At 62.8% G+C, this 54,276-nt stretch carries 61 protein-coding genes; 41 read left to right on the top strand and 20 right to left on the bottom strand.

Going from position 1 to position 54,276, the window contains the following annotated elements; genetic code table 11:
- Window positions 1-57 precede the first annotated feature (57 nt).
- Window positions 58-840, top strand: a complete 783-nt coding sequence (locus tag AC0L3C_RS30455; RefSeq protein ID WP_473409778.1) for a Crp/Fnr family transcriptional regulator — start codon at window positions 58-60, stop codon at window positions 838-840.
- Here AC0L3C_RS30455 and AC0L3C_RS30450 read toward each other — a convergent pair.
- Entirely contained in the window at window positions 815-1,732 is a 918-nt protein-coding gene (locus AC0L3C_RS30450) for a glycosyltransferase family protein (RefSeq protein WP_473409777.1), read from the bottom strand. The genes AC0L3C_RS30455 and AC0L3C_RS30450 overlap by 26 nt on opposite strands.
- A gap of 38 nt (window positions 1,733-1,770) precedes the next feature.
- Window positions 1,771-2,058: a hypothetical protein gene (locus tag AC0L3C_RS30445; protein ID WP_473260158.1), complete on the bottom strand. Its 288-nt coding sequence runs from the start codon at window positions 2,056-2,058 to the stop codon at window positions 1,771-1,773.
- Window positions 2,059-2,428: 370 nt separating this feature from the next.
- Here AC0L3C_RS30445 and AC0L3C_RS30440 point away from each other — a divergent pair, with 370 nt between their 5' ends.
- The 15 genes from AC0L3C_RS30440 to AC0L3C_RS30370 all read left to right on the top strand — a co-directional run bounded on the left by AC0L3C_RS30440 (window position 2,429) and on the right by AC0L3C_RS30370 (window position 18,127).
- Window positions 2,429-3,529, top strand: coding sequence for an inositol-3-phosphate synthase (locus AC0L3C_RS30440; protein WP_473280021.1), 1,101 nt, complete (start codon window positions 2,429-2,431; stop codon window positions 3,527-3,529).
- A complete protein-coding gene (locus AC0L3C_RS30435; protein WP_473409776.1) occupies window positions 3,529-4,128 on the top strand; it encodes a histidine phosphatase family protein in 600 nt (199 codons plus the stop codon). The genes AC0L3C_RS30440 and AC0L3C_RS30435 overlap by 1 nt, the downstream gene beginning before the upstream one ends.
- Window positions 4,125-5,228 (top strand): CgeB family protein, encoded by a 1,104-nt coding sequence (locus AC0L3C_RS30430; protein ID WP_473260166.1) that lies wholly within the window; start codon window positions 4,125-4,127, stop codon window positions 5,226-5,228. The genes AC0L3C_RS30435 and AC0L3C_RS30430 overlap by 4 nt, the downstream gene beginning before the upstream one ends.
- A gap of 2 nt (window positions 5,229-5,230) precedes the next feature.
- The gene (locus tag AC0L3C_RS30425) at window positions 5,231-6,040 is read left to right on the top strand and encodes a nucleotidyltransferase family protein (protein ID WP_473409775.1); all 810 of its coding nucleotides are present in this window, start codon (window positions 5,231-5,233) and stop codon (window positions 6,038-6,040) included.
- Window positions 6,037-6,804 carry a TIGR04290 family methyltransferase gene (locus AC0L3C_RS30420; protein ID WP_085348979.1) on the top strand — a complete coding sequence of 256 codons (768 nt, stop codon included), beginning with the start codon at window positions 6,037-6,039 and terminating at the stop codon, window positions 6,802-6,804. The genes AC0L3C_RS30425 and AC0L3C_RS30420 overlap by 4 nt, the downstream gene beginning before the upstream one ends.
- Window positions 6,801-7,754, top strand: a complete 954-nt coding sequence (locus AC0L3C_RS30415) for a glycoside hydrolase 5 family protein (RefSeq protein WP_473260171.1) — start codon at window positions 6,801-6,803, stop codon at window positions 7,752-7,754. The genes AC0L3C_RS30420 and AC0L3C_RS30415 overlap by 4 nt, the downstream gene beginning before the upstream one ends.
- On the top strand, window positions 7,742-8,947 hold the full coding sequence (locus tag AC0L3C_RS30410) for a phosphopentomutase (RefSeq protein WP_473409774.1): 1,206 nt from the start codon (window positions 7,742-7,744) through the stop codon (window positions 8,945-8,947). The genes AC0L3C_RS30415 and AC0L3C_RS30410 overlap by 13 nt, the downstream gene beginning before the upstream one ends.
- Before the next feature lie 208 nt (window positions 8,948-9,155).
- Window positions 9,156-10,268, top strand: a complete 1,113-nt coding sequence (locus tag AC0L3C_RS30405) for an NAD-dependent epimerase/dehydratase family protein (protein WP_473280010.1) — start codon at window positions 9,156-9,158, stop codon at window positions 10,266-10,268.
- Window positions 10,268-11,332, top strand: coding sequence for a GDP-mannose 4,6-dehydratase (locus tag AC0L3C_RS30400; protein ID WP_473280008.1), 1,065 nt, complete (start codon window positions 10,268-10,270; stop codon window positions 11,330-11,332). Before AC0L3C_RS30405 ends, AC0L3C_RS30400 begins: the two co-directional genes overlap by 1 nt.
- Window positions 11,329-12,615, top strand: coding sequence for a TIGR04295 family B12-binding domain-containing radical SAM protein (locus AC0L3C_RS30395; protein ID WP_473409773.1), 1,287 nt, complete (start codon window positions 11,329-11,331; stop codon window positions 12,613-12,615). Before AC0L3C_RS30400 ends, AC0L3C_RS30395 begins: the two co-directional genes overlap by 4 nt.
- Window positions 12,612-13,715 carry a glycosyltransferase family 4 protein gene (locus AC0L3C_RS30390; RefSeq protein WP_473409772.1) on the top strand — a complete coding sequence of 368 codons (1,104 nt, stop codon included), beginning with the start codon at window positions 12,612-12,614 and terminating at the stop codon, window positions 13,713-13,715. The genes AC0L3C_RS30395 and AC0L3C_RS30390 overlap by 4 nt, the downstream gene beginning before the upstream one ends.
- Window positions 13,712-14,842 carry a CgeB family protein gene (locus AC0L3C_RS30385; protein ID WP_473409771.1) on the top strand — a complete coding sequence of 377 codons (1,131 nt, stop codon included), beginning with the start codon at window positions 13,712-13,714 and terminating at the stop codon, window positions 14,840-14,842. Before AC0L3C_RS30390 ends, AC0L3C_RS30385 begins: the two co-directional genes overlap by 4 nt.
- Window positions 14,839-15,927 (top strand): CgeB family protein, encoded by a 1,089-nt coding sequence (locus AC0L3C_RS30380; protein WP_473409770.1) that lies wholly within the window; start codon window positions 14,839-14,841, stop codon window positions 15,925-15,927. The genes AC0L3C_RS30385 and AC0L3C_RS30380 overlap by 4 nt, the downstream gene beginning before the upstream one ends.
- A complete protein-coding gene (locus tag AC0L3C_RS30375) occupies window positions 15,924-17,048 on the top strand; it encodes a CgeB family protein (RefSeq protein ID WP_473409769.1) in 1,125 nt (374 codons plus the stop codon). Before AC0L3C_RS30380 ends, AC0L3C_RS30375 begins: the two co-directional genes overlap by 4 nt.
- A gap of 11 nt (window positions 17,049-17,059) precedes the next feature.
- The gene (locus AC0L3C_RS30370) at window positions 17,060-18,127 is read left to right on the top strand and encodes a UDP-glucuronic acid decarboxylase family protein (RefSeq protein ID WP_473260191.1); all 1,068 of its coding nucleotides are present in this window, start codon (window positions 17,060-17,062) and stop codon (window positions 18,125-18,127) included.
- A gap of 34 nt (window positions 18,128-18,161) precedes the next feature.
- On the opposite strand, the gene AC0L3C_RS30365 is transcribed toward AC0L3C_RS30370, so the two are convergent.
- Window positions 18,162-18,422, bottom strand: a complete 261-nt coding sequence (locus tag AC0L3C_RS30365) for a hypothetical protein (protein ID WP_473409768.1) — start codon at window positions 18,420-18,422, stop codon at window positions 18,162-18,164.
- A 133-nt stretch (window positions 18,423-18,555) separates the two neighbouring features.
- The gene (locus AC0L3C_RS30360; RefSeq protein WP_473260195.1) at window positions 18,556-19,053 is read right to left on the bottom strand and encodes a ferritin-like domain-containing protein; all 498 of its coding nucleotides are present in this window, start codon (window positions 19,051-19,053) and stop codon (window positions 18,556-18,558) included.
- A gap of 245 nt (window positions 19,054-19,298) precedes the next feature.
- On the opposite strand from AC0L3C_RS30360, the gene AC0L3C_RS30355 reads away from it, so the two are divergent.
- The 4 genes from AC0L3C_RS30355 (at window position 19,299) to AC0L3C_RS30340 (ending at window position 22,293) form a co-directional block, all read left to right on the top strand.
- Window positions 19,299-19,901, top strand: coding sequence for a NuoB/complex I 20 kDa subunit family protein (locus AC0L3C_RS30355; protein ID WP_473409767.1), 603 nt, complete (start codon window positions 19,299-19,301; stop codon window positions 19,899-19,901).
- 29 nt (window positions 19,902-19,930) lie between these two features.
- Entirely contained in the window at window positions 19,931-20,800 is an 870-nt protein-coding gene (locus tag AC0L3C_RS30350) for an MBL fold metallo-hydrolase (RefSeq protein ID WP_473260199.1), read from the top strand.
- Between the two features lie 73 nt (window positions 20,801-20,873).
- Window positions 20,874-21,203 carry a hypothetical protein gene (locus AC0L3C_RS30345; RefSeq protein WP_473409766.1) on the top strand — a complete coding sequence of 110 codons (330 nt, stop codon included), beginning with the start codon at window positions 20,874-20,876 and terminating at the stop codon, window positions 21,201-21,203.
- Window positions 21,204-21,405: 202 nt separating this feature from the next.
- Window positions 21,406-22,293 (top strand): manganese catalase family protein, encoded by an 888-nt coding sequence (locus AC0L3C_RS30340; RefSeq protein WP_027519448.1) that lies wholly within the window; start codon window positions 21,406-21,408, stop codon window positions 22,291-22,293.
- A 53-nt stretch (window positions 22,294-22,346) separates the two neighbouring features.
- Here AC0L3C_RS30340 and AC0L3C_RS30335 read toward each other — a convergent pair whose 3' ends face one another.
- Together AC0L3C_RS30335 and AC0L3C_RS30330 are read right to left on the bottom strand one after the other, a co-directional pair.
- The gene (locus tag AC0L3C_RS30335; RefSeq protein WP_473409765.1) at window positions 22,347-22,559 is read right to left on the bottom strand and encodes a hypothetical protein; all 213 of its coding nucleotides are present in this window, start codon (window positions 22,557-22,559) and stop codon (window positions 22,347-22,349) included.
- 50 nt (window positions 22,560-22,609) lie between these two features.
- A complete protein-coding gene (locus AC0L3C_RS30330) occupies window positions 22,610-23,806 on the bottom strand; it encodes an NADH-quinone oxidoreductase subunit D (protein WP_473409764.1) in 1,197 nt (398 codons plus the stop codon).
- Window positions 23,807-23,947: 141 nt separating this feature from the next.
- Between AC0L3C_RS30330 and AC0L3C_RS30325 the strand changes: the two genes are divergently transcribed.
- Complete coding sequence (locus AC0L3C_RS30325; protein WP_473260210.1) at window positions 23,948-24,205, top strand: DUF3551 domain-containing protein; 258 nt, start codon at window positions 23,948-23,950, stop codon at window positions 24,203-24,205.
- 69 nt (window positions 24,206-24,274) lie between these two features.
- The gene (locus AC0L3C_RS30320; protein ID WP_473409763.1) at window positions 24,275-25,249 is read left to right on the top strand and encodes a patatin-like phospholipase family protein; all 975 of its coding nucleotides are present in this window, start codon (window positions 24,275-24,277) and stop codon (window positions 25,247-25,249) included.
- Between the two features lie 8 nt (window positions 25,250-25,257).
- Here AC0L3C_RS30320 and AC0L3C_RS30315 read toward each other — a convergent pair whose 3' ends face one another.
- The 5 genes from AC0L3C_RS30315 to AC0L3C_RS30295 form a co-directional block, all read right to left on the bottom strand.
- Window positions 25,258-26,118 (bottom strand): SIR2 family NAD-dependent protein deacylase, encoded by an 861-nt coding sequence (locus tag AC0L3C_RS30315; RefSeq protein ID WP_473409762.1) that lies wholly within the window; start codon window positions 26,116-26,118, stop codon window positions 25,258-25,260.
- The gene (locus tag AC0L3C_RS30310; protein WP_473260218.1) at window positions 26,119-26,598 is read right to left on the bottom strand and encodes an NUDIX hydrolase; all 480 of its coding nucleotides are present in this window, start codon (window positions 26,596-26,598) and stop codon (window positions 26,119-26,121) included.
- 72 nt (window positions 26,599-26,670) lie between these two features.
- Window positions 26,671-27,456, bottom strand: coding sequence for a succinate dehydrogenase iron-sulfur subunit (locus tag AC0L3C_RS30305; RefSeq protein WP_473260220.1), 786 nt, complete (start codon window positions 27,454-27,456; stop codon window positions 26,671-26,673).
- A 37-nt stretch (window positions 27,457-27,493) separates the two neighbouring features.
- Window positions 27,494-27,658 (bottom strand): hypothetical protein, encoded by a 165-nt coding sequence (locus AC0L3C_RS30300; protein WP_473409761.1) that lies wholly within the window; start codon window positions 27,656-27,658, stop codon window positions 27,494-27,496.
- A complete protein-coding gene (locus tag AC0L3C_RS30295) occupies window positions 27,630-28,139 on the bottom strand; it encodes a DUF2243 domain-containing protein (protein ID WP_473260222.1) in 510 nt (169 codons plus the stop codon). Before AC0L3C_RS30295 ends, AC0L3C_RS30300 begins: the two co-directional genes overlap by 29 nt.
- Before the next feature lie 227 nt (window positions 28,140-28,366).
- Between AC0L3C_RS30295 and AC0L3C_RS30290 the strand changes: the two genes are divergently transcribed.
- Both AC0L3C_RS30290 and AC0L3C_RS30285 read left to right on the top strand, forming a co-directional pair.
- Complete coding sequence (locus AC0L3C_RS30290; RefSeq protein WP_473260224.1) at window positions 28,367-28,846, top strand: DUF4142 domain-containing protein; 480 nt, start codon at window positions 28,367-28,369, stop codon at window positions 28,844-28,846.
- A 195-nt stretch (window positions 28,847-29,041) separates the two neighbouring features.
- Window positions 29,042-29,257, top strand: coding sequence for a hypothetical protein (locus tag AC0L3C_RS30285; protein ID WP_473260227.1), 216 nt, complete (start codon window positions 29,042-29,044; stop codon window positions 29,255-29,257).
- A 760-nt stretch (window positions 29,258-30,017) separates the two neighbouring features.
- On the opposite strand, the gene AC0L3C_RS30280 is transcribed toward AC0L3C_RS30285, so the two are convergent.
- The gene (locus AC0L3C_RS30280) at window positions 30,018-30,191 is read right to left on the bottom strand and encodes a hypothetical protein (RefSeq protein WP_247818773.1); all 174 of its coding nucleotides are present in this window, start codon (window positions 30,189-30,191) and stop codon (window positions 30,018-30,020) included.
- Between the two features lie 149 nt (window positions 30,192-30,340).
- On the opposite strand from AC0L3C_RS30280, the gene AC0L3C_RS30275 reads away from it, so the two are divergent.
- Both AC0L3C_RS30275 and AC0L3C_RS30270 read left to right on the top strand, forming a co-directional pair.
- Window positions 30,341-30,910 carry a DUF1236 domain-containing protein gene (locus AC0L3C_RS30275; RefSeq protein WP_473409760.1) on the top strand — a complete coding sequence of 190 codons (570 nt, stop codon included), beginning with the start codon at window positions 30,341-30,343 and terminating at the stop codon, window positions 30,908-30,910.
- A 34-nt stretch (window positions 30,911-30,944) separates the two neighbouring features.
- A complete protein-coding gene (locus tag AC0L3C_RS30270; protein WP_083926604.1) occupies window positions 30,945-31,133 on the top strand; it encodes a hypothetical protein in 189 nt (62 codons plus the stop codon).
- 20 nt (window positions 31,134-31,153) lie between these two features.
- Here the strand turns inward: AC0L3C_RS30270 and AC0L3C_RS30265 are convergent, their stop codons facing one another.
- Together AC0L3C_RS30265 and AC0L3C_RS30260 are read right to left on the bottom strand one after the other, a co-directional pair.
- Window positions 31,154-31,621, bottom strand: coding sequence for a metallophosphoesterase family protein (locus AC0L3C_RS30265; RefSeq protein WP_473409759.1), 468 nt, complete (start codon window positions 31,619-31,621; stop codon window positions 31,154-31,156).
- Between the two features lie 29 nt (window positions 31,622-31,650).
- A complete protein-coding gene (locus AC0L3C_RS30260; RefSeq protein WP_247289215.1) occupies window positions 31,651-31,869 on the bottom strand; it encodes a DUF6894 family protein in 219 nt (72 codons plus the stop codon).
- Window positions 31,870-31,922: 53 nt separating this feature from the next.
- Here AC0L3C_RS30260 and AC0L3C_RS30255 point away from each other — a divergent pair, with 53 nt between their 5' ends.
- From AC0L3C_RS30255 to AC0L3C_RS30195, 13 genes are all read left to right on the top strand, one after another.
- On the top strand, window positions 31,923-32,138 hold the full coding sequence (locus AC0L3C_RS30255) for a hypothetical protein (RefSeq protein ID WP_473260237.1): 216 nt from the start codon (window positions 31,923-31,925) through the stop codon (window positions 32,136-32,138).
- 18 nt (window positions 32,139-32,156) lie between these two features.
- Window positions 32,157-32,711 (top strand): DUF421 domain-containing protein, encoded by a 555-nt coding sequence (locus AC0L3C_RS30250; RefSeq protein ID WP_473409758.1) that lies wholly within the window; start codon window positions 32,157-32,159, stop codon window positions 32,709-32,711.
- A 63-nt stretch (window positions 32,712-32,774) separates the two neighbouring features.
- Window positions 32,775-33,785, top strand: a complete 1,011-nt coding sequence (gene coxB, locus AC0L3C_RS30245; RefSeq protein ID WP_473409757.1) for a cytochrome c oxidase subunit II — start codon at window positions 32,775-32,777, stop codon at window positions 33,783-33,785.
- Window positions 33,786-33,787: 2 nt separating this feature from the next.
- Window positions 33,788-35,695, top strand: a complete 1,908-nt coding sequence (ctaD, locus tag AC0L3C_RS30240) for a cytochrome c oxidase subunit I (protein WP_473260657.1) — start codon at window positions 33,788-33,790, stop codon at window positions 35,693-35,695.
- A complete protein-coding gene (locus AC0L3C_RS30235; RefSeq protein WP_473409756.1) occupies window positions 35,692-36,291 on the top strand; it encodes a cytochrome c oxidase subunit 3 in 600 nt (199 codons plus the stop codon). The genes ctaD and AC0L3C_RS30235 overlap by 4 nt, the downstream gene beginning before the upstream one ends.
- Entirely contained in the window at window positions 36,288-36,641 is a 354-nt protein-coding gene (locus AC0L3C_RS30230) for a hypothetical protein (RefSeq protein ID WP_473260243.1), read from the top strand. The genes AC0L3C_RS30235 and AC0L3C_RS30230 overlap by 4 nt, the downstream gene beginning before the upstream one ends.
- Window positions 36,629-37,552, top strand: coding sequence for a cytochrome c oxidase assembly protein (locus AC0L3C_RS30225; protein WP_473409755.1), 924 nt, complete (start codon window positions 36,629-36,631; stop codon window positions 37,550-37,552). The genes AC0L3C_RS30230 and AC0L3C_RS30225 overlap by 13 nt, the downstream gene beginning before the upstream one ends.
- 72 nt (window positions 37,553-37,624) lie before the next feature.
- A complete protein-coding gene (locus AC0L3C_RS30220; protein WP_473279968.1) occupies window positions 37,625-38,416 on the top strand; it encodes a GlcG/HbpS family heme-binding protein in 792 nt (263 codons plus the stop codon).
- Between the two features lie 111 nt (window positions 38,417-38,527).
- Window positions 38,528-40,375, top strand: a complete 1,848-nt coding sequence (locus AC0L3C_RS30215) for a methanol/ethanol family PQQ-dependent dehydrogenase (RefSeq protein WP_473260249.1) — start codon at window positions 38,528-38,530, stop codon at window positions 40,373-40,375.
- Window positions 40,359-41,198: a substrate-binding domain-containing protein gene (locus AC0L3C_RS30210; protein WP_473260251.1), complete on the top strand. Its 840-nt coding sequence runs from the start codon at window positions 40,359-40,361 to the stop codon at window positions 41,196-41,198. The genes AC0L3C_RS30215 and AC0L3C_RS30210 overlap by 17 nt, the downstream gene beginning before the upstream one ends.
- A complete protein-coding gene (locus tag AC0L3C_RS30205) occupies window positions 41,198-41,833 on the top strand; it encodes a c-type cytochrome (RefSeq protein ID WP_473260253.1) in 636 nt (211 codons plus the stop codon). Before AC0L3C_RS30210 ends, AC0L3C_RS30205 begins: the two co-directional genes overlap by 1 nt.
- 34 nt (window positions 41,834-41,867) lie before the next feature.
- On the top strand, window positions 41,868-42,221 hold the full coding sequence (locus AC0L3C_RS30200) for a c-type cytochrome (protein ID WP_473260255.1): 354 nt from the start codon (window positions 41,868-41,870) through the stop codon (window positions 42,219-42,221).
- A 5-nt stretch (window positions 42,222-42,226) separates the two neighbouring features.
- Window positions 42,227-44,626: a glucose/quinate/shikimate family membrane-bound PQQ-dependent dehydrogenase gene (locus AC0L3C_RS30195; protein WP_473409754.1), complete on the top strand. Its 2,400-nt coding sequence runs from the start codon at window positions 42,227-42,229 to the stop codon at window positions 44,624-44,626.
- Here the strand turns inward: AC0L3C_RS30195 and AC0L3C_RS30190 are convergent.
- The 3 genes from AC0L3C_RS30190 to AC0L3C_RS30180 are packed head-to-tail and all read right to left on the bottom strand — an operon-like array spanning window position 44,586 to window position 47,088.
- Window positions 44,586-46,412, bottom strand: a complete 1,827-nt coding sequence (locus tag AC0L3C_RS30190) for an SDR family oxidoreductase (RefSeq protein WP_473409753.1) — start codon at window positions 46,410-46,412, stop codon at window positions 44,586-44,588. The two genes, AC0L3C_RS30195 and AC0L3C_RS30190, sit on opposite strands and share 41 nt — an antisense overlap.
- 57 nt (window positions 46,413-46,469) lie before the next feature.
- Window positions 46,470-46,871, bottom strand: coding sequence for a hypothetical protein (locus AC0L3C_RS30185; RefSeq protein ID WP_473260263.1), 402 nt, complete (start codon window positions 46,869-46,871; stop codon window positions 46,470-46,472).
- 22 nt (window positions 46,872-46,893) lie between these two features.
- Window positions 46,894-47,088 carry a hypothetical protein gene (locus AC0L3C_RS30180; protein ID WP_473279956.1) on the bottom strand — a complete coding sequence of 65 codons (195 nt, stop codon included), beginning with the start codon at window positions 47,086-47,088 and terminating at the stop codon, window positions 46,894-46,896.
- Window positions 47,089-47,883: 795 nt separating this feature from the next.
- On the opposite strand from AC0L3C_RS30180, the gene AC0L3C_RS30175 reads away from it, so the two are divergent.
- Window positions 47,884-50,289: an autotransporter family protein gene (locus tag AC0L3C_RS30175; RefSeq protein ID WP_473409752.1), complete on the top strand. Its 2,406-nt coding sequence runs from the start codon at window positions 47,884-47,886 to the stop codon at window positions 50,287-50,289.
- A gap of 602 nt (window positions 50,290-50,891) precedes the next feature.
- The gene (locus AC0L3C_RS30170; RefSeq protein WP_473409751.1) at window positions 50,892-52,583 is read left to right on the top strand and encodes an MASE4 domain-containing protein; all 1,692 of its coding nucleotides are present in this window, start codon (window positions 50,892-50,894) and stop codon (window positions 52,581-52,583) included.
- A 41-nt stretch (window positions 52,584-52,624) separates the two neighbouring features.
- On the opposite strand, the gene AC0L3C_RS30165 is transcribed toward AC0L3C_RS30170, so the two are convergent.
- The 3 genes from AC0L3C_RS30165 to AC0L3C_RS30155 form a co-directional block, all read right to left on the bottom strand.
- Window positions 52,625-53,026, bottom strand: coding sequence for a hypothetical protein (locus AC0L3C_RS30165; RefSeq protein ID WP_473260271.1), 402 nt, complete (start codon window positions 53,024-53,026; stop codon window positions 52,625-52,627).
- 49 nt (window positions 53,027-53,075) lie between these two features.
- Window positions 53,076-53,993 (bottom strand): DUF2950 domain-containing protein, encoded by a 918-nt coding sequence (locus AC0L3C_RS30160; RefSeq protein WP_473260273.1) that lies wholly within the window; start codon window positions 53,991-53,993, stop codon window positions 53,076-53,078.
- Window positions 53,990-54,276: tail fiber domain-containing protein (locus AC0L3C_RS30155; protein ID WP_473409750.1), on the bottom strand; the 287-nt coding region annotated here is incomplete at its 5' end. The genes AC0L3C_RS30160 and AC0L3C_RS30155, both read right to left, overlap by 4 nt.

Below are 54,276 nucleotides of genomic sequence, written 5' to 3'. Positions count from 1 at the left end.
CGCTCTGTCGTTCTCATCGATCAGATTGGGGACGGGTTCTGAGTTGTTAGGCGACCAATGCAGGCAGGATTTGCGTTCTCCAAGCTCGCCGACCGGTTGGCGAGCCTCACTCCCGTAACGGCCGACGATCTCCACCTGCTCGCGGACATGGCAAGCACAATCGCGCATCTCAGTTCGCGCCAGGCCGTTTTGCGGCATGGCGATGATGCCACCCAGTGCTGTCTGCTCCTCCAGGGATATCTGTCCTGGCAGGATGCAGAGAGTGCGGACGGGCAGATCACGTCAATCCATGTTCCCGGTGACATCGCTGATCTACACACGCTTTATCGTCCTCGCGTTGACGGCAACCTGATCGCGCTTGGCCCTGCCATCGTCGCTCTCGTGCCACACCGCTTCTTTCACGAGCTGTCCGCGCGTTCGCCCGCGATGTCTCGCGCATTGCTGCTGATGCTGCTCACCAGCCACGCCATTCAGCGCAACTGGACGGTGAACCTGGGCAGCCGTGATGCATTGACGCGCGTGGCGCATCTGCTGTGCGAGATCACCACCCGCCTGCAAAGTGTCGGCTTGGCGCGAGATCTCAGGCTGCCGTCACCCTTTACCCAATCGGATCTTGCGGCAGCATGCAGCATCTCCCCGGTCCACGCCAACCGCACGATTCAGGAACTGCGACGATGCAATCTCCTGCAATGGCAGGGTAAGACGGTAACGATCACGGACTGGCCGGGACTCGTGCGGCTCGCAAGATTCGATCCGACTTACCTGGGCATTCCGTCCAGCCGCGACGATGCGTCGGCCACGCGTCTCAGGCCACTTACTGCGGACCTTGCGCTCGCTTGAGCCTCTCTCGGGCGACACCTTGGAGGCTTGCGGAGCGTGCAATCAGGGCCTCCCGCGCCTCCCCAATGACGTCATCCCAATTGCCTGGTGTCCTCTGATGAAACAACCGCAGGCTTGGATACCAAGGGGAATGGGACTCGGATGACGGCCAGCGCCAGTCGCAATCCCCATGCAACAAGACCCACGCGTCACCGCCGAGGGCTCCCGCGAGATGGGCCACCATGGTGTCGACGCAAATGAGCAGATCGAGCCGCTGGAGCAGATGACCGAGAACCGTAATGTCAGGCGTACTGACGTCCTTCGCGCCGATCTCGGCCAGTTCGCGCGTTCCGGCCCCGCGTTGCAGCGAGTAGAGCGTCACGCCGGGAACGGCAAGATGCCCCAACAAGGACGGCGGGACCGTCCTTCGCTTGTCCCAGTTGCCGACCTCCCAAACCAGGCCGACGGCAAGACCTTGTGGCAGTGGTAGCTCGATCGCCGGCGGCAGCGATACGTAAGGTGCACGCATCTCGACGTGCTCCCGCCTCGCCCTTATGGCATGCGGCACCTCCATGATCTCGATATCGACCTCGAAGTCGATGTCAGGTGGACCGTCGTGGAGCGCAAAGGCACGATCGACGCCGGCCGCTCGCTCAACCAGCGACAGAAGCTCGCTCTGGCACCACACAGTGATGCTGCGCGCAAGATCGCGGAGCGGTCGCATGAAGCGCAGGAACTGGATGGTGTCGCCGAGCCCGTGGTAGCAGCGGACCAGCACATCCTTGCCCCTCAGCTCCTCGCCGCGCCAGATCCGCTGGAGATGACGCGGGCCGGTGTGCTTGGGTGGATACGCAAGCATCGTCAGGTCGCGATCGCTGATCGTCCAGGCGCGTTCGAAGTCGCCTGCCCGCATCGCCTCCGTCCAACCGCCTGACACCCGCGGTGATCCGATCAACGACGCACGAATTTGTGAAAGCGACTCACCTTGCCGTCCTTGGTGCGGTCCTGGTGAAGGAACGCAATGCCGGTCTCGTCGAACTTGGCAAAGAATTCGTCCCAACTGATCCGGTCGAGACCTTCGTCGGGCGGATCGAAATCGATGCGCAGGATGCCGGCGTGTCCGTCCTCCTCGGTAGCCTTGACCGTCGCGGGCTTTCCGCCGCGCTCCTCCGCCCATTTCCGGATCACGTCATGGCTGGTGGTCTGCTGGGCTTCGCTGGTTTGTGATTTTGACGACATGTGACACCTCGATCGCTGACAAGGAGCGAGCGACGGATCGGCCCTCGCGTCAGACTGTTTCGCCGTGAACGCCGGGCGCGAGGATTTGTTCTTTCGTAGATCGGACTCTCTCAAAGCATCATCTTCTTCATCTTCATCATGGAAGCTTTTCGTTCCCGCCAAAATGCCCGGGATTCTATCCCAGGTTAAGCGGGCGAAATTTTTTTGGCCGGAATCCGACGTGAGGCGGACATAGTGCCGTGAGTTCAGGAACGAACATACGTTCCTCACGTTCGCCGACGTACTTACGTCAACACTGTAAGCTTTCAAAACTGTACGTCTTCAACACTGCATGCCTTAACGCTGCACGTCTTCCGGAGGGCCTAGATCCATGCATTCTCGTCTTCAGGACAGGCGGCGCGTGCGCGTCGGCATCGTCGGTGTCGGCAATTGTGCGAGCTCCTTCGTTCAGGGGCTCTCCTACTACCGGGACGCCAAATCGAATGAGCCGGTGCCTGGGCTGATGAACGCCGATCTCGGCGGCTACCACATCAGCGACATTCAGGTCGCGTCGGCCTTTGACGTCCATGCCGGTAAGGTCGGACGCGACGTGGCCGAGGCTATCTTCGCAGCGCCGAACAACACGCACCGCTTCTCCGACGTTGCGCCCACCGGCGTCGTGGTCCAACGCGGCCCGGTCATGGACGGCGTCGGCCATTATCTCAAGGACGACGTCCCGATTGCGGATGTTCCGGAAGCGGACGTCTCCGAAGTGCTCGCGACGTCGCGCACGGACGTGCTTGTGTCCTATCTTCCCGTCGGCTCGCAGCGCGCGAGCGAATTTTACGCCGCGCGCGCGATCGAGGCCGGCTGCGGCTACGTCAATTGCATCCCGGTCTTCATTGCCTCAAATCCCGACTGGCGGCGGCGTTTCGAGGATGCAGGTCTGCCGATCATCGGCGACGACATCAAAAGCCAGGTCGGCGCCACCATTCTGCACCGTGTGCTCGCCAATCTCTTCCGCGAACGCGGCGTGCGGCTGGACAGAACCTACCAGCTGAATGTCGGCGGCAACACCGATTTCAAGAACATGCTCGAGCGCGAAAGGCTGACATCAAAAAAGATCTCCAAAACCCAGGCCGTGACCAGCCAGTTCGACGTGCCCATGGATGCCGACAATATCCATGTCGGCCCGAGTGACCATGTGCCGTGGCTGACCGACCGCAAGCTGGCCTTTATCCGCCTGGAGGGCACGACGTTCGGCGGTGTGCCCTTGAGCGCGGAAGTCAAGCTCGAGGTCTGGGACTCCCCGAACTCGGCGGGTGTCGTAATCGACGCGGTCCGCTGCGCCAAGCTTGCCATGGACCGCGGGCAGGCCGGCGCGCTGACGGGCCCCTCGAGTTATTTCATGAAGTCGCCGCCTCAGCAGTTCACGGACGAGGAGGCCGGGCGACGGACCCGCGCCTTCATCGACGACAAGGCGTACACCTGATGGCGAAGATCATTCATCTGATCCGCCATGGGCATCATGCCCTGCTCGGCCGCACGCTCTGCGGCCGGATGAAGGGCGTAGAACTCGATGATCTCGGCTGCGAGGAAATCGCGCGATGCGCCGATACCTTCACGCCGCCGCCGAGCATGGTGCAGTCGAGCCCGCAGCGGCGCTGCATGCAGTCGGCCTGTATCCTGGCGGCGCATTTCGGCTTGCCGGTCGAGATCGTGCCGGCACTCGACGAGCTCGACTACGGCGAATGGACCGGACTGTCGTTCGAGGCGCTCGCCCGGGACCTCCGATGGTCGCGCTGGAACGAACAACGCGGAACGAACCGTCCGCCGGGCGGCGAAAGCATGCGATCGCTCCAGAAGCGCGTCGTCGCCCATCTGGAGCAGCTGCGCAATGATCATAGTAGCGGCACCGTCGTCGTCGCCGTCAGCCATGCCGAACCGATCCGCGCGGCGCTGCTGCACTATTCCCGGAAAGAGCTCGACGACTTCCTCTCGATCGAGATCGACCCCGGCAGCGTCAGCACCCTCAGCGTGGACAATCGCGGACTCAAGATCACCGGGATCAATCAGCGGGTGCCAGCGTGAAGATCGTCATTTTCGGCCTGACAATTTCCTCGTCCTGGGGCAACGGTCACGCCACCTTGTGGCGAGGGCTTTGCAAGCATCTCGCGCGAGCCGGCCACAGCGTTGTCTTTTTCGAGCGCGACGTGCCCTACTACGCCGGCGCGCGGGATTTGCACGAACTGCCCGGCGGCCAATTGCGACTGTTTACGAACTGGGACGATGTGTTTCCTTCGGCGCGCAGCGACATTCGCGATGCCGATGTCGCGATCGTGACCTCCTATTGTCCCGACGCGATCGCCGCGACGGAGCTCGTCCTGTCCGAGGGGCGCGCGGTGCCCGTGTTCTACGATCTCGACACGCCGGTCACGCTGGCGAAGCTGATGGCCGGCGAGGCCGTTCCCTATATCGGAGCGCGCGGCTTGCGGGATTTCGCGCTGGTCCTGAGCTTCACCGGCGGTTCCCGCATCTGCAACGAATTTCGCGACAGGCTCGGCGCCTGGAATGTCCGCCCGCTCTACGGCCATGTCGATACGGACATCCATCGGCCCGTGCCGTCGCGGCCGCATTACCGTGCGGATCTGTCCTATCTCGGCACATATTCGCAGGATCGCCAGCGCGCGCTCGAGGCTCTGTTCGTCGAACCCGCACGTAACAGGCAGGATCGCCGTTTCCTGATCGGGGGTGCACAATACCCGGAAGATTTTCCCTGGTCGCCAAACATCTACTTCGTGCAGCACTTGCCGCCGTCGGAGCACGCGTCGTTCTTTGCGTCGTCCCGGCTGACACTCAACGTGACGCGCCGGGCCATGGCGGAGATGGGCTGGTGCCCCTCCGGCCGCCTGTTCGAAGCTGCTGCCTGCAAGGCCCCGCTCCTCAGCGACGACTGGCCGGGACTCGATGAATTCTTTGTACCCGGCCAGGAAATCCTGATCGCACGCGATGCGAAGGACACGCTTGCTGCGTTGACGATGGCCGACGCCGAACTTCAGCACATCGCCGGGCGCGCATACGAACGGACCATGGATCAGCACACATCCGACAAGCGTGCAGCCGAACTGATTTCGCTGCTCGAGCAGACGGCATCCCTCGGCGCGCGCCGACAGCAACCCGAGGAGGCCTGATCATGTGGGGCATCGTTCCGGCCGCGGGCCGCGGCAGCCGCATCCAGCCGCTCGCCTTCTCCAAGGAGTTGCTTCCGGTCGGAAGCCAACGCGACGACGGCATCGACCGTCCGTGCGCGGTCTCGGAATATCTGCTGGAGCGGCTGATCCTTGGGGGGGCCGACAAGATCTGCTTCGTGATCTCCCCCGGCAAATCGGACATCCTCGAATATTTCGGCGATCATTATGGCAGCGCCCAGCTCGCCTATGTCGTGCAGCCCGATGCGTCGGGGCTCTGCGATGCCGTGTTCAGGGCGGGCACTGTGGTCGGCCACGACGAAGACATCCTGGTCGGACTTCCGGACACGGTCTGGTTCCCCAAGGCGGCCTTGCAGGCATTGCCGCCCGCTGACCTGTCGTTTCTGCTGTTTCCGGTTGAACACCCCGAGTTCTTCGATGCCGTCGTGCTCGATGGCGATCGCGTCACGGAGATCCAGGTCAAGCGGCCGGATGCGGCGTCGAAATGGATATGGGGCGCCTTCAAGATGTCCGGCAACGGATTTCGCGAGCTCCAGTCGCTGTGGACGAAGCGCGAGCGCCGGGATGAATATTTCGGGACACTCGTCAATGCCTACATCGCGGCCGGCGGCCAGGGTCTCGGCGTCAAGGCTGGCGAATCCTATGTCGACGTCGGCACCATCGACGGCTACCGGACGGCAATGGCGTTGCTCGCGGAAAGCTCCGCCGGGAACGGACGCTTTCGACTGCTGGCCGGCGGTTCGCCGGAGGCAGCCCGCCCGGCCCAAGCAATGAACAATGGAGTGACCGCATGAGCAGAGGCGCCCTCTCCCGCGAGGAAATCCGCCAGCGCGTCGATGCGCTCGGGCCATGGTTTCACAACCTGGACCTGAACGGCGTGCCGACAGCGCCTTCACACTTTCTCGGCGACTATCCCAACGTGAAATGGCGCCGCTTCTCCGGAATCATCCCGGACCGTCTCGAAGGCAAGACCGTGCTCGATATCGGCTGCAATGCCGGATTCTACGCCATGGAGATGAAGCGGCGCGGCGCCGAGCGCGTCCTTGGCCTGGACACCGACGATGAATATCTCGCGCAAGCCCGCTTCGCGGCCGAGGTGAACGGGCTCAGGATCGAGTTCCGCAAGATGTCAGCCTATGATGTCGGACAGCTGCGCGAAAAGTTCGATCTCGTGATCTTCATGGGGGTGCTCTACCACTTGCGGCACCCTCTACTGGCACTCGACCTGATCCACGAGCACGTTGCCGGCGATCTCCTGCTGTTCCAGTCGATGCAGCGCGGCGACAGCCGCGTGGATTCCCTCGACAAGAACTACGACTTCTGGACCACCGATCAGTTCGATTCCCCGGGCTATCCAAAGCTGCACTTCATCGAGAACAAATATGCTGACGACCCCACGAATTGGTGGGTGCCGAACCGCGCCTGCGCCGAAGCCATGCTGCGCAGCGCTGGCTTTGCGATTGCCGCGCATCCGGAAGAGGAAGTCTATCTCTGCAAGCGGGTGACAAGGCCGCAGGCGGAAGGTCCGGTTTATCCGTCGCGGGAGACCGGTCGATGATCGAAGCCGCCAAGATCTGGAACGAGCCCAACAACAAGTCGCACTGGGACATCCTGATCGATCCGGATTGGGCCATGTTCGCGAGCCTGGCGCTCGCTGCCGGAAAGGCGATCCGCAGCGCGCATCCCACACTTCCGCGCGTGCTCGGCGGCATGTCGCCAATCGATCCGTCCTTCCTGCGCAACATGCAGGCTCGCGGCGTGCTCGATCATGTCGATGCCGTGGCCGTGCACGGCTTTCCGCTGGACTGGAACTTGTGGCAGATCGCGGAATGGCCGGTGAAGCTCGACGAGATCAAGGCGGTCACCCCGCTGCCGGTCTGGGTCACTGAGGTGGGAGTCTCGTCCTTCGGTGCCGAGGAGGTGCAGGCCTGGGGACTGACGCGGACCGCCGAGCTGTTGACTGGCCGGGCGCCGCGAATTCACTGGTACAGCCTGTACGATCTTCCTTCGAGCTGGGAGGCGACCACGCGGCACAAGGAAGCTGAAGGCTCCTCCTACTACCGGCATTTCCACATGGGGCTGCTGCGCGAGGACGGCACGCCGAAAGCTGCCGCGGGCCTGTTCAGCCAATATGCACCTGCGATGGGCTTGTGCCAGTGGTTTCACTTCGAGGACCACCGCCTCAATGACGCCGTGCGCTGGATGCGCCGGCTCGGGGTGCAGCATCTCAGGACCGGCTTGTCCTGGGCCGACAGCTTCCGTCCCAATGCGCTCGCCTGGTTCGATCGGCAGATGGACGCGCTGGCCGAGTTTCAGGTTACGGTGACCTTCTGCTTCACCCCAGAACATCGGGGTATCGAGCCTCATCACACCAGCCCGCCCCTCGACGTGAACGAGTTCGCGGATTTCTGCGCACAGATGGTCGAACGCTATTGCGCGAAAACCGGGCTCGCGCCGTCCGCAGCGTCTTCGCGCCCGGCCATCTCGGAGCCGACATGCGTGCCCTGATCCTGGTGATGGACTCCGTCGGGATCGGCGCCGCGCCCGATGCCATCAACTACGGCGACGAGGGTGCCGATACCGTCGGCCACATTGCTGACATGTGCATGGCCGGCACTGCCGACGGACCAAGCCGGGAGGGGCCGCTTCGGCTTCCCAATCTGGTTGCGCTCGGCCTGGGCCAGGCTTGCCGTCTCGCCACTGGGCGCGTACCGCCGGGGCTCGATGGCCGTCCTGAGCATGCGCGATTTGGCTGCGCGAGCGAGATCTCCAAAGGCAAGGACACGCCATCCGGTCATTGGGAGATCGCCGGCGTGCCGGTGCCATTCGACTGGGGCTATTTTCCAAGAACCAAGCCGTGTTTCCCGCGCGACCTGGTGGAGAGCCTGTGCGAACAGGCTCGATTGCCCGGCATCCTCGGGAACTGTCACGCCTCCGGCACAGAGATCATCGCCGAATTCGGCGAGCGTCACGTCAGGACGGGCGAACCGATCTGCTATACATCGGCCGACAGCGTGTTTCAGATCGCAGCGCACGAAGAGACGTTCGGACTCGAACGCCTCTATGAGGTCTGCCGCATTGCCCGCCGACTGATCGATCCCCTCAACATCGGGCGCGTCATCGCACGTCCCTTCATCGGCACGTCCGCAGGTGACTTCAAGCGGACAGCGCACAGGAAGGACTTTTCCGTTCCGCCGCCGGAGTGGACAATCCTCGATCTTGCCGAAAGCGCAGGCCGTGACATCGTCACGATCGGCAAGATCGACGACATCTTCGCCCATCGCGGGACCGGGAGGAACCTGCGCGGCGATGGCAACCAGGCGCTGTTCGATGCCACGCTCGATGGGCTGGCCTCTCTTGCAGAGGGCGGGATCTTGTTCGCAAATTTTATCGATTTCGACACGCTGTACGGCCATCGCCGAGATGTCGGGGGCTATGCAGCGGCACTCGAAACCTTCGATGCGCGCGTTCCGGATCTGCTGAATCGCCTGCGCGAGGATGATTTCCTGATCATCACGGCCGATCATGGTTGCGACCCGACCTGGAGCGGTACCGATCACACCCGGGAACAAGTGCCGATTTTGGCGTGGAGCGCGCGGTCAACTTCTCCGGTCGGCAAGCGCACCGGGTTTGCGGACATCGGCGCGACGGTCGCGAGCCATCTCGAACTGCAGGCGCCGGCTCACGGCGTGCATTTTTAGCTCGCTGCATCGGCGGATTCACCTGGGTTATTGATCCAGGTTAGAGAAATTTTCGTTTGTAGGTTTCGCAGGAACGAACATTCCTTGCATCGCTTCTACTCCCAAATGTGACTGGCGCGCCGGTCGCCCGACCAGAACAGCAGCGCGCTTTCATTCTCATCACGGATTGATCCCGCAGGATCGATCTCACGGCGGCACGGAGCGGTGAATGACGCGAGTATTGATCACTGGAGGCGCGGGATTCATCGGATCGCATGCAGCCGACGCTCTGCTGGCGGCGGGCTATGAAGTCCGCCTGCTCGACAATCTCTCGCCGCAGGTCCACGGAGGCAACCGCCAGCGTCCCGCCTATCTTGCCAAAGACGCGGAGCTCGTCGTCGGTGACGTCACCGACGCTCTCGCGGTCGATCATGCGTTGCGCGGCACCGACATGGTCCTGCATCTCGCATCAGCAGTCGGCGTCGGCCAGAGCATGTACGACATCGAACCCTATGTCAGGACCAACGAGCTCGGCACCGCCGTGCTGCTGCAGGCACTATCCAGGCGCCCGGTCGCGCGGCTCGTGGTTGCCTCGTCCATGAGCATTTACGGCGAAGGCCTTTACCGGAGCGCCGATCAGAGCGTGGTCGCCTGCGAGGAGCGGGCGGTCGAGCAGCTTCGCCGCGGCGATTGGGAGCTGCGCGACGCCGCCGGCAACCCGCTCGATCCCATCCCTACGCCGGAGACAAAGCAGCCTTCGCTGAGCTCGATCTATGCGCTCAATAAATATGCGCAGGAGCGCATGTGCCTGATCACAGGCAAGGCCTATGGCATCCCGACGGTGGCGCTACGCTTCTTCAATGCGTTCGGGCCACGTCAGGCCCTGTCTAATCCGTATACCGGCGTGCTGGCCATCTTTGCCGCCCGGCTGCTCAACGGCCGCCCACCCCTCGTCTTCGAGGACGGCCGGCAGCGCCGCGACTTCGTCCATGTCCATGACGTCGCCCGCGCCTGCCGGATGGCGCTCGAGGCGGAGCACGCGCAGGACGTCTTCAACGTCGGCTCGGGCCAGAGTCGCACCATCCTGTCCGTCGCGGAGGATCTCGCCGAAGTCATGGGGCGCCGCGACATTGCGCCCGAGCTGACGCGAAAATATCGCGCTGGAGATATCCGCCACTGCTTCGCCGACATGGGAAAATCCCGAGACGTGCTCGGCTTCGAGCCTCGCGTCGCATTCAGGGATGGGCTCGAAGAGCTGGCGGAATATCTCGCCGACCAGATCGCTGACGATCAGGCGGAGCGAGCCACCAGGGAGCTGCTGCAACGAGGATTAGTTGCGTGATGAGTGAACGAGACAACAGACCCGTCCTGATCACCGGCGGATGCGGGTTCATCGGCTGCAACCTCGCCGACCGACTCGCGGAGCGCGGCGAGCCGGTGCTGATCCTGGATAATCTCGCCCGCGCCGGCGTGCGGGAGAATGCGCAGTGGCTGAAGTCCCGGCATGGCGACCGGGTCACAATCACCGTGGCCGACATTCGCGAGCCGATCCCGGTGATCGACGCCGTACGCGAAGCCCGCGCCGTGCTGCACTTGGCCGCCCAGGTCGCCGTCACCGACAGCGTGAGCGATCCGGCCGCCGATTTCGAGATCAACGCGCGGGGCACATTGAACGTGCTCGAAGCCGTGCGCCTCCACAACAACGCCGCGCCGATCGTATTCGCCTCGACCAACAAGGTCTACGGACGCCTGATCGACGATGGCGACATCGCGCTCACCGGCCGCCGCTACACGCCGACAAGCGGCCTGCTGGCCTCCGGCATCTCGGAAAATGCACGGCTCGACTTCTACAGCCCCTATGGATGCTCCAAGGGAACGGCGGATCAATACGTCCATGATTATGCGCGGGTCTACGGCCTCCAGACCGTGGTGATGCGCATGAGCTGCATCTATGGGCCCCGTCAATTCGGCACCGAGGATCAGGGCTGGATCGCGCATTTCCTGCTGAGCGCCATCCGCAGCAAAGAGCTGACGATCTATGGCGACGGCCATCAGGTCCGCGATGCGCTTCACGTCTCCGACGCGGCCTCGGCCTGGCTCGCCGTGCTCGATGGCATCGCGCTCGCCCGTGGACGCGTATTCAATCTCGGCGGCGGTCCGGCCAACGCAATCAGTCTGCTGGAATTGATCGACCGCATCACCGATCTGACCGGCCGCAAGGTGGCCTATCGCTTTGCCGATTGGAGGCCCGGGGATCAGCCCTGGTACGTCACCGACACGCGCGCACTCTCCAGCGCGCTCGGCTGGGCCCCTCAAATTTCATTCGCAGACGGCCTCCGATCCCTTCACAGCTGGCTCGACGGCAGGTTCGGATCGTCACAAGGCAACCGCGAGGCGCTGGCATGACGCGTGTTGCCCTCATCAACCCGAACTGGGACTTTGGCGGCAGCATCTATTTCGGCTGTCGATCCCCTCACCTTCCACTCGAACTCGGGATCACCGAGCATTATTTGAAGGCGGCCGGGCACAAGACGCTGCTGCTCGACGCCCACATGTTCGACCTTTCTCTCGGCGATGTCGAAGCCGAGCTGCGCGCGTTCGGCCCCGACCAGATCGTCATCACGACGGCGCCGACCTATCTGTTCTGGCGCTGCGCCCCTCCCGAACTCCGCGTTCCCCAGGAGCTCGCGATGGCGGTGCGCGACTTGGCTCCGATCCTCATCGCGGTGGGCCCCCATGGCTCGACTGTGCCAAGGGCCGCGCTTCGAAAGCTCGGCACCGACATCGTCGTGATGGGCGAGTGCGAAGCCTCCTTGCTGCGTCTTGCCAATGGCGAACGGGACTTTCCGGGCCTGTGCTTCGCCGATGGCGCATCGGTCCGCGTCAATGGCGGCCCGCAGGCGGTCGCATTCAAGGATCAGCCGCCGCTCGATTGGCCGGAGGAGATGATCCGGCGGCATCACCATCACCACCACCGTTTCGAAGCCGAGCCACAGGCGCCTGGCGCCGAGGTCGAGTCGTCCAGGGGATGTCCGTACAATTGCACGTTCTGCGCCAAGGAGAACTTCCGCAACGCCTACCGCAAGCGGCCTGCCTCCATCGTTCTCGAAGAGATCGATGGCCTGCGTGAGCACGGCATCGAATATGTCTATTTCATCGACGAAATTTTCCTTCCAAACGTGGAACTGCTGGAAGGGCTGACCACACGCGGGCTGAAATTCGGAGTGCAGACCCGCATCGATCTCTGGAAGCCGGACATGCTGGCTCTGCTCGGCCGCGCCGGCTGCGTCTCGATTGAAGCCGGCATCGAGAGCCTCACGGTCGAGGGCCGCGCCGCGCTCGCCAAGAACTGCAAGATGACGACCGACCAGCTTGCCGAACGGCTGGTCCAAGCGCGCCGTCACGTTCCGTTCGTGCAGGCCAATTTGATCGAAGTCCCCGAGGACGAGGACCCCGTCGTGCAGCGCTGGCGCCGCACCATGCAGGATGCCGGCATCTGGGCCAACGATCCGGTCCCGCTGTATCCTTATCCCGGCTCGCCGGATTATCGAAAGCTTTGGGGCGAGCCCGACGATTTCGCCTGGGAGCGCGCACACCGGCACTATCTCGCGATGTTCGACCAGTTCAGCGACGTGCAGAACGACCGCCCGGTCCCGCTCGAGACTCTCGAACTGCAGGTGGCATCATGAGCCGCAGCTCGCAGCTCAGGATCCTGATGACGACCGATACCGTCGGAGGCGTCTGGACCTACTCGTCTTCTCTTGCTTCGTCTCTTGCAGCGAAGGGCGCCGACGTCTCCCTGGTGACGATGGGTCCGCGCGCGCGGGCCGGCCAGCTTGAGATGCTACGTGGCTCGCGGGTCCGCCTGATCGAAACGGACCTTGCACTCGAATGGCAGGATCCGGAAGGACAAGATCTGTCCCAGGCCAGGCGCGTCCTTGCGAAGCTCGAAGCCGGAATCAGGCCTGACGTCGTTCACCTCAATAGTTTTCGCGAGGCGGCCTTCGCCTGGCGCGCTCCGGTGGTGGTCGTCGCCCACTCCTGCGTCAACTCCTGGGGGCTCGCCTGCCGCGATACGAGCTGGCTCGGCGAACCGAAATGGCGCGGCTACACCGAACGGGTGACCGCCGCACTCGACACCGCACAGGCCTGGGTCTGTCCTAGCCAGTCCTTCCACGATGACATAGCGGAAATCTACCGGCCTCGCTCGCGCGGCATCGTGATCTGGAATGGAATTGGCCCTCAGGGCCTCGCGGGACGGAAGCAAGACATGATCTTTGCGGCGGGCCGGCTGTGGGACCGCGCCAAGAACATCGAGGTCCTGGCGGCTGCGGCGCCTGGGCTGGACTGGCCCGTTCGGGTCGCCGGGCCGGCGGACGAGTGCCCTTCGGCTTCCGTCACCTGGCTCGGGCAGTTGTCTCACGAAGCCATGCGCGCGCACTTGCAGCACGCCGCCATCTTCGCCAGCCCCGCGCTCTATGAGCCGTTCGGCCTCTCCGTTCTGGAAGCCGCGGCGGCGGGATGCGCCCTCGTCCTGTCCGACATTCCCACCTTCAGGGAATTGTGGAGCGGGGCCGCGCTGTTCGTCGATCCCACCGACAGCAAGGCGCTGCATCGAGCACTCGCAAGCCTGTGCACCGACGATCACGAGCGGGTGCGGCTGCAACGTGCCGCCTTTGAGCAGTCCCTGACCTACTCGCTGACCCGGACCACGAGCGCCTATCTCAGCCTCTACGAGGAGATGCTTGCCGTCCATCACGCGCCCGCCCCCATGGAGGTACGCGCATGAAATGCGTTCTGTTCTACCACGCGTTCACCTCCTGCTGGAACAACGGCAACGCCCATTTCCTGCGCGGCTACGCCCGCGAGCTTCACGCGCTCGGCCATGAGGTCGTCGTGTTCGAGCCGATCGACGGCTGGAGCCGACTAAATGCGATCAAAGAGGGTGGCAGTCAGACGATGGAGGATATTCCAACGCTGTTTCCCGGCATCGGCATCCGCCGCTACGACGCCTCCCTTGATCTCGACGAGGCGTTGCACGCCGCCGATCTCGTCATCGTCCACGAATGGAATTCGCCCGATCTGATCGCGGACATCGGATCGAAACGGGCTCAAGGCGCTCCCTTCACGCTGCTGTTCCACGACACCCATCATCGCGCCGTCAGCGCACCGGACGAGCTTGCGCAGTTCGACCTCGACGGCTTCGACGGTGTGCTCGCCTTCGGCGAGGTCCTTCGTCAAATCTATCTGAAGCTCGGCTGGGCCGACCGGGCCTTCACTTGGCACGAGGCGGCCGACGTCGCCCTGTACCATCCGCTGCCGCATGTCGAGCGCACCGACGATGTCGTCTGGATCGGCAATTGGGGCGACGGCGAACGCAGCACCGAGCTCAACGAATTTCTGGTCGAACCCGTGGCCGAGCTGAAGCTGCGCGCGGGGGTCTATGGCGTCCGCTATTCGGACGCGGCGCTCGACACCATTCAGGCGGCAGGCATTCGGTATGGCGGCTGGCTGCCCGCACACTGGGCTCCCATTGCTTTCGCCGGCGCACGCGCGACTGTCCACGTTCCCCGCGGCCCCTATGTCCGGTTGCTTCCGGGCATTCCGACCATTCGCGTCTTCGAGGCGATGGCGTGCGGCATTCCACTGGTCTCGGCCCCCTGGTCAGACGCCGACAGTCTGTTCCCGGAAGGTGCCTATCTCAGCGCCTCCGACGGTACCGAAATGAAGCGGGCGCTTCGTGCGCTACTCGATGACCGGGAATTATGGTCGGCCACGGTGGAGACCGGACTGCGGACGATCAAGGAGCGTCACACCTGCCGTCACCGGGCGGAGCAGCTAGTCGGCATCGTGCAGGACCTCCGGGCCACAGGCCACGCGACACAGCCCCTGCGATACATCGGAGCCTCCGCATGAAGATCTGCTTCTTCGGATCCAGCCTCGTCTCGTCCTACTGGAACGGTGCCGCCACCTATTACCGCGGCATGCTGAAGGAGATTGCGGCGCTCGGCCACGACGTCACATTCTACGAGCCCGATGCCTTCGAGCGTCAGGCCCATCGCGACATCGACGATCCCGACTGGGCGAAGGTGGTCGTCTACGCCGCGACGCCTGAGGGCTGGCGAAGTTCGCTTGAGGAAGCTGCCCGCTCGGCCGACATGCTGGTCAAAGCCAGCGGCGTCGGCGTCTTCGATCAGGAGCTGGAGAACGCGGTCGCCGAGATTCCGTCGAATGCAATGCGCATCTATTGGGACGTCGATGCCCCTGCGACGCTGGAGTCGGTGGCGGACAATCCAGAACATCATCTGCGCCATGCGATCCGGTCCTACGACATGGTTTTGACCTATGGCGGCGGCGATGCCGTCGTATCCGCTTATCGCGGCATCGGCGCGCAGGACTGCGTGCCGATCTACAATGCGCTCGACCCCGCCACGCACTTTCCGGCGCCGCCCAATCCGCACTTCACCTGCGATCTGAGCTTGCTGGCAAACCGCCTGCCCGACCGCGAGCAGCGCGTCGAGCGGTTCTTTCTCGATGTCGCACGCCAATTGCCGGACAAGACGTTCGTGCTCGGCGGATCGGGTTGGGATTCCAAAGACACGCCAGCCAATCTGCATAAGGTCGGGCATGTCGGGACCGGCGACCACAACGCGTTCTTCGGCTCCGGTCTGGCGACGCTGAACGTCAATCGCGACAGCATGGCGCGCTACGGCTTCTCGCCGCCAACACGCGTGTTCGAAGCCATCGGCGCCGGAGCCTGCCTGATCACCGACCAGTGGGACGGCATCGATCATTTTCTCGAGCCAGATCGCGAGGTGCTAGTGGCCGCGAACGGGGCGGAGGTCGCAGCGCATCTTGCCGCCCTGCGCCCCGACCGGGCTCAGGCCATCGCAGCGCGCGCTCGTGCGCGCATTCTGAGCCATCACACCTACCGGCAGCGCGCGCGCCAGTTCAACGATCTCTTTGCCGCAAGCAGTTCGCGAATCGAGGCAGCAGAATGAACCTCAATATCGTCGTCGTCGGTCTTTCGGTTACTTCGTCCTGGGGCAACGGTCATGCCACGACCTATCGCGCCCTGATCGAAGCCCTGGCACGACGAGGTCACCAGGTCACATTTCTCGAACGCGACGTCCCCTGGTATCGCGAGCATCGTGATCTTGCCAGGCCTTCCGCTTGGACTGTCGAGCTTTACCAATCCTTGAAGGACATCCCGCAGCGTTTCGGAAAGATGATCCGCGACGCCGATCTGGTGGTCATCGGCTCCTATGTGCCCGACGGCATCGCGATCTCCGAATGGATCACGACCCACGCCCGGGGGATTACCGCCTTCTACGACATCGACACACCGGTCACGCTTGCCAAGCTCGAGCAGGGCCTGGACTATCTTTCCGCGGCGATGATCCCGCGCTTCGACCTTTACCTGTCTTTTGCCGGCGGCCCAGTGCCCGGCATAATCGAGGAGAACTATGGCAGTCCGCTGGCTCGGGTGTTGTATTGCAGTGCCGACACCGACATTTACGCGCCGCAACGCGCGGAGAAGAAGTGGGCACTGGGCTATCTCGGGACCTATAGCGAGGACCGGCAACCGGTTCTGGAGCAGTTGCTGCTCGCCCCTGCTCGCACTCTGTCACGCGAGCAATTCGTCGTCGCGGGCGCGCAATATCCCGATGAGGTGGTCTGGCCCACCAATGTCGCCCGGATCGAGCACCTCACGCCCAAACATCATCCGACATTTTATGCAGAGCAACGCTTTACGCTAAACGCCACCCGCGCCGACATGCGCGCGCTCGGCTTCTCGCCCAGCGTTCGGCTGTTCGAAGCGGCCGCGTGCGGCACGCCCGTGATCTCGGACCGGTGGCCTGGAATCGAGACCGTCTTCGAGCCTTCCCGGGAAATCCTGCTCGCATCGAGCCCCCGCGACGTCGTGGAGATCCTGCGCGACATGCCCGAGGAGCAAAGGCGCACGATCGCGGAAAACGCTCGGCGCCGCGTTCTGGCCGACCACACCTCCGAACATCGCGCCCGGCAGGTGGAGACCTACTACGCCGAGGCATCGGTGCGTCGCCGCCGGAAAGCCCCGCAACTTCCCGCCTCGCGTCCCATGCAGGTCGCTCAAATCTGAAAGGCAGCACCATGACACTTCAGACCCGCATCAACGCGTCCCGCCGCTCCCCCACTGTTCTGGTGGCCGGCGGCGCCGGCTTCATCGGATCCCACCTCTGCGACGCGCTTCTGCAGCGCGGCCACACGGTGATCTGCCTCGACAACCTGTTTACGGGAAGGATCGACAACATCCGGCCGCTGCTCAATCATCCGAATTTTCGCTTCATCGAACATGATGTGCGCGATCCCGTCGAGATCGAGGGTGACGTCGACCGGATCTACAGTCTCGCCTGCCCGGCGTCGCCCCGTCACTATCAGAAAGATCCGGTCGGCACGATGAAGACCTGCGTGCTCGGCACCATCAACATGCTGGAGCTCGCGCAACGGAAAGGCGCCCGGGTCCTGCAGGCATCGACCAGCGAGGTCTACGGCGATCCGGAGGTCCATCCCCAGCCGGAATCTTATCTCGGCAACGTCAATCCCATCGGGCCCCGGGCCTGCTACGACGAGGGCAAGCGGGCCGCGGAAACGCTGATGTTCGACTACCATCGCATGTACGGGGTTGAAATCAAGGTCGCGCGCATCTTCAACACCTACGGACCCCGGATGCTGGAGAATGACGGGCGCGTGGTCTCCAACTTCATCGTGCAGGCGCTTCGCGGAGAGCCGATCACGATCTATGGAGGTGGCACGCAGACCAGGAGCTTCTGCTTCGTCGACGATCTCGTGCGCGGCCTCCAGCTGCTCATGGAGAGTCCATCATCGGTCACCGGACCCTGCAATCTGGGTAATCCGCACGAGGTCACGATCGAGGATATTGCGCGCGACGTGCTGGCGTATACGGAGTCAGCCTCCCCGCTCCGGTTCGAGGAGCTGCCGAAAGATGATCCGAAGCGCCGCAAGCCCGTCATTGATACGGCCGTGAAGGCGTTGGGGTGGCGCCCGCGCGTGGCGCTCAAGGATGGTCTTCACGCGACTATCGCCTATTTCGCCATGCGCATGGCCGGGGAAGCGCCGGCACTCGTTCCGGCCATTGCACCGCGCAGGAGCGGACGTACCGGGGCACGCGGCCAGCTGACGATCGCCGATCGGCAGTAAACGGTAGAAAGAGCCCACAAACCCGTGCGAGCCCTCATGCCCGTGAAGCAGCCGCGCCTCGGACCGGCTTGCAGAGGTTCTCGAGATGGTACTGGTATTCGGAGATGGCGCGATTGGCCATCCGGATCCGGTTTTCCTGGCCTTCCTCGACCATCATGGTGATGCGCTGGGCCAGAAATACGCACGCCTCGAACTCATCGTGGATCGCCCCGCTGCGGGCGAGAAAGTCCCATGCGATCTCATAGGCCTGTTCGGCAGCAGGACTGCGATAGTCGCTGAAGATGATGTGCGCCATGACAGCAAAACGTGGATGAGAGGGTTTCGGTCCTGCGCGTCCATATGAGAGCGCAGGCAGACTCAGCGGGCGAACCCGCCGGTCTCGCACCAGTGGGGACCGGCGGTCTCGCCGCGATGGCGATGGAGTGCGATCAGGCCGCCTGGCGCTGATGCGCCAGATATTCCATTGTTACCTTCTCGACGTTCGAGTCGATCCAGGCGGCCATACGCTGCTCCTCCTTCAGCGATGTCTCGAGCGGATCCTTGGCCTCCGCGAACCCAGCGGCGCCGCAGAGGGCGAGCAGAGACTTGTAGGCAGCGATCTCGAAATTCTCGAAGGCATTGTTGGCGAAAGTGTTCTTGAGGATCTCGTCGCCGGCAACCGAGTGTGCCATGGCTTGCATGTTCGCCATCATGGATTGCGTCGTGTCCTTGAGGCTGGAGGTACTCTCGCCGCAGGCTTCCAGGCATCTCTCCAACCGCTTCAGCTGCTCGTTGGTCTCCTGAAGGTGAGCGGCAACCTTGGCCTTGACCTCGGGATATTCGTCCAGTCGCTCCGACTGACGCTCCATCAGCTCCCGCGCCTGCACTTCCATCGCATGCGCATTGCGTAGTCCGACCACGAATGTCTCGCGGGCTGCGTTCGTCATCTCATGTTCTCCATTTCACGGGCCATGTTGCCGCCAACCGCAGTTTCGGCGGATCGTTCCTAGGGGGTGATGAGTGAGGCGAACGCTGGGTTCCGGCCGCCGGACCCGAAGCTAACCTGCGATAACAGAACACAAATCGCCCAACCGCCGGAGGAACGCCGCATGCGAATGACTGTTCTCGGCAACGTGTGGTCGCATCAACGTGTGGTCGCATCGCCAAAAGGCCGCAGCGCTCAGGGACAAGAATGACAGACAGCTCTCCGCACGCCAGCAACTCAGTCCCTTCGCTTGGCCGGCCTGGACTTGGCAGGCCGGGATCTGGCCGGCCGGGTGAGGGCCAGCCGGACAACGCTTCCGATCCGTTCTTCATGAGCATCCGCGATGATCTTGCGGACAAGGGCTTCTTCACGGCGACCGCGGAGGAGCTGATCACCTGGGCCCGAACCGGGTCGCTGATGTGGATGACATTCGGGCTCGCCTGCTGCGCGGTCGAGATGATGCAGATGTCGATGCCGCGCTACGACGCCGAACGCTTCGGATTCGCCCCGCGCGCGTCGCCACGCCAGTCGGACGTGATCATCGTCGCGGGCACACTCACCAACAAAATGGCGCCGGCGTTTCGCAAGATTTACGACCAGATGCCTGAGCCGCGCTACGTGATCTCGATGGGGTCGTGCGCCAACGGCGGTGGTTACTACCACTATTCGTATTCGGTCGTGCGCGGCTGCGATCGTGTCGTGCCTGTCGATATTTACGTGCCCGGTTGCCCGCCGACCGCGGAGGCGCTGCTGTACGGCGTGATGCTGCTTCAGAAGAAGATCCGGCGCATCGGCACGATCGAGCGCTAGAGAGCTGACCAAATCGGACTTGAATGGACATGACGCAGATCCCGCTTCCCTCTTCCGCCGACGCGGAGCACGCGCAATCCGACATCGATCGCAACGACAACACGCGGCAGATCGTCGCTGACGTTGCCTATCGTCAGCTTGCGATCGTCAACGTCATCTTCGTCGGTTTCGAAAACGCCGGTGACGGCAATTGGGTGCTGGTGGACGCCGGCATTCCCGGATCGGCTGGCGCCATCCGCTCCGCCGCGAAAGCCAGATTTGGAGGAAGCGGCCGGCCCGCCTGCATCATCATGACGCATGGGCATTTCGATCACGTCGGCGCGCTCGAAACGCTGGCGAATGAATGGGAGGTGCCGGTTTATGCCCATGCGGCCGAGCATCCCTATCTTGACGGAAGCCTATCCTATCCGTCGGCCGATCCCAGCGTCGGTGGCGGGCTGCTCGCTTCTCTCTCTCCGCTATTTCCGACAAAGCCGGTGAACGTCGCATCGCGCCTCTATGATTTATCCTTTGATCACGGTGTGCCCTTCATGCCGGAATGGCAGTGGATCCATACGCCCGGCCATACCCCCGGGCATATCTCGCTCTGGCGCGAACGCGACCGCGTGCTGATCGCCGGCGACGCCTTCATAACGACACGGCAGGAATCCGTTTATGCCGCGGTGACGCAAACGCCGGAGATGCACGGGCCCCCGATGTATTTCACCCCCGATTGGGAAAGCGCCAAGAGATCGGTGCGCGCACTTGCCGCGCTCGCTCCAGAGATCGTCGTCACCGGGCACGGCGCGGCCATGCAGGGGCCGCAGATGCGCGTGGCTCTCGATGCTCTCGCCAAACGGTTCGACGAAGTTGCCGTGCCTTCGCAATACCGACGCGGAGTCGTCGACGACAGAGCTTGATCACGCTGCACGGTTAGGAACGGTGGATGCTTCACATGATTGATCCGACATCGAAACCTCAAGGAGAAGAAAGATGCGTAAGACAATGCTGACGATCTTCACGGCCGCGATGCTTGCAGGCGCTTCGGTCGGCGCAGCGCTCGCACAGGGTGCTGGTGGCGGCGCCGGTGGTGGCGCGGGTGGCGGCGCTGGCGCGGGCGCTGGTGCCGGCGGCGCAGGCGCTGGCGGAGCTGGAGCTGGCGGAGCTGGAGCTGGCGGTGCAGGAGCCGGCTCGGGCGGAGCCGGCGGATCCGGTGGCGGCGGCATCACGCATGTCGAGCGGGGCGGACAGGGTGCTTCCAGTCCTCCCGGCATGCGCAACGAGACGACGCCACCGTCCAACGGCACCATGCCGCGCCGCTAACGGTTCGCGGTTCGCAATTTCCAAAGCGCGCTCCTTGCTGTTGCGCGCATGAGAGCGGCCCCGGCGAGATCCTCTCCTCGCCGGGGCCGCATCGCGTTCACGCCGCAATTTAAAGGCTTTCAAAGTAATCGCTAGAAACCCCATAGGAACGCAACCCGGCAGCACTCATTGCGCAATGGCGTGAACACAAAAGGAGCTGCGCATGTACTACTTCGACAAACGACTGCAATATCCGGTCAGGGTCGAGAAGCCCGATCCGATCTTCGCCCGCCAGCTGCAGCAAGCCATCGGCGGCGTCGAAGGCGAGATCCGCGTCTGCCTTCAGTATTTCTTCCAGGCCTGGGGCGCGCGGGGGCCGGCCAAATATCGCGACGTCCTGCTCAATACCGCGACCGAAGAGATCAGCCACATCGAGATGCTCGCGACCGCTGTCGCGTTGAACCTGGAGAATGCACCGGCAACGATGCAGGAGACCAGCCTGCAGGCCAACCCGGTCGTCGGCGCGGTGATGAACGGCGGCGAGCGGCCGCGGCATGTGATCGAGGGCATGCTGCACCGGCATCTGCTCTCGACCGGAATGGCGGCTTTCCCTGCCAATTGCGACGGCGTCCCCTTCGATTGTTCGCATGTCTACGCCAGCGGCAATCTGGCCGCCGACATGTATTGCAACGTCGCCGCCGAATCCACCGGCCGGACCCTTGCCGTGCGTCTCTTCAACTCCACGAGCGATCCCGGTATGCAGGACATGCTGAGCTACCTGATTGCGCGCGACACCATGCATCAACAGCAATGGCTCGCAGTGATCGAGGAAATGGGCAAGGACGCCGCACTGCCGATTCCGAACAGCTTCGACCGCAGCAAGGAGGCGACCGAGTTCAGTTACATGTTCATGGGTACCGAACGCAACGCGGCGCCGCTGCAGCCGGGGCGCTACTGCGAAGGTCCTTCGCTCGACGGCCAGGGATCGTTCAGCTTCCGCGCCGGCTTCGAGCCTTTGGGCGAGGAGCCTGTGCTCGGACCGGCGCGGCCGGATAGTGGCGCACAGGTGGAGCAGATGAACGAGCCGCCGGTGACGAACGCGTTGGCCTGATTCTCGTGCAACGGCCAGGGTCGGCCGACGAAAGGGACGGCCCTGGCCGACGTCTAGCGACGCCGAGCCACCAGAACGCCCAACAGAAACGCCGCAAAGACCGTTTGCAGCGGTGCTGCCCTGGTCATCTTCCGCAGTTGGTCGGCCAATCGCGCCGAGGGCGCCTGGGAAGGCGCATCGAGTCCTGTTCTTGTATCAGCGTGCGGCGCGTGCGAGCCGTTCTGCGCGGTGACCTGATCGTCCACGAGGCCGGACGCTTCGGTCATAGCGGAGCTTTCCCTGATATCCATCCTGATCCTCCATTGTAACTTTCCAGTCAGCGATCGACCTCGCCGAAGACAATATCCAGCGACCCGAGGATTGCCGAGACGTCCGCGAGCAAATGTCCCCTGCAGAGAAAGTCCATCGCTTGCAGGTGGGCGAATCCCGGCGACCTGATCTTGCACTTGTAGGGACGGTTGGTCCCGTCCGCGATGAGGAACACACCGAACTCGCCCTTCGGAGCTTCGACGGCGACATAGACCTCGCCGGCGGGAACGTGGAAGCCCTCGGTGTATAGCTTGAAGTGGTGAATCAGCGCCTCCATCGAACGCTTCATCTCGCCACGTCGCGGCGGCGCGACCTTGTTGTCCTGCACGAGCACCGGGCCCTGGCCGTCGGCAGACTTCAGCTTCTGGATGCATTGCTTCATGATGCGCACGGATTGCCGCATCTCCTCCATGCGAATGAGATAGCGGTCGTAGCAGTCGCCGTTTCGTCCGACGGGGATGTCGAAGTCCATCTCGGCATAGCAGTCGTAGGGCTGTGCCTTTCGCAGGTCCCAGGCCGCGCCCGACCCCCGCACCATCACGCCGGAGAAGCCCCAGGCCCAGGCCTGATCGAGCGTCACCCGGCCGATATCCACATTTCGGGCCTTGAAGATGCGGTTGAGCGAGAGCAGCCGATCCAGGTCGTCGACGACGCGCAGGAACGGATCGCACCAGGCCTCGATATCGTCGATCAGTTTCGGTGGAAGGTCCTGGTGCACGCCGCCGGGACGATAATAGTTGGCATGCATCCGACTGCCGGACGCACGCTCGTAGAACACCATGAGCTTCTCGCGCTCTTCGAACCCCCAAAGAGGTGGCGTCAAGGCGCCGACGTCCATCGCCTGCGTCGTGACGTTCAGAAGATGAGACAGGATGCGGCTGATCTCGTGATAGAGCACCCTGATCAGCTGCCCTCGCCGCGGAACTTCAAGCCCGATCAGTTTCTCGATCGCCAGGCAGAACGCATGCTCCTGCGTCAAGGGAGCGACATAATCGAGCCGGTCGAAATAGGGAATCGCCTGAAGATAGGTCTTGGCCTCGATCAGCTTTTCGGTGCCCCGATGCAAAAGACCAATGTGCGGATCGATGCGTGCGACGATTTCGCCGTCCAGTTCGAGCACGAGCCTCAGCACGCCATGAGCGGCGGGATGCTGGGGACCGAAATTGATGGTGAAGTTTCTCAAGCTGGGAGACTGGTCAGACATATCGCTTCCGATCGAGGACATCCGTTACCTTAGTCGCGATCGCCATCGGACGGCTTCACACAGGTTAACGATTGGCGTCGAACCGGAGAAAAGGAGCCTCAAACGTTGCACTTTGGAACACCGCTTCATGAGAGACGTTCAATGTTGAAATCGGAGATTTCCATGAAACATCGATTGCTTCTCGCTGCCGCCTCTCTCGCGCTCGTGGCGGGCCTCGGGTTCCCAACGGCGGCCGTCGCACAAGACCGCTACTGCCTTCAGGGCCGCGTCTGGGGCTATCCGGGCAACTGCCAGTTCGCCAGTTACGCTCAGTGCATGGCGACTGCATCGGGAACGAACGCCTATTGCGGCGTCAATCCTCGCTATGCCTATGCACGGCGATATAGGGGATATCGGTGACCAACCCGGCTTGCGGATCGGCAATGAAGCTGCTTTCTGACCGATCCCGCCGCTGAACCGAGCGGTCGCATGGCAGCAGAGCAAACGCTCACGGCCGTCGTGTTCGCCGGCGGTCTCGGTCTCGGCGCGTATCATGGCGGCGCATTCGAGGCCCTCACTTCTGTCTCGCCGCACATCGACTGGGTCACCGGCTCGTCCGCGGGCGCGATTACCGCCGCTTTGATCGCGGGATGTCCAATCGCCGATCGCCTCGAGAATTTGCGCTGCTACTGGCATGCTCCCGCAGCGGCTGCCGCCACACCGGACGCCAGCCGCCATCTGTCCGCCTGGCTGAGCTCAATCAATACGCGCATGCTTGGCCACATCGGCTTTTTTCATCCCCGTCTCCCTCTAACGTCGTTCCCGTTCACCGGTCTGTATGATCTCGGCCCGACGCGCGAGCGCCTTCAGCGGCTGGTCGATTTCGGGCGCCTGAACAACGGCGAGCTGCGCATCTCGATTTGCGCTACAGACCTCGAAAGCGGCGATGCCATTCTGTTCGACTCGTCGTCGGAGCGGATCGAGATGGATCACATCCTGGCCAGTTGCGGATTTCTCCCCGAATTCGCACCGGTGCAGGTTGCCGGGCGGTGGCTCGGCGATGGCGGGTTCTCGCTCAACGCGCCGTTCGATCCGGTCCTCGAAGCTGCAGCCTCGCTTCGCCTTTACGTCGTCGACCTCTTTGCGCGGGACGGCAGCGTTCCTGACGGCCTCGAGGCCGCGGCTGAGCGCAAGAGCGATCTCACCTTCGGCAATCAGACCTTCCAGCGCCTTCGTCACGCCCTCGAAGCTCGCCAGCTTCGCGCCGAGCTACAGGGCCTTCATCGCAACGACAGGATCTATCTCTTGAGCTACCGACCCGGCCGCGAGGAAGCCGGCCCTGAGAAATCGTTCGATCTGTCGGAAGCGGCCATGGCGCAACGTTGGCGCGCGGGTTTTTTGGACATGCAGCATGCCGGATCCCTGGCCCCCCGGAACGGGATATGCAGCGTAAGGCGAGGCTAGGGTCCGCCTTAGGTCTCTCGGTCGATACGCTGGCGGATGTCCAGCAAAAACCGGCTAACACCATCATCTGGGCTGACGCCGTCAGGCGGCGCTATGGTGGTGATGCCCCAGTTCGCCAATACCGCTTCCTGCACCGGATTGCGCTGCGTGACGAAAGCGAAGGACCTCGGTCGGTCCTGGCGGTGCCCGGACTCATCCCAGCTCTGCCAAATCCGGTGCAATAGGAGCCGAATGTTGGGATCGGACATGCTGTATCCGATGAAAAGCAGCGTGCTGCCCAAGGCATCGGCGCGAAACCGGATATCGAGTGGCGAGTCGAACGCGAGCCGGTTGAGGAAGTCGGTCTCGGTCAAGACGAGCGAGGCATCGTCGTCGAAGTCGCCATGGAATTTGATGATGTGCGTGACGCCCGAACGGGCGCTTGCAATGTCCTTTGCGTTGCTGATCTTGGCGTAGGGCTTTTCCAGGACCTCGAAGGCTGTCTCGAGGTTGCGGTCATAGTTCGTGGTGTAAATGGTCGGAAAATCGAGCTCCACGATGAGCCGGTGGAGCCGTGAGGCCGCGATCCTGTCCGGGTCGACGCGCCAGTTGCGGTCGAGCCAGCTGCGGAGCGGGCCAATTCCGCCGCATTTCAGCCGGTAGTACTCCGCCAGCATCTGGTAGCCGCCGTGCATTCCATCGATCACGTCGCGCTCAAGTCCAAGGTCATCCAGCAGATGGTCGATCAGAGATTGCCAGGACGGCAGGCCGACAGCCATCGAGACGCCGGCGCCGACGAACAGGATCGCGCAACGCCGCTTGACCGCAGCGGCCAGGATCTCATGAGGCGGTCGCTCCTCGAATGCGAGTCCGGGCGGTTGCTGGTTCATCTACCTTGAATAGCTGGACGAGACGCGGGTTCCTGGAGCCATGCCATCGCTCAGCGGTGAGGAGGCGGTCTTCTCCGTTTGGGCCGCGAAGCGGGCGATCAGACGCCGAAGCTGCGCCTTGTGCACCAGACGGCCCGCCGTCTTCGGCGAGACCCAGATTGCTTCGCGCTCGCCTTTTTCCGGCCACCAGCGCTCCTGCCCGTGGACCCTCATGGGAAAGACGGCGACATCCATGGTCCGCTTGCGATCACCCTTCCGTTTGCGATGCTTGAAACTGCCCAGCGCGCGCTTTGCGGTGACGCCGACAAGACCGGCCTCCTCATAAGCCTCGAGCGCAGCCGTACGATGCGGCTCCGTCTTGCGCATCGGCGATCCCTTCGGGACACTCCACCGGCCCTTGCGCCTGGTCGTGATCAGCATCACGCGCAATTCGGAATTCTTCAGCGTGAACGGCAACGCGGCGAATTGTTTCTTGCCCATCAGGCGTCTCCAGTTTGGTCGATAAGCCAGCGCCGCAGCCATCGTTCCTTTATGCGGGGAGTGTCTATCCGATCAGAACTTCCGTTCGACCATCTTGAGGCGCAATCCGGAAATTGCTTCGCCCGGATTCAAGCCCTTCGGGCACGCCTTCGCGCAGTTGAGGATGGTGTGACAGCGATAGATCCTGAAGGGGTCTTCGAGCTTGTCGAGGCGCTCGCCCGTCGCCTCGTCGCGGCTGTCGTTGACCCAGCGGGCCGCCTGGATCAGCGCCGCCGGGCCGAGGAAGCGCTCGGAATTCCACCAGTAGCTTGGACAAGACGTCGAGCAGCAGGCGCAGAGAATGCACTCGTACAGTCCGTCGAGCTTCGCCCGATCCTCATGGCTCTGCCGCCATTCCTTCTGCGGCGTGGGTGACACGGTTTGCAGCCAAGGCTCGATCAATGCGAGCTGTGCGTAGAAATTCGTCAAGTCCGGAACGAGGTCCTTGACCACCGGCTGGTGCGGCAAAGGCAACACGCGCAGTGGCTCGCCTTGCGGGACGTCCTCGCTCATAGATTTGGTGCAGGCGAGCGTGTTCTGGCCGGCGATATTCATCGAGCAGGAGCCGCACACGCCCTCGCGGCAGGAGCGCCTGAATGTCAGCGTGGAATCGATGTTGTTCTTGATCCAGATCAGACCATCCAGCACCATGGGCCCGCAATCGCTCATATCGACGAAGTAGGTGTCGAGCCGGGGATTGCGTCCGTCGTCGGGATTCCAGCGATAGACCTGGAATTCGCGAAGCGATTTGCTGTCCGGCTTGGGCCAGACCCTTCCCTTTTCGACGCGGGAGTGTTTCGGAAGCCTGAATTCGACCATACTACCTCCGGACGGACGTGAGGCGTTGATAACCGCATCAGTTGGGATTGAAGCAACGTAGTTGAAGGAGATCGTCCAGCGACACACCAAGCAGCACGATGCGAAAGGCCGGTGCTGTCGCGAGCATCAGCAGCAATACAAAAATGGCATAGACCAGAGCTGGCGGGGTCTCTCTAGCGAGCCTGTAGACTGCTTTCCGCATGTACCCTCCCTTGCGAGCCGGCGCGTGTCATGGCGGCGCCGATGACCAACATGGCCGCACCCCATAGCAGGAAGCCGATGTCCCAGAAGATTCGCTGTTCGTCGGGCACCGTCTCATTCACCCGATGCAGCTTGAAGATCTCATGATCCACCACGCCTTCAACCAGATTGAAGATGCCCCAACCGAGCAATATCGCACCGAGGCATTGGCCGCGCGACCAGTGGATGTCGGACCTGCGCGCCCGTTGCCACAGCACATACAGCCCGAGCAGCACAAGAACATAGGCCGCGCTGTGGAAGATGCCGTCCCAGGTCGTGTTGAGCTTGACGTTGTCGATGGAGTTGAGCGGGTACCAGCCGCTTAACATATGATGCCATTGCAGCAGCTGGTGAAACACGATGCCATCAAAAAATCCGCCCAGACCAAGCCCGAGAAGGACACCCGCGGAAATCGGAAAGCTGGATGAATTGCTGTCTTGCATGAATCTGCTCGTGCGGCGGTGGGCATCTGGATGATGGACAAACCCTCCTCCAGGTTGCCGTTCCTATGATCATGACGCACTCCCCGTGCCAATAACCTGCGTTAATCTGCCTGCTCATCTCATGCCGCCGAAGGCGCTCGGTGGAGCATCGCTCGGCTGCTTATCGTGACGATAGGAACGTTCGAAACGGTCGCAGCGTCTTGTGAATCCAACATTGGAGATTCATCATGCTGAGAAGATCGTTTTTACTTGCATTGGGCGGCCTCGGACTATCCACCTACGCTGTGCAATCCAAACCAGGCCCGCAGCGGGATTTTCGAACGGCCGATCTGATGGGTGGCGCGTTTGCGATGCAGACGAGTCAACTCGCCCTGACGCGCACCGGCAATCCCGACATCGTCAACTTCGCGAATGCAGAGATCGCCGAACAGGTCCAGGTCGCGAGTGCGCTCGGAGCAGCGCCGGGATCGGCACCGCTGCGGTCGGATCATGCCGCCCTCTTTCAGCGCCTTCAGGCCACACCATCGGGTCCCTTCGACCGGATGTATGTGCAGGGGCAGATCCGCGGGCACCGTGAATTGCTCGCGCTCAACGCGTCGTATTTGCGATCCGGTGGCAACCCCGGCGAACAGCAGGTCGCACAGATGTCGCTGCCGATCATTCAGCGCCACCTGGCGATCCTGAGCAATCTCAGGGAAGTCGGCTAGAGCTTCACCCCGGCGACAAGGAGGTACAAATGGCAAGAAGGTCAAGACGGCCCGCCGTGAAGCACGGCAAAGGAAAACGGGGAAACGGCGCGCAACGTCTCAAGCGCAAGCGGAAGTGACAGCCGTAGCATTGGCGGTGCCCGCGCGTGACGACCGCCGCCAAAGTTGTCGATGATCAAACTGCGAGGAGCCGATATGGCGTATGCCCTGTTCAAGGATGACGAAAAACTGAGCCGGACATTTCCGACCAAAGAGGAAACGCTGAAGAAAGCCGAAGACGCTGGTCTGGTCGAAAGCAGCGAGGGCAAGCCTAGGCTCGAGGACGATTTGAAGATCAAGCCCTGCTCGCCCGACCCCGAACCTCGAAGCGAGGACGACCTCGATTGGACGCCGCAGAACCCGGCGTCGTGATCGCGATCTAGCAACCTTTGCAGATGCTCTTGATCTTCCGATCGACGTGGGAATCCTGAGAGTTCTCCGAGCGTATTTCGGCGTCGCCCGGCATCGACGGACCGGGTGTCTCAGTTCCGTCAATCCGTCCGCTGCTGGTCCCTCCTGCGGGATTCCCAGCCCGTCCGACGGTGGTCGATCCTCGCGGGCCACCACCGGTTGATTGGGCCGTTCCAGCGGTGTTCGTGCCGGTAGCCGTCGTGCCGCGCGAAGCCGCGGCCGCGTCGGCTGGATTGCCCAGGCTGGGCGATGCACCGCCCGTCTGGTTTGTAGCTCCTGCAGACCCGAGGCCTGCAGACCCAGGACCTGCAGACCCAACGCCTGCAGACCCAAGGCTCGAGGCACCGCCGGCTGACCCAGGGCTTGTGGTGCCGCCGGTGCCGCCGCTCGTGCTGCTCGCGCTTGCTCCGCCCGATCCTCCCGAACCGCCGCCGCCACCACTCTGCGCCGAGGCGGCCCCTATCGACGCGGTCGCCACGAAGGCGATCACCATCAAGCTCGAAGTTGTCTTAGCCATCGCTCAGCTCCTCTCGCGATCATTGTGCGTGTGATGTTGGTCGCGCTCACCACCGCCTCCCGAGACGTGTGATTTGCGGTCGTTGGTGGGCGTTCCGGGCGCAGGGCGCTCATGCTCGCGGCCTCCCTTTTCAGGGTGCTTGCGGTCCTGCCGCGAGGAGCCCGGACCACCGAAGCGTTCAATGTCTGAGTTCTTGTGTGGCATTCATCGGTCCTGTTGATAGCCTTGGTTCGTCGTGTTCTGCTTGATGTTGCCGTGACGGCCCTGGGTGTCGAAGTTCTCGCGGCCGGGCACCTTTTCGTCCGTCTCGATCTTTGGATCAGATCCGGGTCCCTTGTCGCTGCGCTGCTCTGGCGGGACGGGGGGCATTTTGGACATTGCATGCTCCTTGTTTCGGTCTCGCGACCTCATGCGACGGCAATGAGATGCGGCGGCGGTCGTTCCTGATCGATGCTGATGCATGCCCGTAGGAACGAACGATTCCTGCCCGTGTTGACCCGGCAGTTCATACCGAAGGCTGTCTGTTCATGGTCAAGGATCTATCGCGCGAAACGGAGAAGGACGGCACCCGGAAGCTGATGATGGCGGGATCGGTAGCGGCCGCGGTCCTGTTTGTAGGTTTCATCGTCTGGTTCGCTGTGCCACAGATGTTCGGGGCAACGGACTATCTGGGCCGCCCCTCCACGGGAGCAGACAAAGGTGCCGCGGCCACGACGGTCGGCACTGGAGTTCCAACGCAGCACGAAGCGGTCAGCAAAGCGGCCAAGGAAAACCCGGCTGGCAATGAAGATACGACCGGCGGCCGTGCGCGGGACATTCAGAAGACCACTCAGCCGGCTAGCCTCAACGATCAGCAGCGCGAACAGCTCCGCGCCATCATCTCGTCGGCGCACAGCCCGACGATGGATCGCCCGAATTTCGAGATGATGATCGGTACTTCGGTGCCGCGCCAGACCGAGGTGGCCGACTTGCCGCCCGAGGTCACCCAGGTGCTGAACGGGTTCTGGGGCGATCAATATCTGATCGCCGGAAAGGATCTCGTCATTGTCGATCAGCATTCGCGCCGCGTCGCGGCAATCATCGCCGGCGTGCGCTGATCGCGTGCCGCCGCATCGTTAGAGAGGACAACTTATGCCGAAAGCGAAAGCGCCTGAAAACGACCCGAGAGAAACCCCGGTCGACGATCCGCGACAGCAGACCGATTTGCCAACCCATCGGCAGACGGACCAGCCTTGGCAGGGAAATCCCGAGAAGGAGCAGATCGACCCAAAGCGTCCCCCGATTGATCTGGAGCGGTGGCAAAAATCGAATACCCACTAGCTGCCACGCATGTATCTCGTTCACGCGTCGAGCTCATGGATGGTGGGCCGCAGGTCGCCGCCCTCATCCAGATCGAGCGTTGCCAGCGTGATCGGCAGCTTGAAGCGCCTTGGACCGGCGCTCCCGGGATTCAGGAAAAGCACTCCGTTGCTCGTGTTGACCCTCGCCCGGTGCGAATGTCCTGATATCACCGCGTTCACACCGGATGCTGCAGGGTCGACGTCGAGCGTCTTAAGATCGTGCAGGAGGTAGAAGCAACGAGCGCCGAGGTGCACCGTTTCGGTTTCAGGATAGCGGCTCGCCCAGCTGCCAACGTCGACGTTTCCCCTGATGGCGGTGACGGGCGCTATTCGGCAAAGCCGCTCCAGAACCTCCGGCGCGCCGATATCACCGGCGTGGAGGATATGCGAGACTCCCGCAAGACAGCGTTCGGCCTCAGGCCTGAGAAGGCCGTGCGTATCCGAGATCACGCCGATCCTCAATGCCATGCTCCTCAATGCCTTGTCAGGCCAAGTCTTCAGTGCAGGACATCCAGTGGCACTTTCCCGATCTCCTCACCCTCCTGGTTCGTGACCAGGATGGAAAAATGACGATTCCGGAGTTCGGGACGCTCCGCAAGGAGCCTCTTCGCGATCTCCTCGGCAACATCCAGCGCCATGATGTCATCGGGCAATTCAGCACCCCCCTCGTCTGCAACGGTCTTGGAGTCGACCAGATCGAAATGATAGCGCGGCACGTGAGCCCTCGAATTCGTCGCAGGAACGCGCGATCTGGAGCCTTCGTTCCGGCGTGGCGGGCATCAACTCCCTGCACGTGCGCAGGAACCCTCAAGTCATCGCGATTATTGCTGCTGCGGAACATCCGCGTTTTCGGAGCCAACCCATGCTGGAAGAACTGCGCGTGCTTGCTCAACCCGGCGCGATGATCGCCGTCCTTATCGTGCTGCTGCTGATGGCCGCCGGCGATGCGGCGATCGTGATCGCCGACAAAGGCTGGCCATTTTAGTCCGGGCGCGCGGCTGTCATGCCCGATGTCGGACATATCCTTTTCCAGGTCTGGACCCCGCTCCTGAGAACCGCGATCGGCACGACCGTCACCTATGTCGCACTGGTCGTCCTGCTCCGGATCGCGGGGCCCCGAACACTTGCCGAATGGTACGCCTTCGACCTGATCGTCACGGTTGCGCTCGGCTCCACGTTCGCGAACAGCGTATTGTCCGGCGATATCAGCGTCGCGCAGTCGCTGGTCGGCTTCATCATCCTGATCGTCCTGCAATTCATCATCGCCTTCGCCGTGGCGCAGTGGAGCCAGTTGCGGGTGGTCGTGAATCCGCAGCCGACGTTGCTGCTCCATCAGGGGCGATTCGTCCACGAGGCAATGCGCAGCCAGCGTGTGGCAGAGGCGGACGTTCGCGCCGCCATCCGGCAGCATGGCATTGATCGTGTTGAAGATGTCGGTGCGGTCGTGCTCGAGGCCGACGGTACATTCAGCGTCATCCGGCAGGTCCGGTCCGATGCCACGGCGCTCGCCGACATTCCGGAACTGGGCGGCTCGAATTCGGCGAACCGGCCGGATTAGCGCATAGGAACCTTTGTAGGCCTGACCGGTTCCGCCTGTGAAGCGGAGTGCGACAAAACGTCAATGCAGATCTGGGTGCGAAGGGTTCTGGTATTGTGCATGACTTGGCCGCTTGCTGCGTGCGCGGGCCGGCAGTCGGCGCTCGACCCTCAAGGGCTGCAATCCGACCAGATTCGGCACACGCTGTTCATCTTTCTCATTGTCGCGGCGATCGTCTGGACCGCTGTCGTCATCGTTCTGGGCGTGGGGCTCTTGCGACGGAAGCGGGCAGCCGATCAGCCGCTGGACCTCCACCAGCCCTTCGAACAACGCTCCGGGCGCGTCATCCTTGCGCTTGGGATTGCGACCACCGTCACCGTGCTCGGCCTCTCTCTGGTCAGCTATGCCGGTCAGAGCACCGTCTTTGCCAAGGATGAGAAAGCCCACACGCTCAAGATCATCGGCCATCAATGGTGGTGGGAGGTTCGCTATGAAGCCGACAGTCCGCACCAGAGTTTCGTGACGGCCAACGAGATCCGGATCCCTACGGGCGAGCCGGTGAAGCTCGAGCTTGAATCCGCCGACGTGATCCACAGCTTCTGGGTGCCGAGCCTGACCGGCAAGATGGACTTGATCCCCGGGCAGAAGAACGAGCTGCAATTCACCGCGAAGAATGCCGGCGTCTATCGCGGACAATGCGCCGAGTTCTGCGGGATCCAGCACGCCCATATGGCGTTCGCCGTGATCGCGATGTCGCCCGACGAGTTCGGTCGCTGGCGCGACCATGAAAACCAGAGCGCGAGTAGCCCCACGGACCAGCTCGGCAAGCAAGGCGAGGCTCTGTTCCGGGCGCGCGGATGCGCCTTGTGCCACAACATCAGCGGTACGCTGGCCGGCGGCCAACTCGGCCCGGATCTCACGCATATCGGCAGCCGCACGACGATCGCTGCGGGAACGCTGCCGAATACTCCCGCGACGCTCGGCGCCTGGATCGCCGACCCCCAGCACATCAAGCCCGGCAATCTGATGCCGAAGATGCCGCTGCAATCGGATGAGCTCATCGCGATCATTCATTATCTGGAGCAGCTCAAGTGAGCATGGCCGCTGAACCAAATGAATTGCGGGACGACGTCCTGAATGGCCTGCAGCTTTCGACGCAGCTCGAGCGGGTGTGGCGCACGCCGTCTGGGCTTGTCGGTGCGCTCATGTCGGTCGACCACAAGGTCGTTGGACGTCGCTACATCCTGACCGCATTCGCCTTCCTGCTTCTTGGCGGCATCCTTGCGATCCTGATGCGCGTTCAGCTTGCCGGGCCCGAGAAGACGTTTCTCTCGGCCGACAAGTACAATCAGGTCTTCACGATGCACGGCTCGACGATGATGTTCCTGTTTGCCGTGCCTGTCATGGAGGCGTTCGCCGTCTATTTGGTGCCGTTGATGGTCGGCACGCGGAACATCGCCTTTCCGCGCCTGAATGCCTTCAGCTATTGGATGTATCTGTTCGGGGGCTGCTTTCTCTGGATTTCCTTCCTGTTCAACGTCGGCCCCGACGTCGGCTGGTTTTCGTACGTTCCTCTTTCCAGTCTGCAGTTCACACCCACCAAGCGGGCCGATGTCTGGGCGCAGATGATCACCTTTACCGAGGTCGCGGCACTCGCGGTCGCCGTCGAGATCGTCGTCACCGTGTTCAAGCTCCGTGCGCCCGGCATGACGCTCGACCGCATTCCTCTGTTCGTCTGGGCCATGCTGGTGACGGCCTTCCTTGTGATGTTCGCGATGCCCTCGATCATGGTCGCATCGACGTCACTGATCCTGGATCGCCTCGTCAATACCCGCTTCTATGATTCGTCGTCGGGCGGACATCCCCTGCTCTGGCAGCATCTGTTCTGGTTCTTCGGCCATCCCGAGGTCTACATCATCTTCATCCCGGGCACGGGAATGGTCTCGGCGATCCTTGCGACATTCGCGCGGCGGCCCGTGATCGGCTATCCCGTCGTGATCCTCTCCTTGATCGCGACCGGCTTCCTGTCGTTCGGCCTCTGGGTCCACCACATGTTCGTCACGGGCCTGCCCCAACTCGGCGCGGCCCTGTTCACGGCCTCCAGCATGCTGATCGCGGTGCCGAGCGGACTGCAGATCTTCTGCTGGCTGGCAACGCTCTGGGACGGGCGTCCGGTGTACCGGACGCCGCTGTTGTTCGTGATCGGCTTCATCGTGATCTTCGTGCTCGGCGGATTGTCCGGCGTCATGGTGGCCTCGGTCCCGATCGATACGCAGGTGCACGACACCTATTTCGTCGTCGCCCACTTCCATTATGTCCTGATCGGCGGCGCTGTGTTCCCACTGGTCGGCGCGGTCTACTACTGGTTTCCCAAGATCGCCGGCCGCATGCTCAGCGAGCGACTCGGGCGCTGGAATTTCTGGCTCGCCTTCATCGGCTTCAACGTCGCGTTCTTTCCCATGCACATCCTCGGGCTGATCGGGATGCCGCGCCGGGTCTACACCTATACCGCCGACATGGACTGGGGGCACCTGAACCTCATATCCAGCGGCGGTGCTCTCATTTTCGCGCTCAGCTTCGCGCTGCTTCTGGCCAATGTGATCTACAGCCTGCGCAAGGGCGCGCTTGCGGGCGACAATCCCTGGGATGCCTCGACGCTGGAATGGGCGACGTCATCGCCGCCTCCGCCGCAGAACTTCGACCGCATTCCGGTCGTCAAGCACCGCGATCCGCTGTGGGCCGATAGCGAGAGCCTGCCCGTGGTCGCGGGTCTGAGCGCCGAGCGCCGCGAGGTTCTCCTGACCTCGCTGGCGGAAGCCGAGCCGCAGACCCGTGAAGCTTCGCCCGAGCCGAACATCTGGCCGCTGCTCACGGCGATCGCGACCACAATCTTCTTCATCGGGTCGATCTTCACGCCTTGGGCCGTGCTGTGGGGAACGCCGCCGATGGCCGTGACCTTGATCGGCTGGTTCTGGCCGACCGGCAGCAAGGAGGACGAGGAGTGAGACAGACGATCGTCCGCGACGTCTCGGACCTGCCGACTTACGGCTACGGTCCGCGCAGTGGCCCGTGGTGGGGCGCCATGGGTTTCATGGCCCTCGAAGGCATGGGCTTTGCCGTTGCCATCGGCGCCTACCTTTACCTCTACGCAGTCAATCCGAGCTGGCCGATCGGAGCCTCCCCGCCGGATCTCTGGCCGGGGACGGTCGAGACGGTGATTTATGTGTTGAGCATCATTCCGAACGAGTTAACGAACCGCGCCGCACACCGGCAGGATCTCGCGAAGGTGCGGATCGGCCTGATCGTGATGGCCCTGATCGGCATCGCCCTGCTGGTGCTGCGCGGCTTCGAGTTCGCGCATCTCAACACCCGCTGGGACAATTCAGCCTACGGCTCGATCGTATGGCTCATTCTGGGGCTGCACACGACTCACCTTGCCACCGATGTCGGCGACACGGTCGTGCTGGCGGTATTGATGTTCACGCGCCATGCGAAACCGCGCCGGTTCAGCGACGTGACCGACAACGTGTTCTACTGGAACTTCGTCGTGCTCGCCTGGCTGCCGCTCTACGTCTTGCTCGATTGGGTGCCACGCCTATGACCGCAGCCCATGGACATTCCAGACTGCTCTACTGGGCCGGCGTTGCGCTCGGACCCATCGCTTGGGGTATCAATTTGCAGGGCGTCTACGTGCTCGCGCACTTCTCCTGCGAACAGACCAGGATCAGTGGCGCGATCATGAGCGCGGTTCTGGCTATCGTCGCCATCGCAGGCACTGTCATTTCCGCCCGCGCGGTTCGACGCGGCGCTGGGGCTGAATGGACGGATGCGCAAGGCGGCGGGCCACGAACGTTCATGGCCTGGCTTGGCGTCGGCTCCGGCGCGCTGTTTGCGCTGGTGATTGCGAACCAGTTCGCCGCCTCGCTCATGATCAGCCCATGCCTGCGCTGAGCCTTGCAGCACTGCTGCTCGCGCTGTTCACGGGGCCGGCCGATGCGCATGGACTATCGGAGATCGATCCCGGCTCGCTGTGGAGCTACGATCCCTGGCTCATGGCCCCGCTCTATGCCGTCGGTATCGGCTTCTATGTCGGAACGCAGCGGCTCTGGCACCATGCGGGCGGCGGCCGTGGCGTCAGCTTCCGCCAAGTGGCCGCGTTCTGGACCGGATGGCTGGTGGCCGCGCTCGCCGTGACCTCGCCGCTGCACTGGCTGGGCGAGCGTCTGTTCACGGCGCACATGGTCGAACACGAACTGCTCATGGTGGTCGCGGGACCGCTGATGGCGTTCGCCCGGATCAATGGCCCGCTGCTGTGGAGCCTGCCGACTCGACTTCGCCCAGCGGCAGGTCGCGTGCTCAATCTGCCGATATTGGCATGGCCGTGGCGGTTTGTGAGCCATCCGATGAGCGCGACCGTCCTGCACGGCGTAGCGCTCTGGGTCTGGCACGCACCGCCGCTATATGCGTGGGCGCTCGAGAATACGGCGATCCATCGTCTCCAGCACATCAGCTTCTTCGCGACCGCGCTGTTGTTCTGGTGGGTGCTGCTGCATGGCCGCGGTCAGGGCCGTAGCACACGAATTCGCGACGGCATCGCTGTCGCGTGCCTGTTCATCACCATTTTGCATTCCGGCGTGCTCGGGGCTCTGCTGACCGTTTCGCCGAGGCTGTGGATCCCAGGCCAGGGCGCCCTCGCCGGCGAATTCGGCCTCTCGGCACTTGAGGACCAGCAACTTGCCGGAATCCTGATGTGGGTGCCCATGGGCATTCTCTATACGGGCGCGGCGTTGTTCTTTGCTCACCGATGGCTGACTGCGAACGGCGGCCATTCCCACCTCCCGCTCTTTCAACATCCGGGCTGAGCGACGCTGCATAGGAACCGCAACTTCTCTTCAGACGTTCGCCTGCCGACTGCGACACGCCACGGAGTTCACATGGAAAAACGATCCGTCATGGCCGCAACGGCTATCCTCACCGCGGCATTCTTGATGCCTGCAGTCTTGAACGCGCAGGACCAACCCCAGCCAGGGATGTCGTGCCCGGTCGACCATGACAAGCTCGCCGATATCCTCAAGAAGAGTGTCAAACCGGGCGGCGGCCCAAGCAACGGAGGTCTCGACAACAACGAATGGGCTGCCGTCGTCAATCGGCAGGGCGTCGTCTGCGCAGTTGCCTACAGCGGTGGCAAGGTCGACGACCAGTGGCTGGGCAGCCGGGCCATCGCGGCCGAGAAGGCCAACACGGCGAATGCGTTCAGCCTGAAGGACAAGGCGATGGCGACGGCCAATCTCTATGCCGGTGCGCAGCCCGGCGGGTTCCTGTTCGGCGCGGCACTCGGCAACCCACCGTCCCCGGAAGCCCTGTATGCCGGATCTCCGGACAACTTCGGCACGGCCCAGGATCCGATGGTGGGCAGGCCGATCGGCGGCACCATCGTGTTCGGAGGCGGGTTGGCGCTCTATGACGGCAACGGCGTGACCGGGGCGCTGGGTGTGAGCGGTGACAGTTCCTGCGCGGATCACAACGTGGCCTGGCGCGTGCGTCACCAGCTCGGGCTCGACCGCGTGCCGGCCGGCGTCAGCCCGAACATGAAAGATGCGATCATCTATGACATCGGACCTGATGGCAAAAGTCCGTCCGGATTCGGTCATCCCAAGTGCAACGGCAAGGAAGACCAGATTGCAGTCGACCTCGGCGCCGGCGTGTCGGGCAACGTCGTGAGATAGCGCTCCGCCCAATCGCCGCTTTTGGAACCAAGGGAAGGCGGAACGTTTGTACGTCCGTAAACTGGCCTGCAACGGCGCACGGCCTCGTCACTGCCGTGGAGATCTTTACATATGTTAGTGCGTGGTCTCACGCGTTTGCTCTCTCGGATTTCGGCCATCCTTTGCGCCTGCTGCACGGTGCTGTCGTCCGCGTCAGCACAGAGCGATCTCGCCGGTCGCATGAAAGATCCAGGCCAATGGCCGATGGCGGCGCGCGACTATGCCAACACCCGTTACAGCGAACTCGACCAGATCAACGCGTCCAATGCATCACGCCTCCATCTTGCATGGACGTTCTCGGTCGGCGCCGATCGAGGCCAGGAGGCGGCGCCGCTGGTGGTCGACGGCACCATGTATGTGGTCGGCCCCTATGCAGGCCCCTACCCCAACCGTGTGTTCGCACTCGATGCCACAACAGGTGAATTGAAATGGTCTTACGCGCCGAAGCCGGAGCCCGCGGCCGCAGGCGTTGCCTGCTGCGATGTCGTCAATCGCGGACTAGCCTTCGACAATGGCAAGGTCTTCCTCAACACGCTCGATAACCACACCGTCGCGATAGACGCCAAGTCCGGCAAAGAGCTTTGGCACACGAAACTTGGCGAGATCAACAAGGGCGAAACCATCACGATGGCTCCCGTGGTGGTGAAAGGAAAAATTCTCGTCGGCAACAGCGGCGGCGAACTGGGCGTGCGCGGCTGGGTGACCGCACTCGACGAAAACACCGGCGCCATCGCGTGGCGCGCCTATTCGACAGGCCCCGACAAGGACGTGCTGATCGGAGACGATTTCAAGCCGTTCTACGACAATCTCAAGGGCCAGGATCTCGGCGTGAAGACCTGGCCCGCCGACCGCTGGCAGGTCGGTGGCGGCACGGTCTGGGGCTGGATCTCCTACGATCCTGATCTGAACCTGATCTATTACGGCACGGCCAACCCAAGTCCATGGAACGCAAACCAGCGCAGCGGTGACAATCTCTGGAGCGCATCGATCTTCGCGCGAAACCCAGACACGGGCCAAGCGAAATGGGCCTACCAGGTCAACCCGCACGATCTGTTCGACCACGACGAGATCAATGAGAACGTGCTTGTCGACCTCGAGCTGAATGGTCAACCGCGCAAGGTTCTGATTCATCCCGGCCGCAACGGCTACATGTACGTGATGGATCGCGCCACCGGTGAAGTGATTTCGGCGGACGCGTATGAGTTCGTGAACGCATACAATGGCGTCGACCTCAAGACCGGAAAGATCATCCCGAATGAGGAGAAGACCCCGCTGGTCGGCAAGACGGTTGAGAACATCTGCCCGACCGCTCCAGGCGCCAAGGACTGGCAGCCGAGCGCGTGGTCGCCGCGCACAAAACTGCTTTATGTGCCGCATCAGCATCTCTGCATGAACTTCAAGGCTTCTCAAGTCGGCTACATCGCCGGTACGCCCTATGTCGGGGCCGACGTCGACATGTATGCCGGCCCTGGCGGCTATCGCGGCGAGTTCATGGCGTGGGACCCCGTCGCGCGCAAGAAGGTCTGGGAGATTCACGAGAAGCTGCCGGTCTGGAGCGGCGCGCTGGTGACGGCTGGCGACGTCGCGTTCTACGGCACCATGGATCGCCTTTTCAAAGTGGTCGACGCCAAGGATGGGCGCGTGCTCTGGCAATTCCGTGCCGGCTCCGGCTTCATCGGCCAACCGATCTCCTATCGCGGCTCCGACGGTCAGCAATACGTCGCGATCCTGTCGGGCGTCGGCGGCTGGCCGGGCGTGGTGGCCAATGCAGAGGTCGATCCGCGGGTGCGCAACGCCGCACTGGGATTCACCGGCGCCACGCAGGATCTGCCGTTCTATACCGCGGGCGGGAGTGAGCTGCTGGTATTCAAGCTCGGCGGCGCGAATGGTGAGGACACCAGCCATGCGCCTTCCAAGTAATCGCCTCGGCTTCACCCTTGGGCTTCTTCTCGCGTTCGCGACCACAGCTGCGCCGGCCACGGAGGGCGGGCTTCGCGTCTGTGCCGATCCCAACAATCTTCCGTTCTCGAACAGCGCCGAAGCAGGATTCGAGAACAGGCTCGCGACGATGGTGGCCGAGCATTTCGGCCTGCAGGTCTCCTACACCTGGTGGGCGCAACGCCGCGGCTTCATCCGTAACACACTGAAAGCCGGCAGATGCGACATCGTCATGGGCGTGCCGTCCGGCTATGATCTGGTCGAGACGACGAAGCCCTATTATCGCTCGAGCTACGTGTTCGTCACGCGGCAGGACCAGCACCTTGAGCTTTCATCCCTGCTCGACCCGCGCTTGCATCACCTCGTGATCGGCGTGCATCTGATCGGCGATGACGGCAACAATCCCCCGCCGGCGCAGGCGCTCGGCGAACAGGGCATCGTTGATAATGTTCGCGGCTACTCCATCTACGGTGACTATCGCCAGGCCGATCCGCCGGCCCGCCTGATCGAAGCCGTCGAAAGCGGCAGGATCGATGTCGCCGCGGCCTGGGGGCCGCTGGGCGGATATTTCGCCCAGCGCTCTCCCGTTCCCCTGACGGTCACGCCGATCCGGGATAACGAACGCTTTGCACCTCAGCAGTTCCAGTTCGCCATCGCGATGGGCGTGCGTAAAGGCGACGACGCCTTGCGCGACCGCCTGAATGCATTCATCGACGAGCATCGGTCCGAGATCACCTCGCTGCTGCGCAGTTATGGCGTTCCGCTGGTGGGCCAACCCGTTACGGCATCGGGAGGACATGAGTGATGTCTGCTCCAGCAATGCGCGCGAGCGCCCTATCGTTGCTGCTGGCCATCGTGCCGCATGGCGCGGCGCTGGCCCAGCAGACCTTGCCGCAGTCGCAGGAGGCGCAAATGCCGACGCTGTCCCCGCGCCCGAATTTCGGTGGCAGCGTCGGCAACGGCAGACCCGGCGTCTTCATGCAGGTCCCGGTCAGTCACCTCCACCCCGGCGCGCAGCCGGACCCGCCGCAAATCAAGAACCCAGTGCAGGGCGATCCCAACGCGCAGCAGCGTGGGATGACCTACTATGTCAACTTCAACTGCGTTGGGTGCCACGCACCCAATGGCGGTGGCGGCATGGGACCGGCGCTGAGCAACAACACTTTTATTTACGGATCGCAGCCCGAGAACATCTTTCTCTCGATCTACCAGGGACGGCCGAACGGAATGCCAGCCTGGGGCGGCGTGCTGCCCGACAGCGTGATCTGGGACCTCGTCACCTATATCGGCAAGATCAGTAACGAACCGAGCCACCAATGGGGCCGCACCTTTTCGGCGAATCTGCCGTCGCCCGAGGTCGAGCAAGTCCCAAGCGAGCAGGTCTCCACGACCGATCCCTGGTCTGCCACCAAGTCCTTCAACTTCGGCCAGAAGCCCTGATCGGCCGAGCGGAGCAGCGATGGTGAATCCGATCATGAGATTGCTAGTCACCGTGCTAGTGGCTACGACAGGCGCCGCCTGCAAGGCTGCGGGCCCGGACAATTTCATGGGCGACGCGCATCGTGGCGCCGACCTCGTCAAGCAGTACCAGTGCGGCGGCTGTCACGATATTCCTGGTATCGCCGGCGCCGAAGGCAATGTCGGCCCGCCCTTGCATCGGATCGGCACGCGGACCTACATCGCCGGCTACATCCAGAACTCGCCGGACAACATGGCTGACTGGATCGAGGACCCGCAAAGGGCGTTGCCGGGCAATGCCATGCCGCGAATGGGCATCCCGCAGAAGGACGCGCGGGATATCGCGGCGTTTCTCTACACGCTGAAGTGATCATCATGACATCGACACACCGTTCGACGAACTGGTTCCGCGACGCGCCATTGCTGGCCATCACCATTGTGGTCGTCGCTATCATGGGACTGGGCCTTCTCGCCGGCGGTGCCTGGCTCGCGGCGCTCGGTGGCTCCGTCTACTATCTGATCGCGGGCATCATGCTTCTGCTCACGAGCTGGCTGCTCGCGCGCCGCCGTGCCGAGGCGCTCTGGATTTATGCCGCGCTGCTGGCGGGAACGATGGCATGGGCGATCTGGGAAGCCGGCCTTGATTTCTGGTCGCTGGCGCCGCGCGGCGACGTGCTCGTGCCGCTTGGCCTGTGGCTGATGCTGCCCTTCATTGCCGCCCGCCTGGCGCCTCGCTTGCGCGCAGCGCGATGGGCGCTTGGCCTTGTGTTGGTCGCCGCAGCCATCGTCGTCGGCTTGTCACTGACGAGCGATCGCCGCGATCTTGCCGGCACGATCCCTGAGGGCGAAACAACGGGGGCCATTGCGGCTCCCGAAGCGGACCAGCCCGCTGCCGGGCAGAACTGGACGGCCTACGGCGGCAGCGGCTTCGGTTCGCGCTTCTCGTCGCTGAGCCAGATCACCAAGGACAACGTCAAGGACCTCAAGCTCGCCTGGGAATTCCGCACCGGCGACCACAAGGGCCCGGACGATCCCGACGAGATCACCAACCAGGCGACCCCGCTCAAGGTCGGAGATCTCCTCTACACCTGCTCGCCGCACCAGATCGTGTTCGCGCTCGAAGCGGCGACCGGAAAACTGCGCTGGAAGTTCGACCCGCAGGTCCAGCACAACAAGGCGTTCCAGCACATGACCTGCCGGGGCGTGTCCTATCACGCGACCAAGCCCGGGGCGGTCACAGCCGACGGCACGCCGGCGCCGAGCGATTGTGCGGGACGCATTTTCATACCAACCAACGACGGGCGGATGTTCGCGCTGGATGCGCAGAGCGGCGTGCCTTGCCAGAGTTTTGGTAACCAGGGACAGATCGATCTCAAGCAAGGCAGCGAGATCCAGACACTCGGCTTCTACGAGGGTACCTCCCCACCTGTCGTCACGGACAAGGTGCTGATCGTCGGCGGAGCGGTGATCGACAACTATTCCGATCGCGTGCCGTCGGGCGTGATCCGCGGCTTCGACATCTATTCAGGACGGTTGATATGGGCGTTCGATGCCGGCAATTCCGATCCGAACGAAATGCCCTCGGCCTCGCATCATTTTACAGCCGGCTCACCCAATTCGTGGAGCATTTCCGCAGTCGACGAAAAGCTCGGACTCGTCTACGTGCCGCTCGGCTCGAGCTCTCCGGATATCTGGGGCGGCGGCCGTTCGCCCGAAAACGAGCGCTACGATTCGGCGTTGATTGCGCTCGATGTCTCGACCGGAAAACTGCGCTGGTCGTTCCAGAACGTGCACCACGATCTCTGGGACATGGATATGCCGTCGCAGCCCAGTCTGGTCGATTTGCGCTCTCACGGCGGCGTGACGCCCGCGATCTACATCCCGGCAAAGACCGGCGACATCTTCGTGCTCGACCGCCGCGACGGGCGTCAGTTGGTGCCCGCACCGGAGAAGCCGGTGCCGCAGGGCGCCGCGAATGGAGACCGGCTGTCGCCAACCCAGCCTTTCTCGGAATTGAGCTTCCGCCCCTCCGGCAAACTGACAGACGCGCAGATGTGGGGCAGCACGATGTTCGACCAGCTCGCCTGCCGGATCAAGTTCAAGCGCCTGCGCTATGAGGGGCCGTTCACGCCGCCGTCTGAACAAGGCACGCTGGTGTTTCCCGGAGACTTCGGCATGTTCGAATGGGGCGGCATTGCCGTCGATCCGCAGCGCCAGATCGCGATCGCGAACCCCCAATCGATACCCTTCATCTCGCGCCTGGTGCCGCGCGGAAAGGACAATCCGGCCGCGCCGAATGCCGCGCATCCACCAGGAACCGAGTTGGGCGTGCAGCCGATGTACGGCGCCCCCTATGGCGTAGACCTCGGCATTTTCCTCTCGCCGCTCGGCATCCCCTGCCTTGCCCCGCCATGGGGCAACATCGCAGCGATCGATCTCAGGACGCACAAGGTGGTCTGGCAGCACCGCATCGGCACGATCCGCGATCAGGCCCCGCTGCCGCTGCCATTCAAGCTCGGCGTTCCCATGCTCGGCGGTCCGATCGTCACCGCGGGCGGCGTCATCTTCATCACGGGAACGATGGATGACTACATCCGCGCGTTCGACGTTCGCGATGGCAAACAGCTTTGGCAGGACCGCCTTCCTGCCGGCGGCCAGTCGACGCCGATGACCTATGAGGTCGGCGGCAAGCAATATGTCGTCACGGTCGACGGGGGCCACGGGTCATTCGGAACTAAGCTCGGCGATTACGTGCGGGCCTACGCGCTGCCCTGATCTGCCTCGGCACGGTTTGTTTGTGCTTGCCGACGACTTGCCCAGATCTGCCGGCGCGACGCGCAACTGCTGAAGCCAGGAGAGCCACGCCCGCTGCTAGTCCCAGCGCCGCGAGCCCCTGACTGATCACCCCGGCAGGTGGGAGCTGCTTGCGTGACAGCCAACCGCCGTCGATCGACGTGCCCTGCGGACCAGCTTCGATCATGGTGCCTTCGCTGCTCTTCGCCGGGCGCGCGCGCGACAGCAGGTAGCGGAAGGCAGCTCCCACAATGTTCTCGGTAGTCTGCGGAGCCATCGCGTAGGCAATTTGGCCGGCACGAGCCGGCCAGCCCACGGCGACCTCATCCCACGGTGCGCGAACGAGGCTCACAAACGTCTCGGCAACGTCCTCCGCCTGATACAGCAGCGGACCGGGATCAAGCGTTCGGCCGGACATGTTGGCGCCGTGGACGAAGCCCGGCGTGTCGACCATGGCCGGGAAGACGCCGCAGACATGAATGTTGCGGTGAGCACTGAGCTCCTGACGCAGGCTCGCCGTGAAGCCGCGCAGGCCGAACTTGCTCGCGGTATAGGCCGCAGCAAAAGGCGTCGGCGCCCAGCCGCCGAGCGAGATGTTGTTGATCAGGATACCGCGGTTCTGGCGGAGGAAGATCGGCAGCACCGCGAAAGCGCCATGCATCGTGCCAAGGAGATTGACCTCGATCGTTCGGCGATGCAGTGCGATATCCGCGTCCTGATAGGCCCCGAAAACGCCGGTACCGGCGTTGTTGATCCAGACGTCGATGCCGCCGAAGGCGTCTTCGGCCTCTCGGGCCAGTCGCTGCACTGCCTCGGCATCGGTGACATCGGTCGGGATCGCCAGCGCGCGGCCTCCGAGCGCCTCGCATTCCGCGGCGAGGTTCGTCAGGACTTCAGCACGGCGTGCCGCCAAGACCACGCTTGCGCCCTTGCCGGCGAAGGCCAGCGCCGCGGCACGCCCGATTCCGCTCGATGCGCCGGTGATGACGACGCGCGTGCCAGTCATTTGCCGCAGCTCAGATCCGGAGCCGCCCGCCGGAAGCAGCCAGTGCAGGGATCGCCGAAGGCGCTCGGTTCCGTTCACTTCGAACCAGTCCCCATGCGCGAAGATCACCCGCTCTGGAGACAGCCGTATGAGCCGCTCGGCTGCGGACCGCACGGAGCGGCCCCCGAGGCGCAGCAGCAGCCGCAGATAGACCGGTGCCGTGCCGTGCGGCTTGGAAATGCCGAGAAGGTTTGCCGCGGCCTCGTTTGGCGCGCTGAGATCATTAGGATCGAGATTTTGCACGAGATCCGTCAGGATCAGCGTCCGGCTGCGCTTGTCGAACAGCTCGATCTCGGAGAACATCGGCGCGTTCACCGAGACGGATTCGAGATCGGCCCTCCATTCCTCGGGCGCTGTGTCTCCGAGTTCGCGGTCGATGCGGATGCGCGCCGCGCGAACTTGCCTGCGCGCCGCAAGGCCGCGCGCCGCGAAAATCGTCACCTGTGGCAGCTCCCTCTGCCAAGCGGACAGGAACATCCAGTGCGCGATATTCGGCGCGAGCAAGTACCTTATCGCGCCCAGCCGCTCCAACTCACCGCGGAGAGTCGGCGAATATCTCACCGGCGAATGCAGCACGAGATCGCCGTTCGAGAGCCGAATGACGGTCATACGAACCGGGAGTTTCAGACCGGCGGGGCTGATCGGCGCGTCGTCAACGACCCAGATATCATCAGTCACGCGCGACAGACGGGCGGTCGACAAGGTGGCGTCGGAACTTTGCATGGATCTCTTCCATCACGAGGCGCTAGCTCAAGCCTCGGGAGCGACGCTCGTTCCTTGCTAGGACGCCCGAGCCTGCTTGCCGGCGTTGCGTCGGCGACGGCGCGCCGCGTGTCGTCCTCGGCCCCTCTCTGCCGGAATGTGTCGCGAGATCGCCGGGGCAAGCTCCGGCTCCGAGGGAGGGTGTTGGGCGGCAATCGGCGCTTGGTCCGGACGAGCTTCCATGAGATCAAGCACGGCCCGGCCCTTGTCCGTGATGCGCCACCCGCCATTTATCCGGTCGATCAGCCCTTGCGAAAAAATGTCCAGCCCCGGCACCCGTCCGGCGAGCCGCCGGGTGCGCTCCGTCCAGTCGCGACCGCTGGTCGCCAGAATGGCCATATCCCGCTTGAGATCCTCCATGGCGGCGAACCCATCCGGATAGCTCACCAGGATCTTGAGGACCGTCACGTGGAAATTCACCCCCGCCCCCACATGACCATCGTCACATCGTCTGGATTTCTGAGAGAGCACTGCGGGCCGCTTGTTTCAGGCGATCCGCAGAGATGTCACCCCTGCTTGCGGTCTCCAGAAGCTTCGAGGCTACGCGGGTCCTGGCGCCGATCTCACAGCGTGGAACACTTTCACACACCTCGTCGAGAACGGTGCGCAACAACGCCTTGGTCGCGGTATCGATCATGGAAAGCCCCGGCGGAAAGGTTCACGGTAGGGCAATCGCTCCGGCCAGGGATTCAACATTGTTAATGATCTGAAAATTTCGCTGCCTGGCCACCCGTCGCCTTAGACGATGTCTCGGGGTTGCCGAGCGCGCGACCTTCCCGGCTCCTGCCCGGCACAGCGCGCGAGATCGTGGAACCTCCGTCGCTGGCCAATCGTAGTCGGAGCCGAGCGGCAAGTCGCACGGACCCGCAACAATACGCGCAGACTTCAGGAGCACAGCGAAAACTTGGCGCGGGCATTTGTGATGCCGGCGATCGGTCAGTATCGCTCCCTATTGCGTGGCCAAACAGCATCAGCGCGCAACAAACTGAAGTTGCATCTCCTATCGTCACACTTACGACCATCCCATGACAATTGTGATCCTTTGTACTCCATCGTGACCGCTGCGTTTTATCGTTGCGGATTGGAGGTTGCTTTGGACCCGGATCGACTTCTCTTCGTCCGACCGCGCCGCGATACGTCGCCAGCACGCGCCGCGCGCAGACATCTTTTGTCGGGATTGTTAGCAACGATTGCACTTGTCACTGCAGCACCGGTTTCGACACACGCCCAGACAAACTGGACCGGGGCATTCTCCAATGGCTGGTTTAACCCTCTAAACTGGAGCGCCGGTGTTCCGAACACAGCGACCAGCGCAAACATTGACACGGTGATCCCAAATTCGACGGAGGTCAGGGGACCGGGAGCAACAGCACTGAATCTTACGGTCGGTCAAAACGGGACAGGAATACTCGTCATCCGAAACGGCGGAACATTGACCGACATAGGCGGCTTTATTGGTAATTTGCCGGGTTCGCAGGGTACGGTGTCCGTTTCCGACGCCGGCTCCACATGGACGAACATTGGCAATCTCGTGGTCGGCGGTTTGGGCACGGGCGCGCTCACCGTCGAAAGCGGCGGTACCGTGAACAGTTTCGGCGGCGTCTCCGTCGGATTGTCTACCAACTCGTCAGGGACAGTGACGGTTACCGGCCCGGGCTCCAGTTTGAACATCACAGCAGGCGGCGGGTTCAATATCGGCAGTTTTGGCACGGGCACGCTCACGATCACAAGCGGTGGGACGGTCATCAATAACACTGCGTTCACTGCCAACGTTGGCAGCAGCGCAGGCTCGCTGGGTACGGTAAGGGTGGCAGGCGCGGGCTCTCTCTGGAGTAACAGTTCGGGCGTGAACGTCGGCAATTCGGGCACCGGCACGCTCACGCTTGCGGAAGGCGGCGTCGTTACCGCGCCTAGTGTTGTGATCGCGGCAAATGCAGGTGCGACTGGAACGCTCAACATCGGCGCGGGCGCGAGCGCCCCGGCCGCTGCGCCCGGCACGCTCAACACCCCGAGCGTGGCATTTGGCGCCGGCGCCGGCACAATCAACTTCAATCATACGTCCGCCGACTATGTGTTTGCACCGACGATCAGCGGTACCGGCACCGTCAATGTGCTTGCCGGTACCACCAGGCTCACCGCTGCCAACAGCTATTTCGGCGCGACGAACGTCAACGCGGGCACGTTGGAAGCCGGCGCGGTGAATACGTTCAGTCCAAATTCGGCAGTCGCGGTGGCCTCAGCCGGAACGCTCGATCTCAACGGCTTCAATCAGACCGTACTCAGCCTCACGAACCGCGGTCTGGTGAACATGGGAACGAGCACTGCCCCGGGCACGGTCTTGACGACCAACGGCTACATCGGGATTGGCGGAACGATCGCGATGAACACATTTCTTGGCGCTGACGGTTCGCCGTCGGACAGGCTCGTCATCAATGGCGGGAACGCGACCGGCAATTCCTTTTTGCGCATCACCAATATCGGCGGCCCCGGCGCTGAGACGGTGGCAAACGGCATTACAGTGGTGCAGGCAATTAACGGCGGCACTACGGCGCAAGGTGCTTTCGCGCTTGCCGGCGAGGTGCGCGGTGGCGCCTTTGACTATTTTCTCTTCCGTGGTGGCCTCGACCCCAGCAACAGTCCCAACGACTGGTTCCTACGATCGACGTTCACCGTGGGGCCGCCGATCGAGCCGCCGATCGAGCCACCGCCAATTCTGCCGCCCGAGCCGCCGGTGACAGGGCCGCTGCCGCCGGGCGTCTATCCAATTATTGGGCCGGAGATCGCGACCTATGGCGTGGTCCAGCCGATCGCCCGGCAATTGGGGATGACGACGCTTGGCACCTTGCATGAACGCAACGGCGATACATCGCCGACCGCAAACACGGACACGCCGTGCCCAACCGGTGATAACACGTGGGACAGGATGCCGCGCAGGGCACCGGTGAAGGCGTCGACCGATTGCCTGAACGCCAGCTGGGGACCTTTGGTCTGGGGCCGGTTCCTCGGCCAGCAGATCGACAACCACTACAAGGCGTTCGCTGATCCGCGCACCTCCGGACAGGTGCTGGGTTTTCAGAGCGGAATGGATCTCTGGCGTAGCGAATGGATACCGGGCCATCGCGATGCCGGAGGCATTTATGTCGGATATGCCAACGCCAATGTCGATGTGAGCGGCCTCGTCACTAACGAAGCAGCGACCGGCTACGTGCTCCGTCACACCGGCGGTCTCAATCTCAATGCATGGTCGGGCGGCGCTTACTGGACGCATTACGGCCCGAATGACTGGTTCCTCGACGCAGTGGCGCAGGCGACGCGCTACGAAGGCGCGGCCTCCACGCAATTCGCCAGCCTTTCAACCACCGGTTTCGGCTTCCTCTCGTCGCTGGAGACGGGCTATCCGATCCGGCTGCCGATGTTTGGACCGGGCTTCGTGCTGGAGCCGCAGGCGCAGATCGTCTGGCAACATGTCTCATTCGACGACGCCAATGACGGTCTGGGTGCGGTTGCACTGGGTACAACGTCGGGCACCAGCGGGCGGATCGGGCTACGCGGCCGATGGACCATCGTCAGTGACAGCGGCCAGGTGTGGCAACCTTATGTGCGCGCCAACCTGTGGCGCGATTGGGCGGCGCAGGCGACAACGACGTTTTCCGGTGTCGATCTGGTGCCCTTGCTTGAGCAGGCCACGCGCCTGCAACTGGGAGGTGGGGTGAGTGTGAGGATGAACGCCAACGTCAGCTTCTACGCCAATGCCGACTACCAGTTCGCTGTCAGCGATACCGACGGAGGCAGGCGCGACGGCGTCCGCGGAGCGGCTGGTATACGATATGCGTGGTGAACTCGACGGCATCCGGAGAAAAGAATAGCTAAGAGCAATAAAGTGATCTTGCAAATCCCATTCCCGCCTCCGTCCCGTTCACCTTCTCTCCCGGCCACCACTTCGACGACGGAAATCTTCTGGCTGAAAGATAACGGATGGGACTGCACGCTGAATTGGTGCCAGTTGTCTGAGGCGGTTGGGCGGCTTGCCTGTTTGTCGCGGCCCGGCGATCTGGCGGAGGAGCTGCAGGGGGCGCGTGAACCACAACTTCGCGACACGGCGAGCGCGTCGTGACCGAGGTCCGCCAAGTCGACGATAATCCGTTGCATGAGCCGGCTGGAAGAACATCGCGACGGCCGCGTCATAGTCAATGGCGGTGTCAATGGCCGTGAGCTGGATCACTCGACACGCGAGCTGATGGATGCGCAGCGGTTGACCTACCCAAAGCACAATCCGAGTCATTCTTGGCGACGTTCGCCGAGCGTGTCGATCGGGAGCACACCATCCGCACCATTGGCGGGAATTCCTCCATTGCCCCAGTCTATACCCACCACCCAATCAGGCGCTTCACTGAGGGCGTTTAGACGAGTAGGATGTGTCTCGCGGTGCCCGGAGGCGGCATGAGCCAGCGCAAGTTGAAGAGTCTTGTCGGCGGTGCGGCAGCATCAGGGCCGCGCATTGCGCGAGCGGGCGAGCGATTGGCAAGGGCGGCTGGAGAGCCCCCTCATGAGGGTGATCAGGAGTTCCCCTTGATCATCGCGAACATGCCCGCAACCGCCCGCCAAAAGGCCTGGGCGGTGGGTGTCGCCGTCTTTCTCGTCGTCCTGGCGGCAGTGATCGCACCGTTCGCCAGAATCCAGTTGGGCCAGATCAATGGCTTCGTTCCGGTTTTGCAGACCGCCCTGGCCCTTGCCGAGTTCATCACGGCGGCCCTGCTGTTTGCTCAATTTTCGATCCAACCTCAGCAGGCACTTCTCGCGCTCGCAAGTGGATACGTTTTCAGCGGATCGTTCGCATTTTTGCAAACGCTCGCGTTTCCGAACGGGTATGCTTCCGCGGGTGTCATTGGGGATGGACTGAACAGCCCCGCTTGGCTTTACGTGCTTTGGCACACAACCTTCCCTGCGGCGATCCTTGGCTACGGGTTCACGAAGGATCAGTCGACCGCCGGCAGACCAAGCAGACCTGCAATAGCGGCGATCGCAACAGCTATCGGCTGCATCGCCACCGTGGCAGGACTGACGTGGATGGTTACCGCGAAAGCTGAATTTCTCCCCAGCTTCTACGTGAACGATGTCAGGCATCAGACCCCCCTCGGCAATCAGGTCAACCTGATACTCTTGCTATGGAATATGACTGCTCTCACCGTCTTGTTTGTGCGGATGCGCACCATTCTTGACCTCTGGCTAATGGTGACTTTGCTCGCCTACTTGCCCAATTTCCTGGTGGCGATCATCGGCAGCTCGGTTCGATTCACCATTGGTTGGTATGCAGCACGCGGCTTTGTTCTAGTCGGCAGCTGCATGTTGCTGACCGTATTACTCGTTGAAACGATTTATATCTATTCGCGTCTCGCCAGCGTCACTGCCCTGCAGCGACGCGAAAGAGCGAACCGGCTTCTCAGTATCGACGCGGTCACTGGCGCGCTCGCCCATGAGCTGAGATCGCCCTTGGGGGCCATCTCGCTCAATGCAGCGACAGGGCTCAGTCACCTGCGAGCTGCCTCCCCTGAACTGGAGGACCTCGAGAACATCCTCTGCGACATCGAAGCCGACGGCAACCGCGCCGCCGACATCATATCGAGCATTCGCGAGATGACGATCAAAACGGCGCACGGCGGCGCTTCGACGAACGTCGAGGATGTCGCAGAGCTTGCGCTGAGACTGTTGAAGCACGATCTCCAGGCCAACGGGATATCCGTAGCTACGGAGTTTCAGAGCAACATTCCTCCAGCCGCCCTGGACGGCACTGAGCTTCAGCAGATTGTCTTGAACCTCTGCAAGAATGCAATCGACGCAATGAGCTCGGTCCCCGCCAATCAACGAGAGCTCCGTATCAAAACCAGACTTGATGATGGCACAACGGTCTATTTGTCCGTTGAAGATTCCGGCACCGGCGTCTCACCAGGCGATCAAGAGCGCATCTTCGACCCGTTCTTCACGACGAAACAAGGGGGTATGGGATTGGGGCTCGCCATCTCCTCCAACCTGGCTGCAAGGTGCGGAGGAAAGCTGAGGTTAGTCAAATCGGCCGTCAAGGGCTCCGTTTTCGAACTGGAAATGCCCATCTCCGCTCCCGCTTCGGCGCAATGACGATACGGGACGGTCGCGACCGTTCCGCATTTCGCTCGCGCTCACTTCAGAGAGATCATGATCGTGCTGAGGTTGGCGGCAAACTCCAGCCCAGCTTTTGGTCCCTGCAGCACCATCGTGACGCCTTTGTCGTTGCGCAGCTGGACGCCATTGATGCCGCCGGCTAGGGCAGCCCCGCCCCCAACCGAGCTGTACGTGCCGGCAAAGTCGCTGATCTCACGAATGCCCGAAGCCCAGCCCTCGAGCCGACCGAAGCTGGCGCCGACGGTAACTCCCAGGCTCAAGCCGCTGACGTGGAACGGGTAGTTGCGGCCGCGAAAGGTGAGCACGCCTTTCCCGGCGCCGCCGCCCACCAGTAGCCCGGCCTTCATGATCTTGACCCGAACCTGACCCGAGGCCTGCGCAAAGATGGGCGTCGTGGGGACAATCAATGCGATGAGCATGAGGGCGGAAAGGCGCCCACGTAGCCGACGCAGTATCTCCGTCAGTCGCTCAGGGTTTTGCACCATCGACCTTCTTCCAGGTCTGGTCCGGGTCGAATGCGGTGATACGGGAAGCGAGGACTTTGGTTCGAGGCCCAAGATCCTTCTGGTAGACAACGCCCGCGTGGTTGACCAGGAAGGTCATGACGCCCGAATTGCCGTACTCGGCAGGCCAGGCGATGAGCGCGAAACCTCCGATCATCTTGCCGTTGACGACATAGTTCAGCGCGCCGCCTGGCGTGTTCGCCCCCTGCCCTTTCAGGATGCGGAAATAGTAGCCGTGGTAGGGCGCCGGGCCCTCCTCAGTCTTGTAGCCTTCGGACGAAGCCTGGGCAGCCAGTGCACCGAGCGGGCTCGGGTCGCTGTCGTCGCGCCAGAACAACCCGTCCTTCTTGCCCGCGCTGCTGACGATGCGCTGCGCGTACACGCCAATACCCTCACCGCGATCCTTGTCGGCGTACTCGTTCTCGGCATCGACAAAGGCGAGACTGGTCTGGATCGCGTCGAGCTCATTGCGGCCGATGCGGCGATACAGCACTTCGATGCGGCCTTCAGTGGCATCGAATTCCCAGCCGGTCTTGGTGTTGACGAGCGGAATCGGGAACGGGAAGTCGTCCGGACCCAACATCAGCATCGCCTTCTTGTTACCCTCTGTCTTTACCGAATGCTTAGCATCATACATCGAGATGAAGCGTTTCCGGATGTCGACGTCGGCAACCTCATCACCGGACGAGACGATGTCCTCGGCAGCGCTGCCGAGCACTTTCAGGATGGCCCGGTCCGGCCCGCTTTTGACGGCGGCAGCGAGCGCCGCTGCCGCATCCTCCGGTGTCGGATAGGACTGCTGCGCCAGGGACGGCGAATTCAGGAGCGCCAGCGCCATGATGGCCGGCAACGCCGCACGATGAAGCGACTTCAAACCCATCATGGCGTCACCCCTGCAGGAATCCGCGCGCCGCTCTCGAGCCAATCACGATAGGTACGGAATTTCAGACCGAGCTTTTCGTAATAGACCCGGAGATAGCCGTCGGCTCCGCGGGTGACGGCTACCGGATTCACATCCTCGACTTCCTGCGCAATGACGCCGACATAGGCCTTGTCGCTCCCGATATAGCTGAAGCGGTAATAACCAAGGCCGCTTGCGAGATGGCCGAGCAAAACGACATCGTGCTTCAGCGCGATATCGGAACGCCGTCCGCCGCCACCACCAC

The sequence above is a fragment of the Bradyrhizobium sp. WSM4872 genome (genome assembly GCF_055811715.1).
Note: the sequence above shows the minus strand (reverse complement) of the source record. Positions and strands in the feature narration are given on the sequence as shown.

Excerpts from the sequence above, each read along its gene's own strand:
- AC0L3C_RS30455 (WP_473409778.1), top strand. The coding sequence starts at position 58 with ATGCAGGCAGGATTTGCGTTCTCCAAGCTCGCCGACCGGTTGGCGAGC.
- AC0L3C_RS30450 (WP_473409777.1), bottom strand. The coding sequence starts at position 1,732 with ATGCGGGCAGGCGACTTCGAACGCGCCTGGACGATCAGCGATCGCGAC.
- AC0L3C_RS30445 (WP_473260158.1), bottom strand. The coding sequence starts at position 2,058 with ATGTCGTCAAAATCACAAACCAGCGAAGCCCAGCAGACCACCAGCCAT.
- AC0L3C_RS30440 (WP_473280021.1), top strand. The coding sequence starts at position 2,429 with ATGCATTCTCGTCTTCAGGACAGGCGGCGCGTGCGCGTCGGCATCGTC.
- AC0L3C_RS30435 (WP_473409776.1), top strand. The coding sequence starts at position 3,529 with ATGGCGAAGATCATTCATCTGATCCGCCATGGGCATCATGCCCTGCTC.
- AC0L3C_RS30425 (WP_473409775.1), top strand. The coding sequence starts at position 5,231 with ATGTGGGGCATCGTTCCGGCCGCGGGCCGCGGCAGCCGCATCCAGCCG.
- AC0L3C_RS30420 (WP_085348979.1), top strand. The coding sequence starts at position 6,037 with ATGAGCAGAGGCGCCCTCTCCCGCGAGGAAATCCGCCAGCGCGTCGAT.
- AC0L3C_RS30415 (WP_473260171.1), top strand. The coding sequence starts at position 6,801 with ATGATCGAAGCCGCCAAGATCTGGAACGAGCCCAACAACAAGTCGCAC.
- AC0L3C_RS30410 (WP_473409774.1), top strand. The coding sequence starts at position 7,742 with ATGCGTGCCCTGATCCTGGTGATGGACTCCGTCGGGATCGGCGCCGCG.
- AC0L3C_RS30405 (WP_473280010.1), top strand. The coding sequence starts at position 9,156 with ATGACGCGAGTATTGATCACTGGAGGCGCGGGATTCATCGGATCGCAT.
- AC0L3C_RS30400 (WP_473280008.1), top strand. The coding sequence starts at position 10,268 with ATGAGTGAACGAGACAACAGACCCGTCCTGATCACCGGCGGATGCGGG.
- AC0L3C_RS30395 (WP_473409773.1), top strand. The coding sequence starts at position 11,329 with ATGACGCGTGTTGCCCTCATCAACCCGAACTGGGACTTTGGCGGCAGC.
- AC0L3C_RS30390 (WP_473409772.1), top strand. The coding sequence starts at position 12,612 with ATGAGCCGCAGCTCGCAGCTCAGGATCCTGATGACGACCGATACCGTC.
- AC0L3C_RS30385 (WP_473409771.1), top strand. The coding sequence starts at position 13,712 with ATGAAATGCGTTCTGTTCTACCACGCGTTCACCTCCTGCTGGAACAAC.
- AC0L3C_RS30380 (WP_473409770.1), top strand. The coding sequence starts at position 14,839 with ATGAAGATCTGCTTCTTCGGATCCAGCCTCGTCTCGTCCTACTGGAAC.
- AC0L3C_RS30375 (WP_473409769.1), top strand. The coding sequence starts at position 15,924 with ATGAACCTCAATATCGTCGTCGTCGGTCTTTCGGTTACTTCGTCCTGG.
- AC0L3C_RS30370 (WP_473260191.1), top strand. The coding sequence starts at position 17,060 with ATGACACTTCAGACCCGCATCAACGCGTCCCGCCGCTCCCCCACTGTT.
- AC0L3C_RS30365 (WP_473409768.1), bottom strand. The coding sequence starts at position 18,422 with ATGGCGCACATCATCTTCAGCGACTATCGCAGTCCTGCTGCCGAACAG.
- AC0L3C_RS30360 (WP_473260195.1), bottom strand. The coding sequence starts at position 19,053 with ATGACGAACGCAGCCCGCGAGACATTCGTGGTCGGACTACGCAATGCG.
- AC0L3C_RS30355 (WP_473409767.1), top strand. The coding sequence starts at position 19,299 with ATGACAGACAGCTCTCCGCACGCCAGCAACTCAGTCCCTTCGCTTGGC.
- AC0L3C_RS30350 (WP_473260199.1), top strand. The coding sequence starts at position 19,931 with ATGACGCAGATCCCGCTTCCCTCTTCCGCCGACGCGGAGCACGCGCAA.
- AC0L3C_RS30345 (WP_473409766.1), top strand. The coding sequence starts at position 20,874 with ATGCGTAAGACAATGCTGACGATCTTCACGGCCGCGATGCTTGCAGGC.
- AC0L3C_RS30340 (WP_027519448.1), top strand. The coding sequence starts at position 21,406 with ATGTACTACTTCGACAAACGACTGCAATATCCGGTCAGGGTCGAGAAG.
- AC0L3C_RS30335 (WP_473409765.1), bottom strand. The coding sequence starts at position 22,559 with ATGACCGAAGCGTCCGGCCTCGTGGACGATCAGGTCACCGCGCAGAAC.
- AC0L3C_RS30330 (WP_473409764.1), bottom strand. The coding sequence starts at position 23,806 with ATGTCTGACCAGTCTCCCAGCTTGAGAAACTTCACCATCAATTTCGGT.
- AC0L3C_RS30325 (WP_473260210.1), top strand. The coding sequence starts at position 23,948 with ATGTTGAAATCGGAGATTTCCATGAAACATCGATTGCTTCTCGCTGCC.
- AC0L3C_RS30320 (WP_473409763.1), top strand. The coding sequence starts at position 24,275 with ATGGCAGCAGAGCAAACGCTCACGGCCGTCGTGTTCGCCGGCGGTCTC.
- AC0L3C_RS30315 (WP_473409762.1), bottom strand. The coding sequence starts at position 26,118 with ATGAACCAGCAACCGCCCGGACTCGCATTCGAGGAGCGACCGCCTCAT.
- AC0L3C_RS30310 (WP_473260218.1), bottom strand. The coding sequence starts at position 26,598 with ATGGGCAAGAAACAATTCGCCGCGTTGCCGTTCACGCTGAAGAATTCC.
- AC0L3C_RS30305 (WP_473260220.1), bottom strand. The coding sequence starts at position 27,456 with ATGGTCGAATTCAGGCTTCCGAAACACTCCCGCGTCGAAAAGGGAAGG.
- AC0L3C_RS30300 (WP_473409761.1), bottom strand. The coding sequence starts at position 27,658 with ATGCGGAAAGCAGTCTACAGGCTCGCTAGAGAGACCCCGCCAGCTCTG.
- AC0L3C_RS30295 (WP_473260222.1), bottom strand. The coding sequence starts at position 28,139 with ATGCAAGACAGCAATTCATCCAGCTTTCCGATTTCCGCGGGTGTCCTT.
- AC0L3C_RS30290 (WP_473260224.1), top strand. The coding sequence starts at position 28,367 with ATGCTGAGAAGATCGTTTTTACTTGCATTGGGCGGCCTCGGACTATCC.
- AC0L3C_RS30285 (WP_473260227.1), top strand. The coding sequence starts at position 29,042 with ATGGCGTATGCCCTGTTCAAGGATGACGAAAAACTGAGCCGGACATTT.
- AC0L3C_RS30280 (WP_247818773.1), bottom strand. The coding sequence starts at position 30,191 with ATGTCCAAAATGCCCCCCGTCCCGCCAGAGCAGCGCAGCGACAAGGGA.
- AC0L3C_RS30275 (WP_473409760.1), top strand. The coding sequence starts at position 30,341 with ATGGTCAAGGATCTATCGCGCGAAACGGAGAAGGACGGCACCCGGAAG.
- AC0L3C_RS30270 (WP_083926604.1), top strand. The coding sequence starts at position 30,945 with ATGCCGAAAGCGAAAGCGCCTGAAAACGACCCGAGAGAAACCCCGGTC.
- AC0L3C_RS30265 (WP_473409759.1), bottom strand. The coding sequence starts at position 31,621 with ATGGCATTGAGGATCGGCGTGATCTCGGATACGCACGGCCTTCTCAGG.
- AC0L3C_RS30250 (WP_473409758.1), top strand. The coding sequence starts at position 32,157 with ATGCCCGATGTCGGACATATCCTTTTCCAGGTCTGGACCCCGCTCCTG.
- coxB (WP_473409757.1), top strand. The coding sequence starts at position 32,775 with ATGCAGATCTGGGTGCGAAGGGTTCTGGTATTGTGCATGACTTGGCCG.
- ctaD (WP_473260657.1), top strand. The coding sequence starts at position 33,788 with ATGGCCGCTGAACCAAATGAATTGCGGGACGACGTCCTGAATGGCCTG.
- AC0L3C_RS30230 (WP_473260243.1), top strand. The coding sequence starts at position 36,288 with ATGACCGCAGCCCATGGACATTCCAGACTGCTCTACTGGGCCGGCGTT.
- AC0L3C_RS30225 (WP_473409755.1), top strand. The coding sequence starts at position 36,629 with ATGCCTGCGCTGAGCCTTGCAGCACTGCTGCTCGCGCTGTTCACGGGG.
- AC0L3C_RS30220 (WP_473279968.1), top strand. The coding sequence starts at position 37,625 with ATGGAAAAACGATCCGTCATGGCCGCAACGGCTATCCTCACCGCGGCA.
- AC0L3C_RS30215 (WP_473260249.1), top strand. The coding sequence starts at position 38,528 with ATGTTAGTGCGTGGTCTCACGCGTTTGCTCTCTCGGATTTCGGCCATC.
- AC0L3C_RS30210 (WP_473260251.1), top strand. The coding sequence starts at position 40,359 with ATGCGCCTTCCAAGTAATCGCCTCGGCTTCACCCTTGGGCTTCTTCTC.
- AC0L3C_RS30205 (WP_473260253.1), top strand. The coding sequence starts at position 41,198 with ATGTCTGCTCCAGCAATGCGCGCGAGCGCCCTATCGTTGCTGCTGGCC.
- AC0L3C_RS30200 (WP_473260255.1), top strand. The coding sequence starts at position 41,868 with ATGAGATTGCTAGTCACCGTGCTAGTGGCTACGACAGGCGCCGCCTGC.
- AC0L3C_RS30195 (WP_473409754.1), top strand. The coding sequence starts at position 42,227 with ATGACATCGACACACCGTTCGACGAACTGGTTCCGCGACGCGCCATTG.
- AC0L3C_RS30190 (WP_473409753.1), bottom strand. The coding sequence starts at position 46,412 with ATGCAAAGTTCCGACGCCACCTTGTCGACCGCCCGTCTGTCGCGCGTG.
- AC0L3C_RS30180 (WP_473279956.1), bottom strand. The coding sequence starts at position 47,088 with ATGATCGATACCGCGACCAAGGCGTTGTTGCGCACCGTTCTCGACGAG.
- AC0L3C_RS30170 (WP_473409751.1), top strand. The coding sequence starts at position 50,892 with ATGAGCCAGCGCAAGTTGAAGAGTCTTGTCGGCGGTGCGGCAGCATCA.
- AC0L3C_RS30165 (WP_473260271.1), bottom strand. The coding sequence starts at position 53,026 with ATGCTCATCGCATTGATTGTCCCCACGACGCCCATCTTTGCGCAGGCC.
- AC0L3C_RS30160 (WP_473260273.1), bottom strand. The coding sequence starts at position 53,993 with ATGATGGGTTTGAAGTCGCTTCATCGTGCGGCGTTGCCGGCCATCATG.